49 protein-coding genes, 1 tRNA gene and 1 pseudogene (2 of these 51 only partly in view) are annotated in these 57,671 nt (G+C 56.9%); 20 read left to right on the top strand and 31 right to left on the bottom strand.

From position 1 onward, the window contains the following. The 9 genes from dppF to OJ965_RS20400 all read right to left on the bottom strand — a co-directional run. Nucleotides 1–447, bottom strand: the beginning of a protein-coding gene (dppF, locus tag OJ965_RS20360) for a dipeptide ABC transporter ATP-binding subunit DppF (RefSeq protein ID WP_009088370.1). 576 nt of this gene lie to the left of the window's left edge; the window shows 447 of its 1,023 coding nt (coding positions 1–447); its start codon is at nucleotides 445–447; its stop codon lies beyond the left edge, outside the window. Continuing rightward, a complete protein-coding gene (gene dppD, locus OJ965_RS20365) occupies nucleotides 437–1,423 on the bottom strand; it encodes a dipeptide ABC transporter ATP-binding protein (RefSeq protein ID WP_009088368.1) in 987 nt (328 codons plus the stop codon). The genes dppF and dppD overlap by 11 nt, the downstream gene beginning before the upstream one ends. 12 nt (nucleotides 1,424–1,435) lie before the next feature. Further along, nucleotides 1,436–2,338, bottom strand: a complete 903-nt coding sequence (dppC, locus tag OJ965_RS20370) for a dipeptide ABC transporter permease DppC (protein ID WP_009088366.1) — start codon at nucleotides 2,336–2,338, stop codon at nucleotides 1,436–1,438. Nucleotides 2,339–2,347: 9 nt separating this feature from the next. Beyond that, nucleotides 2,348–3,367: a dipeptide ABC transporter permease DppB gene (dppB, locus tag OJ965_RS20375; RefSeq protein ID WP_009088364.1), complete on the bottom strand. Its 1,020-nt coding sequence runs from the start codon at nucleotides 3,365–3,367 to the stop codon at nucleotides 2,348–2,350. Between the two features lie 171 nt (nucleotides 3,368–3,538). After that, entirely contained in the window at nucleotides 3,539–5,149 is a 1,611-nt protein-coding gene (dppA, locus tag OJ965_RS20380) for a dipeptide ABC transporter periplasmic-binding protein DppA (protein ID WP_058957158.1), read from the bottom strand. Between the two features lie 1,145 nt (nucleotides 5,150–6,294). Continuing rightward, nucleotides 6,295–6,371 (bottom strand) — tRNA-Pro (locus tag OJ965_RS20385). 124 nt (nucleotides 6,372–6,495) lie between these two features. Continuing rightward, complete coding sequence (eptB, locus tag OJ965_RS20390) at nucleotides 6,496–8,187, bottom strand: kdo(2)-lipid A phosphoethanolamine 7''-transferase (protein WP_009088360.1); 1,692 nt, start codon at nucleotides 8,185–8,187, stop codon at nucleotides 6,496–6,498. A gap of 305 nt (nucleotides 8,188–8,492) precedes the next feature. Beyond that, complete coding sequence (locus tag OJ965_RS20395; RefSeq protein WP_009088357.1) at nucleotides 8,493–8,921, bottom strand: organic hydroperoxide resistance protein; 429 nt, start codon at nucleotides 8,919–8,921, stop codon at nucleotides 8,493–8,495. A gap of 95 nt (nucleotides 8,922–9,016) precedes the next feature. Next, nucleotides 9,017–9,481 (bottom strand): MarR family winged helix-turn-helix transcriptional regulator, encoded by a 465-nt coding sequence (locus tag OJ965_RS20400; RefSeq protein WP_046100928.1) that lies wholly within the window; start codon nucleotides 9,479–9,481, stop codon nucleotides 9,017–9,019. A 61-nt stretch (nucleotides 9,482–9,542) separates the two neighbouring features. On the opposite strand from OJ965_RS20400, the gene OJ965_RS20405 reads away from it, so the two are divergent. Next, nucleotides 9,543–10,139 carry an HD domain-containing protein gene (locus OJ965_RS20405; RefSeq protein ID WP_265137664.1) on the top strand — a complete coding sequence of 199 codons (597 nt, stop codon included), beginning with the start codon at nucleotides 9,543–9,545 and terminating at the stop codon, nucleotides 10,137–10,139. A 37-nt stretch (nucleotides 10,140–10,176) separates the two neighbouring features. Here the strand turns inward: OJ965_RS20405 and OJ965_RS20410 are convergent, their stop codons facing one another. Beyond that, nucleotides 10,177–10,473, bottom strand: coding sequence for an HTH-type transcriptional regulator (locus tag OJ965_RS20410; protein ID WP_009088351.1), 297 nt, complete (start codon nucleotides 10,471–10,473; stop codon nucleotides 10,177–10,179). Nucleotides 10,474–11,204: 731 nt separating this feature from the next. On the opposite strand from OJ965_RS20410, the gene OJ965_RS20415 reads away from it, so the two are divergent. From OJ965_RS20415 to OJ965_RS20440, 6 genes are all read left to right on the top strand, one after another. Further along, nucleotides 11,205–12,803, top strand: a complete 1,599-nt coding sequence (locus tag OJ965_RS20415) for a gamma-glutamyltransferase family protein (protein WP_265137665.1) — start codon at nucleotides 11,205–11,207, stop codon at nucleotides 12,801–12,803. A gap of 203 nt (nucleotides 12,804–13,006) precedes the next feature. Further along, nucleotides 13,007–13,723, top strand: coding sequence for a DUF3053 domain-containing protein (locus tag OJ965_RS20420; protein WP_009088346.1), 717 nt, complete (start codon nucleotides 13,007–13,009; stop codon nucleotides 13,721–13,723). Nucleotides 13,724–14,166: 443 nt separating this feature from the next. Then, on the top strand, nucleotides 14,167–16,101 hold the full coding sequence (locus tag OJ965_RS20425; protein ID WP_009088344.1) for a PTS mannitol transporter subunit IICBA: 1,935 nt from the start codon (nucleotides 14,167–14,169) through the stop codon (nucleotides 16,099–16,101). Between the two features lie 94 nt (nucleotides 16,102–16,195). After that, nucleotides 16,196–17,344 (top strand): mannitol-1-phosphate 5-dehydrogenase, encoded by a 1,149-nt coding sequence (gene mtlD / locus OJ965_RS20430; protein ID WP_046100926.1) that lies wholly within the window; start codon nucleotides 16,196–16,198, stop codon nucleotides 17,342–17,344. 64 nt (nucleotides 17,345–17,408) lie between these two features. Beyond that, complete coding sequence (gene mtlR / locus OJ965_RS20435) at nucleotides 17,409–17,954, top strand: mannitol operon repressor MtlR (protein ID WP_181161962.1); 546 nt, start codon at nucleotides 17,409–17,411, stop codon at nucleotides 17,952–17,954. 102 nt (nucleotides 17,955–18,056) lie between these two features. Then, the gene (locus tag OJ965_RS20440) at nucleotides 18,057–18,419 is read left to right on the top strand and encodes a YibL family ribosome-associated protein (protein WP_058957163.1); all 363 of its coding nucleotides are present in this window, start codon (nucleotides 18,057–18,059) and stop codon (nucleotides 18,417–18,419) included. 8 nt (nucleotides 18,420–18,427) lie between these two features. Here the strand turns inward: OJ965_RS20440 and OJ965_RS20445 are convergent, their stop codons facing one another. The 3 genes from OJ965_RS20445 to OJ965_RS20455 all read right to left on the bottom strand — a co-directional run bounded on the left by OJ965_RS20445 (nucleotide 18,428) and on the right by OJ965_RS20455 (nucleotide 21,838). Continuing rightward, nucleotides 18,428–19,396 (bottom strand): VirK/YbjX family protein, encoded by a 969-nt coding sequence (locus tag OJ965_RS20445; protein ID WP_265137668.1) that lies wholly within the window; start codon nucleotides 19,394–19,396, stop codon nucleotides 18,428–18,430. 201 nt (nucleotides 19,397–19,597) lie between these two features. Continuing rightward, the gene (gene sodA / locus OJ965_RS20450) at nucleotides 19,598–20,215 is read right to left on the bottom strand and encodes a superoxide dismutase [Mn] (RefSeq protein WP_265137670.1); all 618 of its coding nucleotides are present in this window, start codon (nucleotides 20,213–20,215) and stop codon (nucleotides 19,598–19,600) included. 282 nt (nucleotides 20,216–20,497) lie between these two features. Beyond that, entirely contained in the window at nucleotides 20,498–21,838 is a 1,341-nt protein-coding gene (locus OJ965_RS20455; protein WP_265137672.1) for an aspartate aminotransferase family protein, read from the bottom strand. A gap of 206 nt (nucleotides 21,839–22,044) precedes the next feature. On the opposite strand from OJ965_RS20455, the gene OJ965_RS20460 reads away from it, so the two are divergent. Next, nucleotides 22,045–22,821, top strand: a complete 777-nt coding sequence (locus tag OJ965_RS20460; protein WP_265137674.1) for a DeoR/GlpR family DNA-binding transcription regulator — start codon at nucleotides 22,045–22,047, stop codon at nucleotides 22,819–22,821. A gap of 22 nt (nucleotides 22,822–22,843) precedes the next feature. Here OJ965_RS20460 and fdhD read toward each other — a convergent pair whose 3' ends face one another. After that, nucleotides 22,844–23,668, bottom strand: coding sequence for a formate dehydrogenase accessory sulfurtransferase FdhD (gene fdhD / locus OJ965_RS20465; protein WP_265137675.1), 825 nt, complete (start codon nucleotides 23,666–23,668; stop codon nucleotides 22,844–22,846). Between the two features lie 393 nt (nucleotides 23,669–24,061). Here fdhD and fdnG point away from each other — a divergent pair, with 393 nt between their 5' ends. Genes fdnG through OJ965_RS20490 form a run of 5 tightly spaced genes read left to right on the top strand, consistent with a single transcriptional unit; the run spans nucleotide 24,062 to nucleotide 30,221 of the window. Beyond that, the gene (gene fdnG / locus OJ965_RS20470) at nucleotides 24,062–27,112 is read left to right on the top strand and encodes a formate dehydrogenase-N subunit alpha (protein ID WP_265137676.1); all 3,051 of its coding nucleotides are present in this window, start codon (nucleotides 24,062–24,064) and stop codon (nucleotides 27,110–27,112) included. 12 nt (nucleotides 27,113–27,124) lie between these two features. After that, on the top strand, nucleotides 27,125–28,024 hold the full coding sequence (gene fdxH, locus OJ965_RS20475; protein WP_009088325.1) for a formate dehydrogenase subunit beta: 900 nt from the start codon (nucleotides 27,125–27,127) through the stop codon (nucleotides 28,022–28,024). Beyond that, nucleotides 28,024–28,665: a formate dehydrogenase cytochrome b556 subunit gene (fdoI, locus tag OJ965_RS20480; RefSeq protein WP_111209058.1), complete on the top strand. Its 642-nt coding sequence runs from the start codon at nucleotides 28,024–28,026 to the stop codon at nucleotides 28,663–28,665. Before fdxH ends, fdoI begins: the two co-directional genes overlap by 1 nt. Beyond that, nucleotides 28,665–29,588 carry a formate dehydrogenase accessory protein FdhE gene (fdhE, locus tag OJ965_RS20485; RefSeq protein ID WP_058957166.1) on the top strand — a complete coding sequence of 308 codons (924 nt, stop codon included), beginning with the start codon at nucleotides 28,665–28,667 and terminating at the stop codon, nucleotides 29,586–29,588. The genes fdoI and fdhE overlap by 1 nt, the downstream gene beginning before the upstream one ends. Nucleotides 29,589–29,609: 21 nt before the next feature. Next, complete coding sequence (locus OJ965_RS20490) at nucleotides 29,610–30,221, top strand: glutathione S-transferase (RefSeq protein WP_265137679.1); 612 nt, start codon at nucleotides 29,610–29,612, stop codon at nucleotides 30,219–30,221. Nucleotides 30,222–30,292: 71 nt separating this feature from the next. On the opposite strand, the gene OJ965_RS20495 is transcribed toward OJ965_RS20490, so the two are convergent. Both OJ965_RS20495 and OJ965_RS20500 read right to left on the bottom strand, forming a co-directional pair. Next, complete coding sequence (locus tag OJ965_RS20495) at nucleotides 30,293–31,081, bottom strand: glycosyltransferase family 9 protein (RefSeq protein ID WP_265137680.1); 789 nt, start codon at nucleotides 31,079–31,081, stop codon at nucleotides 30,293–30,295. Beyond that, nucleotides 31,068–31,550: a glycosyltransferase family 9 protein gene (locus OJ965_RS20500; protein WP_265137681.1), complete on the bottom strand. Its 483-nt coding sequence runs from the start codon at nucleotides 31,548–31,550 to the stop codon at nucleotides 31,068–31,070. Before OJ965_RS20500 ends, OJ965_RS20495 begins: the two co-directional genes overlap by 14 nt. A gap of 622 nt (nucleotides 31,551–32,172) precedes the next feature. On the opposite strand from OJ965_RS20500, the gene OJ965_RS20505 reads away from it, so the two are divergent. Further along, the gene (locus OJ965_RS20505) at nucleotides 32,173–32,397 is read left to right on the top strand and encodes a SymE family type I addiction module toxin (RefSeq protein WP_154929032.1); all 225 of its coding nucleotides are present in this window, start codon (nucleotides 32,173–32,175) and stop codon (nucleotides 32,395–32,397) included. Continuing rightward, complete coding sequence (locus OJ965_RS20510) at nucleotides 32,394–32,708, top strand: hypothetical protein (protein ID WP_154929033.1); 315 nt, start codon at nucleotides 32,394–32,396, stop codon at nucleotides 32,706–32,708. The genes OJ965_RS20505 and OJ965_RS20510 overlap by 4 nt, the downstream gene beginning before the upstream one ends. A 66-nt stretch (nucleotides 32,709–32,774) precedes the next feature. Here the strand turns inward: OJ965_RS20510 and OJ965_RS20515 are convergent, their stop codons facing one another. From OJ965_RS20515 to OJ965_RS20540, 6 genes and pseudogenes are all read right to left on the bottom strand, one after another. Next, complete coding sequence (locus OJ965_RS20515; RefSeq protein WP_265137684.1) at nucleotides 32,775–33,212, bottom strand: hypothetical protein; 438 nt, start codon at nucleotides 33,210–33,212, stop codon at nucleotides 32,775–32,777. Between the two features lie 20 nt (nucleotides 33,213–33,232). Further along, complete coding sequence (locus tag OJ965_RS20520) at nucleotides 33,233–33,811, bottom strand: hypothetical protein (RefSeq protein ID WP_265137686.1); 579 nt, start codon at nucleotides 33,809–33,811, stop codon at nucleotides 33,233–33,235. Between the two features lie 171 nt (nucleotides 33,812–33,982). Further along, on the bottom strand, nucleotides 33,983–34,219 hold the full coding sequence (locus tag OJ965_RS20525; RefSeq protein ID WP_154929036.1) for a hypothetical protein: 237 nt from the start codon (nucleotides 34,217–34,219) through the stop codon (nucleotides 33,983–33,985). A 200-nt stretch (nucleotides 34,220–34,419) separates the two neighbouring features. Next, nucleotides 34,420–34,626, bottom strand: coding sequence for a hypothetical protein (locus OJ965_RS20530; RefSeq protein ID WP_154929068.1), 207 nt, complete (start codon nucleotides 34,624–34,626; stop codon nucleotides 34,420–34,422). Between the two features lie 306 nt (nucleotides 34,627–34,932). Continuing rightward, a pseudogene (locus OJ965_RS21300) lies at nucleotides 34,933–35,133 on the bottom strand (hypothetical protein); the annotation flags it as partial. After that, entirely contained in the window at nucleotides 35,130–35,417 is a 288-nt protein-coding gene (locus OJ965_RS20540) for a hypothetical protein (protein WP_186806418.1), read from the bottom strand. The pseudogene OJ965_RS21300 and the gene OJ965_RS20540, both read right to left, overlap by 4 nt. On the opposite strand from OJ965_RS20540, the gene OJ965_RS20545 reads away from it, so the two are divergent. Further along, nucleotides 35,416–35,616: a SymE family type I addiction module toxin gene (locus OJ965_RS20545; protein ID WP_419721785.1), complete on the top strand. Its 201-nt coding sequence runs from the start codon at nucleotides 35,416–35,418 to the stop codon at nucleotides 35,614–35,616. The genes OJ965_RS20540 and OJ965_RS20545 overlap by 2 nt on opposite strands. Nucleotides 35,617–35,666: 50 nt before the next feature. On the opposite strand, the gene OJ965_RS20550 is transcribed toward OJ965_RS20545, so the two are convergent. The 6 genes from OJ965_RS20550 to glyQ form a co-directional block, all read right to left on the bottom strand. Then, nucleotides 35,667–36,080, bottom strand: coding sequence for an Imm63 family immunity protein (locus tag OJ965_RS20550; protein ID WP_261766130.1), 414 nt, complete (start codon nucleotides 36,078–36,080; stop codon nucleotides 35,667–35,669). Between the two features lies 1 nt (nucleotide 36,081). Next, entirely contained in the window at nucleotides 36,082–37,008 is a 927-nt protein-coding gene (locus OJ965_RS20555) for a TNT domain-containing protein (protein ID WP_338117911.1), read from the bottom strand. Next, nucleotides 37,005–46,364: a hemagglutinin repeat-containing protein gene (locus OJ965_RS20560; protein ID WP_265137691.1), complete on the bottom strand. Its 9,360-nt coding sequence runs from the start codon at nucleotides 46,362–46,364 to the stop codon at nucleotides 37,005–37,007. The genes OJ965_RS20555 and OJ965_RS20560 overlap by 4 nt, the downstream gene beginning before the upstream one ends. Nucleotides 46,365–46,391: 27 nt before the next feature. Beyond that, nucleotides 46,392–48,110: a ShlB/FhaC/HecB family hemolysin secretion/activation protein gene (locus OJ965_RS20565; protein WP_265137692.1), complete on the bottom strand. Its 1,719-nt coding sequence runs from the start codon at nucleotides 48,108–48,110 to the stop codon at nucleotides 46,392–46,394. 387 nt (nucleotides 48,111–48,497) lie between these two features. Next, on the bottom strand, nucleotides 48,498–50,567 hold the full coding sequence (gene glyS / locus OJ965_RS20570) for a glycine--tRNA ligase subunit beta (protein ID WP_009088313.1): 2,070 nt from the start codon (nucleotides 50,565–50,567) through the stop codon (nucleotides 48,498–48,500). 9 nt (nucleotides 50,568–50,576) lie between these two features. Next, nucleotides 50,577–51,488, bottom strand: a complete 912-nt coding sequence (glyQ, locus tag OJ965_RS20575) for a glycine--tRNA ligase subunit alpha (protein ID WP_003849680.1) — start codon at nucleotides 51,486–51,488, stop codon at nucleotides 50,577–50,579. A gap of 220 nt (nucleotides 51,489–51,708) precedes the next feature. On the opposite strand from glyQ, the gene OJ965_RS20580 reads away from it, so the two are divergent. Then, nucleotides 51,709–52,704 (top strand): acyltransferase, encoded by a 996-nt coding sequence (locus OJ965_RS20580; RefSeq protein WP_009088311.1) that lies wholly within the window; start codon nucleotides 51,709–51,711, stop codon nucleotides 52,702–52,704. Here OJ965_RS20580 and OJ965_RS20585 read toward each other — a convergent pair. Together OJ965_RS20585 and yieH are read right to left on the bottom strand one after the other, a co-directional pair. Next, nucleotides 52,689–53,621, bottom strand: a complete 933-nt coding sequence (locus tag OJ965_RS20585; RefSeq protein ID WP_265137696.1) for a GlxA family transcriptional regulator — start codon at nucleotides 53,619–53,621, stop codon at nucleotides 52,689–52,691. The genes OJ965_RS20580 and OJ965_RS20585 overlap by 16 nt on opposite strands. A gap of 8 nt (nucleotides 53,622–53,629) precedes the next feature. Further along, complete coding sequence (yieH, locus tag OJ965_RS20590; protein ID WP_009088307.1) at nucleotides 53,630–54,289, bottom strand: 6-phosphogluconate phosphatase; 660 nt, start codon at nucleotides 54,287–54,289, stop codon at nucleotides 53,630–53,632. A 152-nt stretch (nucleotides 54,290–54,441) separates the two neighbouring features. Between yieH and OJ965_RS20595 the strand changes: the two genes are divergently transcribed. After that, nucleotides 54,442–55,755 carry an NCS2 family permease gene (locus OJ965_RS20595; protein ID WP_140923976.1) on the top strand — a complete coding sequence of 438 codons (1,314 nt, stop codon included), beginning with the start codon at nucleotides 54,442–54,444 and terminating at the stop codon, nucleotides 55,753–55,755. A gap of 41 nt (nucleotides 55,756–55,796) precedes the next feature. On the opposite strand, the gene OJ965_RS20600 is transcribed toward OJ965_RS20595, so the two are convergent. Continuing rightward, nucleotides 55,797–56,546 (bottom strand): 4'-phosphopantetheinyl transferase family protein, encoded by a 750-nt coding sequence (locus OJ965_RS20600; protein ID WP_058957170.1) that lies wholly within the window; start codon nucleotides 56,544–56,546, stop codon nucleotides 55,797–55,799. A 200-nt stretch (nucleotides 56,547–56,746) separates the two neighbouring features. On the opposite strand from OJ965_RS20600, the gene OJ965_RS20605 reads away from it, so the two are divergent. Further along, the gene (locus tag OJ965_RS20605) at nucleotides 56,747–57,115 is read left to right on the top strand and encodes a nuclear transport factor 2 family protein (protein ID WP_009088301.1); all 369 of its coding nucleotides are present in this window, start codon (nucleotides 56,747–56,749) and stop codon (nucleotides 57,113–57,115) included. Nucleotides 57,116–57,259: 144 nt separating this feature from the next. Beyond that, on the top strand, nucleotides 57,260–57,671 hold the 5' portion of the coding sequence (locus OJ965_RS20610) for a helix-turn-helix domain-containing protein (RefSeq protein ID WP_009088299.1). The gene runs 56 nt beyond the window's last position; 412 of the gene's 468 nt are visible here — the first part of the coding sequence; the start codon lies at nucleotides 57,260–57,262; the stop codon falls past the right edge of the window.

Below are 57,671 nucleotides of genomic sequence, written 5' to 3' on the forward strand. Positions count from 1 at the left end.
CAGGCCGACTTTCGCCATCATCTCCAGCGTCTTCTCACGGCGTTCCGCTTTAGTCAGCTGGGTATTGATCACCAGCGGCTCTTCCAGAATCTGACTCACCTTTTTACGCGGGTTGAGCGAGCCATAGGGGTTCTGGAACACGATCTGGATTTTCTGACGGCGCAGCTTCTGCGCCTGGGGATCGTGTTTCAGCAGATCCTGACCGTGCCAGTAGAGCTGCCCTTCGGTCGGGGTTTCAATCATCGTCAGCAGACGGCCAAGGGTGGATTTACCACAGCCCGACTCGCCCACGACCGCCAGGGTCTTGCCCCGCTCCAGATTAAAGGAGACGCCATCCAGCGCCTTAACCAGACGCTCCTGACCAAACAGACCCTTCTTCACCGGGTAGTGCTTCTTCAGATCAATCGCCTGCAACAGGAACTGATCTCTGGTTGTTTCATGACTCATACGTTGGTCTCCCGGCATCGTCCAGCGGATAGTGACACTTGGACTGGCGTCCTGGAATGGTGCGCAATTCAGGTTCCACCTGACGACAATGATCGGTCGCATAGGGGCAGCGTGGGTTAAGCAGACAGCCCGTCGGGCGGTCATATTTGCCCGGCACCACGCCAGGCAGCGAGGCCAGACGCGCTTTATCCGCCGCAAACTCCGGCAGCGCGCGCAGCAGCGCCTGCGTGTAAGGATGACGCGGTGCTTTAAAGATATCGCTCGCTTTACCGCTCTCCACCACCTGACCGGCATACATCACGATGATGTGGTGTGCGGCTTCCGCCACTAACGCCAGATCGTGCGTAATCAGGATCAGCGCCATGTTCTCCTGACGCTGTAACTCCAGCAGCAGTTCGATGATCTGAGCCTGAATGGTCACGTCGAGCGCCGTGGTCGGCTCATCCGCAATCAGCAGCTTAGGCCGGCAGGCGATCGCCATCGCGATCATCACACGTTGGCTCATGCCGCCCGACAGCTGGTGAGGATAGACATCAAGCCGCGACGCGGGATCGGGAATTCCCACCTGGGTCAGCAGGTCGATTGCCCGCTGACGCCGGGTGCGTTTATTGCCGCCCTGATGCACCTTGATCGCTTCCATAATCTGGAAACCCACGGTGTAGCAGGGGTTAAGGCTGGTCATCGGGTCCTGAAAGATCATCGCCACTTCTGCGCCAACCAGCTGACGGCGCTCTTTTTCGGAGATGCGCTTCAGATCACGCTGGTTAAACTCCAGCTTTTCCGCCATCACTTTGCCGGGGAAATCGATCAGCCCCATGATCGCCAGTGAACTCACCGACTTGCCGGAGCCGGACTCGCCGACAATGCCGACCACCTGGCCCTGCTCAACCTGATAACTGATGCGGTCAACCGCACGAAACGGTGCTTTGTCGTCGCCGAAATGCACCGACAGTTTGTCTACATTTAATAACGCCATCTCGGTGCCTCTTTACTGCTTGAGTTTCGGGTCGAGTGCATCACGCAAACCATCGCCCATCAGGTTAAATGCCAGCACGGTAAGCAGGATGACCAATCCAGGGAAGGTCACCACCCACCAGGCACTTTGCGCATACTGCAGCACGTCGGAGAGCATGGTGCCCCACTCCGGCGTTGGCGGTTGCGCACCCATACCGAGAAAGCCCAACGCCGCCATATCCAGGATGGCGTTGGAGAAGCCTAATGATGCCTGCACGATCAGCGGGGCAAGACAGTTAGGCAGAATATTGACGAACATCTGACGCAGCATACCGGCACCGGCCACGCCGGAGGCGGTGACATAGTCGCGGTTCACCTCCACCAGCACCGCCGCACGGGTGAGACGGATGTAGTGCGGCAGGGCGACAAAGGTCAGCGCGATAGAGGCGTTGACGATCGAGGGGCCAAAGATGGCGACCAGCACCAGCGCCAGCAGCAGACTGGGCAGCGCCAGCATGATATCAACGACACGCATGATGATGACGTCGACCAGGCCGCCAAGATAACCGGCCAGCAGGCCGAATATCACGCCGAAAATCAGCGACAGCACCACCACCAGGCAGCCCACCAGCAGCGACAGGCGCGCGCCGTACATCAGGCGCGACAGCACATCACGGCCCACATCATCGGTGCCCAGAATAAAGTTCCAGCTGCCCCCGTCCTGCCAGACCGGCGGATGCAGCAGCGCATCGCGGAACTGCTCAGCCGGCGCATGCGGAGCCAGCACATCGGCAAAAATGGCGCACAGCAACACGATGATGATGTACACCAGGCCAATTACCGCGCCTTTGTTACGTTTAAAGTAGTGCCAGAATTCCTGAAACGGGGTCATCGGCTTGGGTGCAACGGTAACGCTGCCGGGATCAACAACAGACATGATGCCCCCTTATTTCTTGTGACGTATGCGCGGGTTCACCACGCCATACAGCAGATCAACCAGCAGGTTGACCAGGATAATCAGTACTGCCGTCAGCAGCACACCGCCCTGCACCACCGGATAATCGCGGCGCTGCAACGCTTCAATCAGCCAGCGACCCAGACCCGGCCACGAGAAGATGGTTTCGGTCAGAATCGCCCCGGCCAGCAGCGTGCCGACCTGCAGACCGATGACCGTGACCACCGGCAGCATGGCGTTGCGCAGCGCATGCACCACAATCACCCGCATCCGCGTCAGGCCTTTGGCGCGCGCCGTGCGGATGTAATCTTCACCCAGCACTTCCAGCATCGCCGATCGCGTCATACGCACAATCACCGCCAGCGGAATGGTGCCCAGCACGATGGCTGGCAAAATCATGTGCATGACCGCGTCATGGAAGTCGCCCGGCTCACCCCAGAAGAAGGTGTCGATCAGCATAAAGCCGGTCAGCGGCATGCTGTCATCCAGGAAGACGGTGTCGCCGACCCGCCCGGAAACCGGCGTCAGATTGAGCTGCACCGAGACCAGCATGATCAGCATGATGCCCCACCAGAAGATCGGCATGGAGTAGCCGGTCAGTGAGATGCCCACGGCGGTGTGATCGAAAATGGAGCCACGTTTCACGGCGGCCAGGACCCCAACCGGGATGCCCACCGCAACGGCAAATATCATGGCGCAGATGCCGAGTTCCAGCGTCGCTTTGAAGCGCGGAACAAACTCATCCCAGACCGGGATGCGGCTCTTGAGTGAAACGCCCAGGTCGCCATGCAGTACGCCGTTGATGTAGTTCAGGTACTGTTTCCACAGCGGCTGATCCAGACCCAGCAGCGTCATTAACTGTGCATGACGTTCAGGAGAAATCCCGCGTTCGCCCGCCATGATCAGCACCGGATCGCCGGGGATCATGTGAACAAAAGCGAAAGTGAGTAATGTAATACCGATGAACGTTGGGATGACAAGGCCCAGACGTCGGAGTATGAACTGCAGCATAATCCGGGTTCTCTCTTCTCCGCGCGACCGTCGCCGCGAGGGTTGTTATTGCTTACATCTGACGATCGGGTAGGTCCGACCGCGACGCAGTCAGACTGCGCCTCTACCGTTTCCAGTAAAACAGGGAGAAAAAGCCGGGGCGACGCAGGGCCGCCCCGGAAAAGGCGACAATTATTCCTGAATGTCTACCTGAGCAAAGTAGTGTCCGCCCAGCGGATCGACTTTGTACCCGGTGACTTTCTTGCTGACCGGTTCGTATACCGTAGAGTGCGCGATCATCAGCGCCGGTGCCTGGTCATGCATCACAACCTGTGCCTGTTTGTAGTACTCGATACGCTTCGCCTGGTCGGCGGTGGCGCGCGCAGGCTGGATCTGATCCTCAAAGGATTTATCACACCAGCGCGAGTAGTTAGAGCCATCTTTCGCGGCTGAACAGCTGAACAGGGTCGCCAGGAAGTTGTCCGGATCTCCGTTGTCACCGGTCCAGCCCATCATGACGGTCTGATGTTCACCCGCTTTGGCGCGTTTCAGGTATTCGCCCCACTCGTAGGTAACGATTTTGGCTTTCACGCCAATCTTCGCCCAGTCGCTCTGGATCATTTCCGCCATGCGGCGTGCGTTCGGGTTGTAAGGACGCTGAACCGGCATCGCCCAGAGGTCGATGGAGAAGCCGTCGGCCATGCCCGCTTCTTTCAGCAGCGCTTTGGCTTTCTCAGGATCGTAGGCGTAGTCTTTGACCGCGTCGTTGTAGCCCCACATCGTTGGCGGGATCAGGTTTTTAGCCGGCTGGCCTGCACCCTGATAAACCGCGTCGATAATGGCCTTTTTGTTGACGGCCATGGTCAGTGCCTGACGCACTTTCAGGTTATCCAGCGGTTTTTTCTCAACGTTGTAAGAGAGATAGCCGACGTTCAGGCCAGCCTGCTCATACAGGTTGATGTTTTTGTCCTGCTTCATGCGTGCGATGTCAGCCGGGTTCGGATAAGGCATGACCTGGCACTCACCCTTCTGCAGTTTGGCGTAGCGCACTGACGCATCCGGGGTGATGGAGAAGACTAAGCGGTCGATTTTTGGCTTTTCGCCCCAGTAGTTCGGGTTCGCTTTGTAGAGGATGCGCGAATCTTTCTGGTATTGCAGCAGCTGGAACGGACCGGTTCCGACCGGGTTCAGGTCGACGTTTTGCGGCGTGCCGGCTTTCAGCATGTTGTCCGCATACTCTTTGGACAGGATAGAGGCGAAGTCCATGCCGAGGTCGGCGAGGAACGGCGATTCAGGGCGGGTCAGCACGAAGCGTACGGTGTTGTCGTCCACCTTCTCGATTTTGCTGATCAGCTTCGGCATATCCATGCCTTCGAAATATTCATAGCTGCCGCCGGAGACGCCGTGATAGGCGTTGTTTTTATCCAGCTGGCGCTCAAAGGTGAACACCACATCATCCGCGTTGAAGTCACGCGTAGGTTTGAAATCTTTGGTCGTCTGCCACTTCACACCCTTACGCAGGTGGAAGGTGTAGGTTTTGCCATCATCGCTGACGTCCCACTTCTCTGCCAGCGCAGGATGCAGTTCGGTCGTGCCGACAGTGAACTCAACCAGTCGGTTGTAGATCTGACGTGAGCTGGCATCGTAGGTGGTGCCCGAAGTGAATAACTGCGGGTTAAAGCCTTCCGGAGAACCTTCAGAACAGTAGACCAGGGTTTTTGCCTGAACACCGGCGGCGACAGTCATAGCAATCAGGCTCAGACCGACCTTCAGCATCCCGGATTTAGCCAGGGAGTTGATCATGCTTTTGCTCCATTGTGATGTGATGTTGTGTGTATTGCCTGACCTCTGGTTTTTTTATGCGGTTCAGGCGTACCACCGAACAGGTGGTTAAATCGCGCTACGTTTTTTTTGTTTTTTCTGAAGCGAGTTGGGCATTCAGAAAATTCCGTAACTGCGGCTTATTGACGCATCAATTTGTCAACAGTTGCAAAGAACGTCAATACAAGGGTTACTTATTTACACAGAGTGTGAGGAATAGCATGCAACGGTAATAAATACCGTTTCCGCACAAAAGCCATACAATGCACAGTGCTGCAGCCCCGATATCCGTGCATTGTGCTGGATGCCAGCTTTATCGCTAGTGATTCTCACCGCTAAAAAACTTAAAACTTTTACCGGCAAATGTTGAATAACTGAACGATTCACCGTGCGTTATGACGTTCATCCAGCGGAATATGCTGGTTTTGATGTATAAGAAATCAGCATGTTGCTGCTTTCGGTCATAAGAAGAACGTGTCGCGAATTATGGTGGCATCTCTGATGTGGCAAGGCCTGCGAGCAGGAAAACGGCGATAATAACGGCTGGCAAGCATCTGGCGCGGCGAATGCCTTTTTCTGGAACTTTCTGGAAGAGGACAGATAAAACGTGAAGCTGTGAAGGACGCAGTGAGCCGGTTCGCTGTGAGAGCGCGTCTATGATCGTATCTGCTTAGCGGGGAGATCGAGCCTGCTCAGGTAACCCGGTCAGATCGGAAAGTCGCTTAAACCATCCCTGGGCGCTCGGCCCACGCCATCCATGGCGTGGGACGCTTTCCTCTTCTGACCGGGTTACCTGCGCTTTAAGTATATGCGCTGCGGTCAGATTCATTTGAGGTCCAGGTCTGAATAGCGTCAGATGCGACTGCAGGACGTGAAGCGAAGGGAGCATACGCCTGTAGCAAAGCATAGCGGGCCAGGGATGGCCCGCGCTGAGCCCGCCAGGGATGGCGGGTTTTGCGTCTTTGCTACAGGCGTATGCTCCCTGAAGCCGGCTCAGCATCAGCCGCCACCTTTCTGAAACGGAATGCGGCTGCCGGGAATACGTATCCTGAAGCCCGCTCAAAAATCACTCTTTGCCTTTCAACAGACGAAAAAAAACCTGTCTTTTCAGACAGGTTTCTTAAATATGGTCGGCGAGAGAGGATTCGAACCTCCGACCCACTGGTCCCAAACCAGTTGCGCTACCAAGCTGCGCTACTCGCCGATGGGGGCGCATGTTACTGCTACCCCGGATTAGCGTCAACCGCTTTTTAAGCTTTTGCCGCCGATCGCCTGGAAAGCATGCGGTTACCGGAAATCAGCCGCCTGCCCTCCCCTTTCGTACACCATTACAGCGATTTAGCCTGACTTTTCGCCGGTGCCTGGCACCAGTTATTGGCCGGGTTAATGCCGCCATCTGGCGAGGTATACCCCAGACAACCCAGGATGGTATCGAACAGCTCAACGTGACGATGGGTTCGCCCCACACGCTGCTGCGCCTGCAGACGCTCAAAATTACTGCGGTTCTGGCTGTCTTCCAGATACTTATCAGATGCCCAGACCATCATCGGCACGCGGAACTGCTCAGGCGGCGCCATCTCACGCGGCGTGCCGTGCAGATGCATATTCTCGCTGATCGACTCCCCGTGGTCGGCGGCATAGAAGACAATCGCCTTCTTATCACGCAGCTGATCCAGCACGCTGTCCAGCATGCTATCCACATAAAGCACCGAGTTATCGTAAGCGTTGATCAACTGCGCTTTGCTGCAGGTCTCATCCACCCCCATACACTCCGGCTGATACTTCGCGAAGCTGCGCGGGTAACGCTGTGAATAGAGATAATGCGACCCTTTGGTATGCAGGATCACCAGATGCTTGCCCTTCGGGAAACGATCCAGCGACGCCTTCATCTCAGGCACCAGCAGCATATCATCCACGGCTTTGCCCTGATTGCGCTTCTCGGAACCGATCTGCTCACGGAAGGCAAAGTTATTGGCATTAACGTTGTCGTAGAACCAGACTTCGCTTTGCATCGCAAACAGCTCAGAGGTGAAGCCCAGCTCTTTCATCACCGCAAACACATTCTGCTCTTTCAGCGTACGGCCCGGATTATTCATCGTGCCGCCTTCGCGCACGAACATGCAGCGCAGCGACAGCTTGGTTGCGGTATCACAGGATTCACCCCGGAACGCGACCAGATTTTTCTCTTTCGACAGTTTAGGCGTGGTGTCACGCTCGTAACCCAGCATACCCATGTGATCCCAGCGCGTGGTCTCACCAATCACAAACACCACATAGGTATCATCCAGCCCGGCAGGCGCGACGTAGGTAAACTTCTTCGCCGGATCCAGCAGCTCCTCGCTTTGCAGCGACTCATCCATGCGGGTCCAGGCAAACAGTCCGACCGCCGCCAGCCAGTTGGAAGGAAGATAGGAGTGCGCGACCACGCCGCCGTAGCTCGGCAGATCGATGTTCGTAATCTCTTCATTATGCTTCTGCAGCTTGTCGAAATAACGGATTGGCAGCCAGACCAGCGCCACGCAGAGCAGCATAATCAGGGTCGGTTTCAGACGCTGTCCCGGCGTACGCAGCTGCTCGTTCAGCGTCATGCTCAGCCGGTTGCGCCAGATCATCAGCAACGGTAACGCACTGACCAGCACCATCCACAGAACGAAGTGGTAGCCGATCACCTCTTTAGAGAGATCGGTGTCGGTGGTCATCACCGACGCCACAATGCCGTAGCCAATCACCACGTTGAAAAACGCCATGTAATAGGCGGCGGCAACAGAAATCAGCACAATCAGCGTGGCGAGCACGCGATAAAACCACTTGCCTCCCAGCGACAGCAGGCGCATCAGGAAGAATGTCAGCAGCACGATCGCCACAACCTCGGTGACCGCCGTCAGCCAGTTCGTGACTGTAGATTGCTTCAGAAAACCGTCAAAACGACGATAGAAAATCGGTAAATTCAGCAAGATACCGAGATAGAGCGCCAGCAATAGCGATAACTTTTGCTGCGTTAGCGTTTTAATGTAATTCATGAAAAAGGGTGTTTCTCCGGTGTGAAGCGCCTGACAAATCTTTAATGTGACTGCCGAAACGCGGCAGAGTTCGCTGAATAAGCGGGCCGGACAAGATGAAGGAAAATTCTGAACGGGTTTATGGGCTATAACGCGAGGTGGCCCAGTAAAACATGGCTGCGTTTGATAGACCAGAAAATAATCTTTGTCGACCTGATTAGCACATTTTTTGTACAAGACAGATCGTGGCGGGCAAACAGAGGGTGGCAGAGTGGAATCGGGGATGAAAAAAAGAGGGGCCTGAGAGCCTCAGGCCCGCTGTTCGCTTAGCGAATAATATTCAGCGTCACGTCAATGTTGTTGCGGGTCGCGTTTGAGTAAGGACAAACGATATGCGCCGCATCAACCAGCTTCTGCGCTTCTGCTTCATCCATGCCTGGCAGATGGATGTTCAGGGTCGCTTCGATACCAAAGCCGTTAGGAATAGGACCGATACCAACTTCACCTTCGATCCAGGCATCTTTTGGCATGGCGATCTTGTCACGGCCCGCCACAAACTTCATCGCACCGATGAAGCAGGCAGAGTAGCCCGCAGCAAACAGCTGCTCAGGGTTAGTCGCTTCGCCGCCTGCACCGCCCATCTCTTTCGGGACACCCAGTTTCACGTCCAGTACACCGTCAGAAGAGGTTGCACGACCATCACGACCACCGGTTGCTTTGGCTTTGGCGCGGTAAACCACTTGTTCTAAAGACATGACATTTCTCCGTTACGCTATTTAATCGCCCGCTACTTATCTGTGCGGTATCAGGCGATGAGGTTTAACGGGTGCCACGCACCCGTCAGCAATTTTTATCGGGACTGGTTCAGGTTATCCCGCAGCCCATCCAGCTCTGTTTTCAGCGCCAGCAGGGTCTCATCGTCACAGGCTGTGGCGCATTTCACCGCTTCAGGAATAGAGGCGGCTTTAATGCGCAGCGCCTCGCCCGCTTCGGTGAGCGTCACAGCAACCTGACGCTCGTCCTGACGGGTACGCTGCCGGTTAATCAGACCTGCGCTCTCCAGTCGTTTCAGCAGGGGCGTCAGGGTGGCGGAGTCTAAAAAGAGCTGCTCGCCGATCTCTGAGACGGTGACATCATCTTTCTGCCACAGCACCAGCATCACCAGATACTGTGGATAGGTGATGTCGAGCTGGCTCAGCAACTGGCGATAGACTTTATTCATCGCCAGGTTGGCAGAGTAAAGCGCAAAGCAGAGCTGCTGATCGACCAACAGTGGCATCGGTTTCACTTTTTTGTCATCTTGATCACTGTTCATGGTGTTTAATATAGGTAGCGCACTAGATAATTGCAAGCAAACTTTTATCAGGGGAACAGGCATGCAGAATTCACTGGAAGAACAGGCGCGTCGTTTCGCCACCGAGGCGCATGCCCGGGCCGGTCAGCGCCGCAAATATACCGACGAGCCTTACATCGTTCATCCGGCGGCGGTCGTGGAGCTGGTCCGCAGCGTCAGCCATGATGATGCCCTGCTGGCAGCCGCCTGGCTGCACGACACCGTGGAAGATACACTGACCACGCCGGGCGATATAGAAGCCCACTTCGGCGCGCGCGTGGCCAGCCTGGTTGAAATGCTGACCGACAGCGCGCCTGCCACGGCCAGAAATCGGGCAGCCCGTAAACTGGCGCACTTTCGCCATACTGCCAGCGCCAGTCCTGAGGCGCAAACCATAAAACTGGCCGATATCATCGACAATACCCGCGCGATTGTGCGCTTCGATCCTGACTTTGCCCGCGTCTATCTGGTGGAAAAGCAGATACAGATTACGCTGCTGAAACAGGGTGATGCGCAGTTATGGCAGCAGGCTTCCACCATTATAGAGAGTGGGATCGCACAGCTGCGCGAATCACCCTATAACGTCCCGGAAAGCTGGTTCGTGAAGCAGGCCGCCAAATACAGCGAATTACGCGCATAAAAAACCCGCCAGCGGCGGGTTCTTTTCTGAAACAGGCTTAGTCAAGCAACTGCCGTCCCAGATAGGGATTAGCATGTAGCAACTTCATCAGTTTCTGTGCCGTCGCAGAAGGACGGGTGCGCCGGGCTTCCCAGCTTTTCACGGAAGAAACGCTCACGCCCATCACTTTAGCAAACTCATCAACCTGCATGCCGGTCATTTCGCGCAGGCGCTGTGGCTCTGGCTGAGCGGGTTGCTGACGCTGAATCAGTAAGTCGGCGGCGCGATCATCACGTGTCAAAACAATCTGCTCAAGGCTGCTGAGCAATTCAAACATCGGGTCTTTTAATTCCATAGAGAACTCCTTAAAACTCGCTATGAAGCACGTGAAAGTAGAGAGGTAAGAGCCTCAACCTGGGGCTCTGAAACCGGGCCTGTTACAGGCTGGATCCCGCAAGGGTTTGTTTTTGTTGTTTTTGAAACCACTACGGGACGCAGCCTGCTGTGCACTGCTTTAAAAGGTGTCAGTTCAATGCAACAAATGCCGGGAGACTAAGTATGGATAGAGACCTGACTATTTGCCGCGCAATTTCTCATTATTTTTTTCACTATCTTTTGCCGGAGTTGTTCCGACGCCTCTAACACGCTGAGGCAGCTGGTTTTTGTGCCCTCATAGCGGACAAAAAAATCAAATGCTGTTTGCTATTTATGCGGGTGCCGTCATGCTTTTTGCAGGCATCTTCTCAATTTTGTGAGGCGGTCTGCCTCTTCAGATAGTGAGTGCAAAATATACGCCAATGGTTTACTTCCTGAACACTTATATTCACTGCCTTTATGAAATTAAGAATAGTCCTGGCAACCCCCTGTGCGCGGCCGCGCGGCGGCTCACAGCAGGTTGCGGATGAATCGCCTATTCTGCACGGCCAGACATCACCGGATAAAACAGCAGACTCCCTGATGAAACGGTCTCTGCCTTCTGCCGGTGCAGCGCTCCGTCAATGCTGATGCGCCTGCGCGAAAGAAGTGCAGGCGCTATGGCACGCCGATGACGGCCAGACCGGGAGCTGAACTCTCTAAGGAAAAGCGATGCGTGAAACAGATTTCAATGTCGGCTATCCCTCTTATCGCGTACCGATGATGGGACGTAACGCCGTCGCCACCTCCCAGCCGCTGGCGGCGCAGGCCGGTCTTCGTATGCTGCAACAGGGAGGTAACGCCGTGGATGCGGCGGTGGCCACGGCCATGGCCTTAACCGTGCTGGAGCCGACCGGAAACGGCATCGGCAGCGATGCCTTTGCCATTGTCTGGGACGGCCACACGCTGCACGGGCTGAACGCGTCCGGTCGCGCCCCCGCCGCCTGGCATCCTGAACGCTTTGCCGCTTCAGACACCATGCCTGAAACCGGCTGGGAGTCCGTCACCGTGCCGGGGGCCGTCTCGGCCTGGGTCACCCTGGCTGAGCGCTTCGGCACACTGCCGCTGACCACCCTGGCGCAGCCAGCGATCGATTATGCGCGCGACGGTTTTCCGGTTTCACCGCTGATTGCTCAGCTCTGGCAGCGCGGCTATGACAAGCTGCGGAATCAGCCTGGCTTCAGCCGCTGCTTTGCGCCGCAGGGCCGCCCACCGCGCGCGGGTGACATTTTCCGCAACCCGGCGCAGGCCACCACCCTGCAGGCGATCGCTGAGAGCCGGGGAGAGAGTTTTTATCGCGGTGAACTGGCGCAGAAGATGGCAGACTTTGCCCGCGAGCATGGCGCAGCCCTGACGCTGGAGGATTTGAAAAATCACCGCGCCGACTGGGTCACCCTGCTCTCCCATCCGTTTGCCGGCGGATCGGTTCAGGAGTTGCCGCCTAACGGTCAGGGCATCGCCACCCTGATTGCGCTCGGCATCCTGGAGGAGTGGGAGATTCATCGCTACGCGCCCGATTCTCCCCAGTGGCTGCACCTGTCGATTGAGGCGATGAAGCTGGCGCTGGTCGATCTGGAGCGCTATGTCACCGATGAAGATCACCTCGAATTTCCGGCTGACCGCCTGCTGAGCAGCGACTACCTCCGCCAGCGCGCCGCGCTGATTGACCCCGGCCAGGCGGGCGATTTTCGCTTTGGGTCGCCGCAGCAAAGCGGCACCGTTTATGTGGCCACCGGCGATGCCAGCGGCATGATGGTTTCATTTATACAGTCTAACTACATGGGATTTGGCTCCGGGGTGGTGGTGCCTGACACGGGTATCAGCCTGCAGAACCGGGGTGCCGGTTTTTCACTCGACCCCTCTCATCCCAACCTTGTGGCGGGAGGTAAGCGCCCCTTCCATACCATCATTCCGGCCTTTGCGCGGGATGAGCAGGGCCAGCCGCTGATGGCGTTTGGCGTAATGGGCGGCCCGATGCAGGCGCAGGGGCATGTCCAGCTGGCGCTGCGCATCATGCTTCACCGGCAAAATCCTCAGGCGGCGATCGATGCGCCGCGCTGGCGGGTGGTGCAGGGACGCGAGGTGGTGTTTGAGTCAACGATCGATCGCAATACCCTGAGCACCCTGCGCCGCATGGGACACAACGTGGTGCTGGAAGATCCGCTGAGCAATTACAATTTTGGCGGTGCGCAGGCAATCGTGCGCGATCCTCAGGGCTTCTACATTGCGGCCAGCGAGAGCCGCAAAGATGGTCAGGCGGTGGTGTTCTGAAGCGAGGTTCAGCCTGCTCAGCATCACTGAGGGCGTGCTGCCCGGCACGCCCTGACGCCCCGGCGCGGAGGTGCGACGGCGCGGGTTGCAGAAAGTCTCTGTTTCACGTGTGGTTTCACATTGTGCCGTGACCAGGGATTGTTCTATTCTTTAGGCCATTCTTACCTGGATATCAGACAGTATCACCGACAGGAGTTGAACCCATGGCTTCAGGACTTACCCGCATCCTGGCACGCAGCGGCATGATGATCGCTGGCGTGCTGATCGTGCTGCAACTCACCGCGTGCGGTGATAAAGAAGGCGAGCAGCGCAAAGCATTTATCGATTTCCTCCAGAATACCGTTATGCGCAGCGGCGAGCATCTGCCCAGCCTGAGCGAAAATCAGAAGCAGAGTTTTGGCAACTTCGCCAGCGACTACGCCATCCTGTATGGCTTCTCACAGCAGGCGAATAAAGCCGTTGAGCAGGGGATGCGCCCGGTGGTCGATGAGCTGTCTGCCATTCGCGTGCCGCAGGATTACCTCAGCCGTCGGGACTCACTCCGCCAGGCCACCAGCGCCCTGGTGATCGTCACGCAGCAGATTGAGAGCGCCAAAATGCAGGCGGACAGCAGCAAAGCGACCCTGAAGCAGCAGGATGATCTGAAAAAAGTCTACGACAGCGCCTACAACAAAGTGGTGACGGTGCCTGCCAATCAGCTGATCCCGCTGTTGCCTCAGCTTCAGGCGCTGAGTCAGGGCGCGGTCCAGGCCGGCGACTTCCTGCAATCGCAGGGAACCCGCGTCAGCTTCAATGATGGCGGTGTGCAGTTCCCGACCCAGGAGCAGGCTTCGCAATACAATGCGCTGATGAGCACCGTGTCAGCCAATGCACAGGCTCTGCCTCAGGCTCAGGCCGCCGTTCAGGCGGGTCTGCAGTAACGCTTTTTACGGGCAGGCACCGATCGCCTGCCCCTCTCCCTGCCCCTTTTTTTCCCCGCCTCTTCTGCCCCTGAATCCCCCGCTGACTAAAGTGTGATCTGGCGCATTTTCGACCAAAAATAGTTTGTGATCTCAGTCACATTTACATAACAAACCCTGCCATCACGAATGTGATATTCATCACAGATAAGCCGGTGCACCGGTCATAATTCAGGCAAAGTCACCGTGCCCGCCTCTGTATTTGTGATCAAAGTCACGCTAATAGCCCCCGTCCCCACCGCAAATGAGTGATGTGGATCACACTTATTCCGGGCCCTACGCAGTGCCAGATTCGCGTGATAGAGTCCGCGTGCATACAGTAATACCACCGGCTCTGGTCGGGGTGGCTAAACAAAAACAAACGCGCTCTCCTATTGCAGCGCGTCTCAATAAGGGGTGGGTTTATGTCCTCATCAGTCAAGGTCAAAGTACAGAGCTTTGGTCGCTTTCTGAGTAATATGGTGATGCCAAACATCGGGGCGTTTATCGCCTGGGGTATCATCACTGCACTGTTTATTCCAACCGGCTGGATCCCTAACGAAACGCTGGCCAAACTGGTCGGCCCGATGATCACCTACCTGCTGCCGCTGCTGATCGGTTTTACCGGCGGGCGTCTGGTGGGCGGCGATCGCGGCGGCGTGGTCGGTGCCATCACCACCATGGGTGTGATCGTGGGTGCCGATATGCCGATGTTCCTCGGCGCGATGATTGCCGGTCCGCTGGGTGGCTGGGCTATCCGCTCGTTTGACCGGGCGATCGACGGCAAAATCAAAAGCGGCTTCGAGATGCTGGTTAACAACTTCTCGGCCGGTATTATCGGGATGATCCTGGCGCTGCTGGCTTTCCTGGCCATCGGCCCGCTGGTGGAAGGTCTGTCCCACATTCTCGCCGCTGGCGTGAACCTGATGGTGCAGAACAACCTGCTGCCACTGACCTCCATCTTCGTTGAACCGGCGAAAATCCTGTTCCTGAACAACGCCATCAACCACGGCATTTTCTCGCCGCTCGGTATCCAGCAGGCGAGTGAAGCGGGCAAATCGATTTTCTTCCTGATCGAAGCCAACCCGGGTCCGGGTATGGGCGTGCTCATGGCCTACATGTTCTTTGGTCGCGGCAGTGCCAAACAGTCTGCGGGGGGTGCGGCGATTATCCACTTCCTGGGCGGCATCCATGAAATCTACTTCCCGTATGTGCTGATGGCCCCTCGCCTGCTGCTGGCGGTGATCCTGGGCGGGATGACCGGTGTCTTCACGCTGACCGTGCTGAACGGCGGCCTGGTCTCTCCGGCTTCACCCGGTTCTATCCTGGCGGTGCTGGCGATGACGCCAAAAGGTGCCTACTTCGCCAACATTGCGGCGATTGCTGCCGCCTTCGCTGTCTCCTTCGTGGTCTCTGCGATCCTGCTGAAAACCAGCAAAGTCAAAGAAGATGACGATATCGAAGCGGCAACCCAGCGCATGCATGAGATGAAAGCGCAGTCGAAAGGTCAGGGTGCCGCAGGTGGCGCTATCGCCAGCGATGCCATGAGCGTCGATCTGCATCACGTCCGTAAAATCATCGTCGCCTGTGATGCCGGTATGGGCTCCAGCGCCATGGGCGCAGGCGTGCTGCGTAAGAAAGTGCAGGACGCCGGCCTGAGCAATGTTTCGGTAACCAATACCGCCATCAACGCTCTGCCGGGCGATGTCGATCTGGTGATCACCCACCGCGACCTGACCGAACGCGCCATTCGTCAGGCACCACATGCACAGCATATTTCGCTGAACAACTTCCTCGACAGCGCGCTCTACAGCACCCTGACCGAGCGTCTGGTGGCGGCAAACCGCAGCGACCTCCATCGTGAAACGGTCAACACCGCCCTGTCAGACAGTTACGATGAAGGCAACGCACACCTGTTTAAGCTGGGCGCGGATAACGTCTTCCTCGGCCTGAGCGCCAGCAACAAAGAGCAGGCCATCCGCTTTGCGGGTGAGCAGCTGGTGAAAGGCGGTTACGTTGAGCCTGAATATGTTGAGGCGATGCTGGCGCGTGAAAAACTGACACCGACCTACCTCGGCGAGTCGATCGCGGTGCCGCACGGCACGGTGGAAGCCAAAGATCGTGTGCTGAAAACCGGCGTGGTGTTCTGCCAGTATCCGGCAGGCGTCCTGTTCGGCGAAGATGCGGACGATGTGGCGCGCCTGGTGATTGGTATTGCTGCCCGCAACAACGAGCACATTCAGGTCATCACCAGCCTGACCAATGCGCTGGATGATGACAGCGTGATTGAGAAGCTGGCGAACACCAGCAGCGTGCAGGAAGTGCTGGATCTGCTGTCAGGCAAACCGGCACTCGCGTAATTCAAGGCTGTTTTTCCCTGGGGCGGTCATGCCCGTCCCGATTTCCTGGGGCGGGTTTGCCCGCCCCATCGTCATTTGATATGGGTCAAAAATTATGAAAGCGTTACATTTCGGAGCAGGAAACATTGGTCGCGGCTTTATCGGCAAATTACTGGCTGATGCAGGTATCGAACTGGTTTTTGCTGATGTGAATCAGGCGGTGCTGGATGCACTGAACGCGCGTCATGAGTATCCCGTTCATGTGGTTGGCGAGCAGGCCAGAACAGAAACCGTTAAAGGCGTCAGTGCGGTAAACAGCACCAGTGATGAGATCGTCACCCTGATTGCGGAGGTGGATCTGGTCACCACCGCCGTGGGGCCGCAAATCCTGGAGCGTATCGCCGGTAGCGTAGCCAAAGGGCTGGCAAAACGCAGCGACAACGGTAATACCCGTCCGTTAAATATCATCGCCTGCGAGAACATGGTGCGCGGCACCAGCCAGCTGAAACAGCATGTGCTGAAGGCGCTGCCCGAACAGTATCACGCCTGGCTGGAGCAGCATGTCGGCTTCGTGGATTCTGCCGTTGACCGCATCGTGCCGCCAACCGAAGCGGGCAGCAGCGATCCGCTGGAGGTGACGGTTGAAACCTTCAGCGAGTGGATCGTGGATAAAACCCAGTTCAAAGGTGACCTGCCGGCCATTCCGGGTATGGAACTGACCGATAACCTGATGGCGTTTGTCGAGCGTAAGCTTTTCACCCTGAATACCGGCCACGCAATTACCGCCTATCTCGGCCAGATGGCGGGTCACCAGACTATTCGCGATGCCATTCTTGACGAAAAAATCCGGGCCGTGGTGAAAGGCGCGATGGAGGAGAGCGGCGCCGTGCTGATTAAGCGCTACGGTTTTGACGCAGAGAAACATGCGGCTTACATCCGCAAGATCCTCGGCCGTTTTGAAAACCCCTATCTGAAAGATGAGGTTGAGCGCGTCGGGCGTCAGCCACTGCGTAAACTCAGCGCGGGCGATCGCCTGATCAAGCCGACGCTGGGGACGCTGGAGTACGGTTTACCGCACGCCAGCCTGGTGCAGGGAATTGCCGCGGCGATGCACTATCACAGCGACCAGGACCCGCAGGCGCAGGAGCTGGCTGCACTGCTGGCAGAGAAAGGTCCACAGGCGACGCTGGCGGAGATCTCAGGGCTGGATGCTGACAGCGAGGTCGTGGCTTCGGTGGTGAGCGCCTGGCACGCTATGGCATAATGCGCGCGTGTTAGTGACGCAAGCCGGGCGCAGTTCGCCTGCGCCCAACGGCGGTATTGAACCCATGCAGGCAATAATGGAAGAGAAGCAAGCTTTTGAGAACCGGGTGCTTGAGCGCCTGAACGCCGGTCGTTCGGTGAGAAGCTTTCTGATCGCCGCCGTTGAGCTATTGGCGGAAGCCGTCAATCTGCTGGTGCTGCAGGTGTTCCGCAAAGATGACTATGCGGTCAAATATGCGGTAGAACCGCTGCTGCTGGGCGATGGGCCTTTAGGCGAACTCTCGGTTCGCCTGAAGCTGATCTACGGTCTGGGCGTCATCAGCCGGCACGAATATGAAGATGCTGAGCTGCTGCTGGCGCTCCGCGAAGAGCTGAATCACGACACCGGGGAGTATCGTTTTACCGACGATGAAATTCTGGGCCCCTTTGGCGAGCTGCACTGCGTGACCGCCTGGCCGCCCGCACCGGTGTTTCACACCGACGATGCAGAACTGCGCAGCATGCAGCAGCAGCGCTATCTGCAGATGGTGCGATCCACCATGGTTCTCTCCCTCACCGAGCTTATCGCCCGCATCAGTATGAAGCAGGCGTTTAAAAAGTCCGGCAGCTAATCCCGTCAGGCGCCCTTGCGGCGCCTTTTTTGCCTTAACCTGTCGGGAACCGGCGCCAGATTTGGTGTATCCTTGGCCTGTTTTCCTCAACGAGTTGTTGTCATGAAAGAGCAAGAAAAGAACGAAATCAAACGTCTCAGCGATCAGCTGGACGCACTGAACCGCAAAGAGCCGCAGTTACTGGAATCGGGTGATGCCGAGAAACTGGGCGCGCTGCTGAAAGAGAAAGAAACGCTGGTCACGGAAATTGAGCGTCTGCGCAATCAGCGGGTTGAAAAGCTGAGTGCTGAAGCGCAGAAGCTGCAAAAGATGGGCTTCAGCCGCGAAATTACCAAAAAAGAGCAGGCAAATCTGGGTGCGCTGAAGAAAAGCGTGCGCGGCCTGGTCGTGGTGCATCCAATGACCGCGCTGGGACGTGAAATGGGTCTGAAAGTGATGACCGGCTTCGCCAGAACCGCATTCTGAGCCCGCGATCAGGCGGCAGCCTGATCGACATCGGCTTTGTGTTCGCCGGCGGCGGCATAAACCTGCTCCGCCAGCGAATCCAGCAGTTCATAGCGACGGCGATACTCTGCCCGCTTCTTACTGGCGATCTCCTCCAGTGTTTTTCGCGGCAGGCTCAGCGGCAGTCTGAACATCCCGTCCGGTCGAGCCTCGCCACTCAGCGACAGCCAGAACTCACTGTAGCTGGCAAAGAACTTATCCCCTTTGCTGTGACGATAACGCAGACTGCGGAAGACGTGCGTCTCATCGCCCACCGCCAGAATAGCTTCCACGCCGCACTGCTTCGCCACAATAAATACCGCTTCCATTAACAGGCGTTTCGGAAAGAGACCCTGCGCCGCTTTGGTCGCCTCGCGGATCACCTCATTATTGATATGTTTCCGCGGGCCCTGTAATCCGCCAATTAATAAGGTGCGCTGGTTATTCTCGTTCAGAATAGAAAAAGAGAGCGAGGCGATCACGTCGTCGTTATAACGCAATACCAGCGTCACTTCACCTTCACGGTCGAAATAACCCGAGCTGCAGGAGAGCAGGAATTTCTCGCCATTTTTACCGGTCAGCGTCGCCAGCGGATTATCAGACGCGCTCTGCAGCAGCTGACGCAGCGCCGGATTCGCCAGATTATTCATCAGGGTGTAGTGATCGAGAATGGCCTGTGCGCGGGCCGCAATGCTCATCCCCGAGCGCAGATAGGGCCGGTGCAGCTTGGCTGGCAGCAGTCCCTGGGTGCTCATCAGCAGGGCGCGCTGTGGTAATTGCGACAGCGCATCCAGATAATGCAGCGTGGTCAGCGGCGATATTAATGTTCTTAACACAAATTTCAGCCGGAAGCGTTTACTCAGCCAGAGTTTATCCGGCACATATTTCCCACTGATTAACTGGAAAAAAAGCGAGGCAGTTGAATCGGTCGTGGATTCATGAGTAGTTATAATTGACATAATCAGCGACACACAAAGAGTTAAGCAACGATGTCACTGAAAATAACATGGCCAATATCAACGGCAGGTTAATATCGGACAACATTAAAGCGGATATTTTACGATTTCTGGTTCACTTTGAGACTGCATAAAATAGGGATAAAAAAAACCGGCAAAATAGAATTTACCGGTTTATCTTCATTATGTTTACGTTTGGTTAACTTACTGAGCAGCAGCGAAACGCGCAGCCGCTTCGTCCCAGTTAACGACGTTCCAGAACGCTTTGATGTAATCAGGACGTTTGTTCTGATACTTCAGGTAGTAAGCGTGTTCCCACACGTCCAGACCGATGATCGGGAAACCAGACACGCCGGCAACCGCTTCGCCCATCAGTGGGTTATCCTGGTTTGCGGTCGACACCACAGCCAGTTTGTCACCCAGCTTAACCAGCCATGCCCAGCCAGAACCGAAACGGGTGGCTGCCGCTTTCTCAAACTCTTCCTGGAATTTTTCTACGCTGCCGAAATCTTTCTCAATCGCGGCTTTCAGGTCGCCCTGCAGCGTGGTGCCGGTTTTCAGGCCTTTCCAGAACAGGCTGTGGTTAGCGTGACCACCTGCGTTATTGCGCAGTGGGCCTTTTTTGTCTGCTGGCAGCTGATCCAGTTTGGTGATCAGCTCGTCAACCGGCAGATTGGCAAATTCAGTGCCTTCCAGCGCCGCGTTAGCGTTGTTCACATAGGTCTGGTGATGTTTGGTGTGATGGATTTCCATCGTCTGCTTGTCGAAATGCGGTTCCAGTGCGTCGTATGCGTAAGGCAGGGATGGCAGTGAATAACTCATGTTCTTCCTCTCCATTTAGTGGGTGCAGCACGACGGATTCAGGACGTGCCGCGTAAGCAGTCGAATCATTATAGTTAAATTCATGTAGCGTAAAAGGGTAATCAATGCCCTATAAAACCTAAGGAATTGAGAAATCCGGCAATAGCAACCTGTTGTTTTTACAAGATGCTGTGCCTCACCCTGCCTTTTTGACCCTCTCCGTCCGCCGGACCGGGATGCCGATCCCGCACGCAGAGCAGGCGGTCTGTCCGCCCGCCTGCCGCGTCAGCCCTGACCTGCGGACTACCTGCCCAGCTCGCGCAGTGCGCTGTCGAGTGCGCCGACCAGCCAGTCGATGTCACTCTCCTGGAATGCCAATGGCGGACGCAGTTTCAGCACATTCCCATAGGGGCCCGCGACCGAGGTCAGCACGCGATGTTCACGCAGCTTCTCGATTAAATCCAGCGCCAGGGTTTTATCCGGCGTTTTACTGTGACGATCGGTCACCAGCTCGAAGCCGATAAAGAGTCCGGCACCGCGCACATCCCCTACACACTCATAACGATCCATCAGGGTTCTCAGCTCAGCCAGCAGCTTCGCGCCGACGACCCGGCTGTGTTCCTGCAGCCCCTCTTCGGTGATCACCTTCAGCACAGCCTGCGCCGCGGCCATGGCGACCGGATTGCCGCCAAAGGTGTTGAAGTAAGGAATCGAGTCGCTGAAGGCGGCCAGCACATCACTTTTTGCCAGCAGCCCGGAAACGGGGATGCCATTGCCCATTGGCTTGCCGGTGGTAATGAGATCGGGCACGACATCGTGGCGGCCAAAGCCCCAGAAGGCGTCGCCGGTGCGGCCAAAGCCAGGCTGGACTTCATCGGCAATAAAGATCCCGCCGTTGGCGTGCACCACATCGACCGCTTTTTTCAGGAAGCCGCGCGGGTTGGGCAGCACACCGTCCGAGGAGAAAATCGAGTCCGCCAGGAAACCGGCAAATTTAATGCCGTGCGCCGCCATGTCATCAATCTGCTGCTGAATCTGGTCAGCGAACCAGTCGCCAAGGTCGGGCGCATCCACCCGGTAGGCATCCGGCGGCATCACCAGCCGTGTGGTGGGGGCCAGCGGCTGTCCGCTGCCCAGCGCCGGCGACGCACCGGAGGTCAGCTCACTGGTGCCGTGATAGGCCTCCTTGCTGACAATGATGCCGGTGCCGCCGCTGAAGGCGCGCGCGACGCGGATTGCCAGGTCATTCGCTTCCGAGCCGGTGCACATATACATCGCACGATCGATCGCCGCAGGTGTGGTCGCCAGCAGCGCTTCACTGTAATCGAGGATATTTTCATGCAGGTAACGGGTGTGGGTGTTCAGCATTTTCATCTGCTGCGTCACCGCCTCGATCACCGCCGGATGGCAGTGGCCGATGCTCGCCACGTTGTTATACACATCGAGATATTTATCACCTGCGGCATCCCACAGGTATTGCCCTTCACCCCGCACCAGATGAACCGGTTTGCGATAGAACAGACGATAGGATTCGCCAAGCACTTTGCTGCGTTTATCGGTCAGTTTGCGCGTGTCGCTGTCCAGCGCATCGGCATGTTCAGCACGAAAACTGTTGGTATCCATAATGGTGGAACGCGTGGCCATAATGACTCCCGTGACAAGGATGAAGGAGGAAGATCAGACCCCTTCATCATGCCTGCCTGAAAATAAAATGCAACCAAATACACAAATACAACAAAATACACATGACGCAGGGAGATCGCCGCGTTAAGCTGATGCCTGATTCAGACGGACTCCTGCGCCTCACTGGCGTATTATCCGTGCTCTTCGCGCTTAAAAAGGAAACCGCTATGCTGCAGGAAACGCGCCTTCATCGCATCCGCGCCCTGCTGACCCGACTCAATCAGGTCAGTACCGAGCGCATCATCAGGGAGCTGGGGGTCTCACGCGAAACCGCGCGCCGCGATATCATCGAGCTGGAAGCGCTGGGGCTGGCGCGCCGCGTCCATGGCGGACTGGTGGCGATAGAGCCCTCGGCGGAGCCGCCGCTGACGGAACGTCGCAGTACGCAGACCCGGGAGAAGCGCGCGATCGCCCGCGCCGCCGCGCAGTTGCTGCAGCCCGGACAGACGCTGTTCCTTGATGCGGGCAGTACCACCACGCTGCTGGCAGAAGAGCTGCACGCCCTGTCCGGCCTGACGATCGTGACCAACAGCCTGCAGGCCGCGCTGGCGCTGAGCGCCGGAGAGGAAGACCAGCCTCTGAATAATCAGATTATTTTGCTGGGCGGGAATATGTCCGCCGGGGCGCAACAGACGCGCGGTGAGATCACCGTGGGCGAAATCATCCGCTACCGCGCCGATGTGGCGCTGCTGTCGCCGGTTGGCATTGAGGCCGATTGTGGTGCCAGCAGTTTTCATCCGCATGAAGCGGCCATCGCCCGGGCAATGGTTCAGCAATCCGCCGCCTGCTATCTGCTGGCCGATCACACCAAGCTGGGCGTGGTCAGCCGGACAATTTACGCGCCGCCTCAGGCGCTCAGCCTGCTGATTACCGACAGCGGCGGGGATAACGGTGCCGAACTGGATGCGTTGCAGCAGGCGCTGCCCCGGTTGATCGTGGTCTAGCGAAGCGGCAACGGCAGGTAATTTAACGCAGCCGCTGCGGGTGGCTGTAGACCGTGGCCCGGCCCGGCTTGCTGAAGCCGACCAGCGTCAGGTTGCAGCGCTCAGCCACCTCAACCGCCAGACGGGTCGCGGCAGAGACGGCGAACAGGATCTCGACGCCGCACATGGCGGACTTCTGCACCATCTCATAGCTGGCGCGGCTGGAGACCAGCAGCGCCCCCGGCCCCCATGAGGCCTGGCTGCGATAGCCCAGCAGCTTATCGAGTGCCACATGGCGACCTACATCTTCACAGCCGCCGGCCAGCTGACCATCGGGCTGGATCCACGCCGCCGCATGGGTGCAGCCGGTTTTCTGTCCGACAGGCTGATACTCTTTCAGCTGTCCCAGCGCCCGATCGAGCTGATCCAGCGCAAAGGTCTGGGTAAAGGGTAACGGCGACAGCGGCTTGCCGATCTGATCCAGCTGTTCAACGCCACACACGCCACAGCCGGTCCGGCCCGCCAGCGCACGGCGCTGCGCTTTCAGCGCCATAAAGCGGCGGCTGGAAAGCTCTATCTGGACTTCAATACCGTGACAGCCCGGCACGATGTCCATGCCGAAAATATCACCCGGCGCGTCGATAATGCCCTCTGACAGCGAAAAACCCAGCGCGAACGCCTCCAGGTCTTTGGGCGTGGTCATCATCACCACGTGAGAGATGCCGTTATAGACCAGCGCCACCGGCACCTCATCCGCCAGCCAGTCAGGCTGAGCCGTCATCAGATCGGCACGCTGCCAGACCTGCGTTGTGCTGACGCCGGCCTGAGTTGTTAAATCTTCGCCTGAGTCAGGCTGGATAGCTTTCAAAAAGTATGACCTGTTGTTAATAAATAATTGCCGGTGCGGCTGCACGGCGAGGGGCTGACATCGTCTGATTTTGCCTGCAGGCCCGGCACAGCGCAAATAAACAGCGGGGCAATTCATGCGGTTTCAGGTGTGCCAGGGGCGCAGCCACGGCCGCGGGTGTGCAAAATGAGAAGGGAACGGCTCCGGCATTAACATCCGGGGGCAAATCACCCCCGCCATCCGCGGCTGACGCTGAAAATGGACTTGCAATGCCGCTTCCCCGCCGCAGGTTTTTAACAAAATTTAGAAAAAGAATTACTAATCACTAACCTGTTGACCCTGGTCAACTTACAGGCAATCAGGGCTGTTATTTTGCAGGGCTTCGCAATGGAGCCGGAAAAGAAGAACGATAACATGCAAATTAACAGACGGAGTTTTTTTAAGATCTGTGCGGGCGGACTGGCGGGAACCAGCGCGGCGTTGCTCGGTTTTGCCCCCACCACAGCCTTAGCCAGTGTCCGGGAGTTCAAGCTCATTCGCGCCAGAGAGACACGGAATAACTGCACCTACTGTTCCGTCGGCTGCGGCATGCTGATCTACAGCCTGGGGGATGGCGCTAAAAATGCCAGCGCCTCGATTTACCATATTGAAGGTGACCCGGATCATCCGGTCAGTCGCGGATCGCTCTGCCCCAAAGGCGCGGGCGTGATGGACTTTATTCACAGCGAGCAGCGGCTGAAGTACCCGGAATACCGTGCACCGGGCTCTGACACATGGCAGCGCATCAGCTGGGAGGAGGCATTTGAGCGTATTGCCCGCCTGATGAAGCAGGATCGCGATGCCCACTTCCAGACCACCAACGCCGCAGGGGTCACGGTAAACCGCTGGCCAACCACCTCCATGTTCTGCTCCTCCGCCGCCAGTAATGAGACCGGCCTGCTCGACCAGAAGTTTGCCCGTTCGCTGGGCATTCTGGCGCTGGAGAATCAGGCGCGTCTCTGTCACGGCCCGACCGTGGCAGCGCTGGCCCCCAGCTTTGGTCGCGGAGCCATGACCAACAACTGGAACGACATCAAAAATGCCAATGTGGTGATGATCATGGGCGGCAACCCGGCCGAGGCGCATCCGGTCGGCTTTAAATGGGTCATTGAAGCGAAAACCCGGAACAAGGCGCAGGTCATCGTGGTCGATCCGCGCTTTAACCGCTCTGCCGCCGTTGCCGATTTTTACGCGCCCGTGCGGGCGGGCAGCGATGTTGTGTTCCTGATGGGGGTGATTAACTATCTGCTGCAGCACAACCTGATCCAGCAGGAGTATGTTCGCGCCTTCACCAACGCGGCCCTGATCGTCAGTGACGGCTTCAGCTTCAGCGACGGTCTGTTCAGCGGCTATGATGCCGACACCCGTCAGTACGATCGCCAGAGCTGGCACTATGAGCTGGATGAAAACGGCCATGCACGACGGGATGAGAGCTTCACTCATCCACGCTGCGTACTGAACCTGCTTAAAACCCATGCCAGCCGCTATACGCCGGAGATGGTGACGCGCCTGTGCGGCACATCGCAGGACGCCTTTATCGCGGTGTGCGAACAGCTCGCGTCGACCTGCGTGCCGAATCGCACCGCCACCATCCTCTATGCGCTGGGCTGGACCCACCACACTAACGGCTCGCAGATTATCCGCACGGCGGCAATGATCCAGCTGCTGCTGGGCAATATCGGTATGCCGGGTGGCGGCATCAATGCGCTGCGTGGTCACTCCAATGTGCAGGGATTTACCGATCTCGGCCTGCTGTCACAGAGTCTGCCGGGCTATCTGCCGCTGCCCTCCGAGAAGATGACCACACTGGCCAGCTGGCTGGAGAAGGCCACGCCGGTTGCGCCTCTGCCGGGGCAGGTCAACTACTGGCAGAACACCGACAAATTTTTTGTCAGCCTGATGAAGAGCTTTTACGGCGATAAGGCCACGGCGGAAAACCAGTGGGGCTACGACTGGCTGCCAAAATGGGACAAGAGTTACGACTGCATGGCGCAGGCGGAGATGATGGAACAGGGCGCGCTGAATGGCTGTCTGATTCAGGGCTTTAACCTGCTGGCCGCCTTCCCGGACAAAAATAAGGCGGTGCGGGCCCTCTCCCGGCTGAAGTTTATGGTGGTGATCGATCCGCTCAGCACGGAAACCGCCAGCTTCTGGCAACATCACGACGCGTTCAACGACGTCGACCCGGCGCAAATCCAGACCGAAGTGTTCCGTCTGCCCTCCTCCTGCTTCGCGGAAGAGTCGGGCTCGGTCGCAAACTCGTCACGCTGGCTGCAGTGGCACTGGGCTGCCGCCGAGCCGCCCGGAGAAGCGCTGCATGACGGAAAAATTCTCGGCAATCTGTTTATGCGGCTGCGCGAACTTTATCGTCTCGAAGGCGGAGCAAACCCTGAGCCGCTGATGGCCATGCGCTGGGACTACCGCGATCCGTTCAATCCTGAGCCGGAAGAGGTGGCGCAGGAGAGCAACGGCCAGGCGCTGGCCGATATTTATGACGCCAGTGGCAGGCTGCTGCTGAAAAAAGGTCAGCAGCTCAACAGCTTTTCAGAGCTGCGTAACGATGGCACCACCGCCAGCGCCTGCTGGATCTACAGCGGCAGCTGGACGCCGGACGGTAATCAGATGGCGCGGCGCGACAATGCCGATCCCTCCGGGCTGGGCGCGGTCTCCGGCTGGGCCTGGTCGTGGCCGGCCAACCGCCGCATTCTCTACAACCGCGCCTCTGCGGATGTGCAGGGTAAAGCCTGGGATCCGCAGCGCCGCCTGATTGAGTGGGACGGCGCACGCTGGCACGGCATCGATGTGCCGGACTATCCGGTCACGCTGCCACCTCAGCAGCAGGCCGGGCCGTTTATCATGCAGCCCGACGGCATGGGTCACCTGTTTGCGCTGGATAAAATGGCGGATGGCCCGTTCCCGGAACACTATGAGCCGATGGAGAGTCCCCTCGCCGACAACCCCCTGCATCCGCAGCAGCGTCACAGCCCGGTCGTTCGTCTTTTCAGCAGTGACGTCGCACAGCTGGGCGAGGTCGCTGACTATCCCTGCGTCGCCACCACCTACTCCATCACTGAGCTGTTCCGCCACTGGACCAAGCACGCCCTGCTGAACGCCATTGCGCAGCCGGAGCAGTTTGTCGAAATCGGCACCGAACTGGCAGAGGAGAAAGGCATTCAGGCCGGTGACAGCGTCAGAGTCTCGTCACGCCGGGGTTATATCGAGGCCAAAGCGGTGGTCACCCGCCGTCTCCCGCGCCTGATGATTGACGGCAGGCCGGTGGATACCGTGGGTATTCCCTGTCACTGGGGCTTTGAGGGCACCACGCGTAAGGGCTTCCTCGCCAATACGCTGACGCCTTCCGTTGGCGACGCCAACTCGCAGACCCCGGAGTACAAGGGATTTTTAGTGAAAGTCGAAAAAGCGTAACGGTGGATGACCATGGCTTATCAATCACAAGATATTATCCGTCGCTCTGCGACCAGTGGCTTTACCCCGCCGCCGCAGGCGCGCGATCACCAGCGCGAAGTGGCGAAGCTTATTGACGTCACCACCTGCATTGGCTGTAAAGGCTGCCAGGTTGCCTGCTCCGAATGGAACGACATCCGCGATGAGGTCGGTCACAACATCGGGGTCTATGACAATCCCACCGATCTGAGCGCCAAATCCTGGACGGTGATGCGCTTTTCAGAAGTGGAAGAGAACGGCAGGCTCGCCTGGCTGATCCGCAAAGATGGCTGCATGCACTGCGCCGATCCCGGCTGCCTGAAAGCCTGCCCGTCAGCAGGCGCCATCATCCAGTACGCTAACGGCATCGTCGATTTTCAGTCTGAGCAGTGCATCGGCTGCGGCTACTGCATCGCGGGCTGTCCCTTCAACGTGCCCCGCATCAATAAAGAGGATAACCGCGCCTATAAATGCACCCTGTGCGTGGACCGCGTCAGCGTCGGCCAGGAACCTGCCTGTGTGAAGACCTGTCCGACCGGCGCCATTCATTTCGGCAGCAAAAGCGACATGCTGACGCTGGCGGAGGAGCGCGTAGCAGAGCTGAAGTCGCGCGGCTTTGCACAGGCGGGTCTCTACAACCCGGAAGGCGTGGGCGGTACCCATGTGATGTATGTGCTGCATCATGCTGACAAGCCCCAGCGCTATCACGGCCTGCCGGCGAATCCGGGCATCAGCCCGACCGTGACCTTCTGGAAGGGGATCTGGAAACCGCTGGCGGCGGTGGGTTTTGCCGCCACGTTCGCCGCATCCATTTTTCACTATGTCGGCGTCGGTCCGAATCGCGTCACCGACGCGCACGACAGTGACGACGATCAGCAAAGGGAGGATAAATAATGAACAAACCCGATCGTCTGGTGCGCTACCGCGCACCGGAACGCATTAATCACTGGATCGTCGCAATCTGCTTTGTCATCACGGCCTTAAGCGGTCTGGGGTTTTTCTTTCCCTCCTTCAACTGGCTGATGCAGATATTCGGCACGCCACAACTGGCGCGTATTCTGCATCCTTTCACCGGTGTGGTGATGTTTGCCGCTTTTATGCTGATGTTTTTGCGCTACTGGAAAGAGAACCTGATCAATCGTGATGACCTCTGCTGGGCCAGAAATATTCACCGGATTGCACGCAATGAAGAGGTGGGTGATACCGGTAAATATAACTTTGGTCAGAAGTGTGTGTTCTGGGCTGCTATCATCAGCTTAGTCCTGCTGCTTGCCAGCGGCATTGTGATCTGGCGACCTTACTTTGCTGATGCCTTCGCCATTCCGCTGATTCGTCTGGCACTGGTGGTGCATTCGGTGTCAGCAGTGGTACTGATTATCGTCATCATGGTGCATGTTTATGCTGCACTGTGGGTCAAAGGCACACTGACCGCGATGGTTGAGGGCTGGGTCAGCGCCGACTGGGCCAGACATCACCATCCCCGCTGGTTTCGTGAGCAGCGTAAACTGCCAGAAAAACAGGATAAACGCCCCTGATGAGTATTCGCATAATCCCGCAAGATCAGCTGGAGAAAGGCGAAAAGAACACGGCGGAGAGGATTCCGCCGTTACTTTTTCCACGGCTGAAAAATTTATACAGCCGTCGTGCTGCGCGACTGCGCGACCTGGCGGCGAAAAATCCACTCGGCGACTATCTGCGCTTTGCGGCAACGATCGCCGAAGCGCAGGAGATTGTGCTGTATGACCACCCGCTGCATATCGATCTGCATGCCCGACTGACGCAGAGCGCCAGCGAGGGTAAGCCGCCGCTGAACATCCACACCCTGCCGCGCGATCCGCACTGGCAGCGGCTGCTGCACTCGCTGATTGCCGAACTGAAGCCGGAGATGAGCGGTCAGGCGCTGGCGGTGCTGGAGAATCTGGAAAAAGCCTCCGCCACCGAGCTGGAGACGCTGGCCAGTGCGCTGTTTACCGGCGATTATGCGCAGGTCAGCAGCGACAGAGCGCCCTTTATCTGGGCGGCGCTCTCGCTCTACTGGGCGCAGATGGCGGCCCTGATCCCGGGCAAAGCGCGGGCGGAGATGGGCGATCAGCGGCAGTTCTGTCCGGTGTGCGCCAGTATGCCGGTCGCCAGCGTGGTCCATATGGGCAGTGATGAAGGCGCGCGTTACCTGCACTGTAATCTGTGCGAAAGTGAATGGCATGTGGTACGCAGTAAATGTACCCAGTGCGAGCAGTCCCGCGATCTGCACTACTGGTCGCTCAACAGCGAGCTGGCGGCGGTGAAGGCAGAGAGCTGCGGCGACTGTGGCACCTACCTGAAGATGCTCTATCAGGAGAAAGATCCGGCCATCGAACCGGTGGCCGACGATCTGGCGTCGCTGATACTGGATGCCCGGATGGAGCAGGAAGGTTTTGCTCGCAGCAGTCTCAACCCCTTTATGTTTCCTGGCGAATAGGCGATGAATCCGGAGAACCCGATGAAACTGATTGGCAGCTATACCAGCCCGTTTGTGCGTAAGATTTCGATTATCATGCTGGAAAAAGGCATTACGTTTGAATTCGTCAACGCCTCGCCCTACAGCGATGACAGCCACGTACCGCACTACAATCCGCTGGGCAAAGTCCCGGCGCTGGTCGCTGACGATAAGCAAATCTGGTTCGACTCCAGCATCATCGCGGAATTTCTGGAACTGCGCGGGGCAGAGCCTGCCCTGCTGCCTGCTGATCCGCTTGCGTCGCTTAACATCCGTCAGCTGGAGAAGCTGGCGGATGGCATCTGCGATGCCGCGCTGGTGATCGTGCGCGAGCAGCTGCGGCCGGGGGATTTGCAGTCAGAGGAGGTGCTGGTGCGCAATCGGGAAAAGATTCAGCGCAGTCTCGACATGCTGGAAGCGAAGGCCGCAGAGGGAAAATGGCTCAACAACGGTCAGCTCAATCTGGCGGATATCGCCACCGGCTGTATGATTGGCTATCTCAATTTCCGCCGCGTGGTGCCTAACTGGTGTGTTGAGCGTCCGTCACTGGTGAAGCTGGCGGAAACGCTGTTTCAGCGTGAGAGCTTTGCAATGACGACGCCGCCTGCGGCGTGATGGGTGTGCTGTAGCCAGACCTATTAAGAGTGGCAATGGTGTCTGGCACAGTAGAACATTTTATCTGCTGGTCAGCAGCAGAGCTGATCAGAGGAGGCGATAGAGCGCTCGGGAACATGATAACCGTACTTACTAACAGGTTCTTTCAACTCGGTCACCGATACCGGGCTTTGGATTTTCATCTCATGCCTGTCCAGTAAATTCCTGCGGACAATCTCGTTGAAAATACGCTCAGGAATATTATCAGCATCAGAGGTTTTATCATCATGAACAATAAGGTGGCTTGCGTTTTCATACCCTGGTGCCCACATATTATTATTAGGTAAGTTTTTATAAACGGCGATGAGTGGTTTTTTCCACGCAGCCGAGATATGTACAATTGAAGTATCAGGAGTTATAACTATATCCGATTCTTTAATCAATGCCATTACATGATGCAATGTGCAAAAGGGATTTTTTACAACACCACTAGGAAGCGGCACTAATAATTCGTTACGATGATCCAGAATAATTAACTTTATTTCTTTACCTTTATTAACCAGATGAATAAGATCCAGCAATTGCTGTTGTGAGAAGTTTCTTTCTGGGGTGCCTGCATAGGCATTAATAATAATCTTTTTCTTTTTTTTCCAGGGGTTAAGAAAATCTTTTACCTCATTAAGCACGCTATCAGGAAAATATAAACTATAATCGACACTGCCTGTAGCTTTAACGCCAATCATTATGCAGAACAAAGACAATAATTCTGTAACATGCTGTTTTTCATTTTTAAAAGATACTGAAACGGTGTAATGGCCCATATCAGGTTTTTTATTTAATCCAATAACGAACCTCGCATTGATATCATTAAACAGTTTCATCCGATGCACCGGTTTCGGATAAACAAGGATCAATAATTAGATCATATTCATTTCTATTTAGCATCTTTATCGTTGCCCTTGAAACGTTATGGTTCAAAGACTTCAGGTAATGGTTATAACTGCAATTTCTCGCCTTATAAACATATCTGATAAAAGGGTTGTATTTTATTACGTCGTAACAGGCTTCGTTTACCAGCACATCGACTGCATAGCCAGCCTGATGAAGCAACCTGATGAGTGGAGTCGAAACGATGATATCACCCACTTTGCCTTCATTTCGAACAAGCAATATGGTTTTCACAGAGTCTGGGTTAAAGGTGACTTTTTTCCGTTTATCCCACAGAAGCTTTGCAATTGCGATTCTTACTTTGAGCTTCACCTCTTTGAGATAGTAATTTTTTCTTCGGTTCCACTCACGTATTTTTTTGAATGGTCCCTTTAATACGGGAATCCTTACATCCTTATTCATTTTACCCTTCCTGCTTCCTGAGCACATCATTTTCATGACACCCAAACATCATAAATAAGCAGCTATTTATTTATATAAACTTTCCAGTAAGCGTGTAATTCTACAATACCCGAAAACGCTTAGACCATATAATAACCCTTATTTATTTCGTAGAATTATCATTCATCTAACATCGCTGGTTGGGATTTTGATACAGATACCTATCAAGTTTTAACCAAATACACTTTACTGCATCATACGTTAAGATATGGCAATTCAGGTTGCCATATATAAGCATTTCACTTACAGATTACCCATGCTGAATTGTAATTAATTATTTAATTAAAGAAGATTAGTCAAAAATTTGAGAAAGCATAATCTTTATTAACTACATGCTTATTTCTTTCATAGCCGCGGGATAAACGCTTTTGGAGATAGTATTATCCATCGAAAAAAATCCGTTTTTCAGAGATGCCTCGCAATCTATTCCGAAGCTTTCAGCGAGTTTACAAAGCAGACGGTGTATATTTGAACAGTAGAAAACTGCAAAGGAAGAGAATAATTAGAGATTTCTTTAGCGCGGGCTGAAGGTGGTGGAACACCAACAGCCCGCTGACCACAACTAACTGATCTGGAGTTAATTATGGCTGGAACAGATTCTACGTCAGAACCCGCTGTACCCCAAGCACGTAAAAGTATCGTCGGATACCGTCCCAACGGCGGCAGACCGAATCCATTGCCACAACTGACCATCAAAGGACGATGGCTGGAACAGTGGGGATTTATCAAAGGACAGCCTGTAAATATCATCGCCGAACAGGGCCAGCTGATTATCCGCACCACACACTTCACGGAGGAAGAAGCATGAACATTACTTTTATTCAGGAACCCGTCCCGCAGCTAACCACCACGGGCGGCCAGCTGGCCGCGCTCGGATTTACTACCGACGCACCGATCCGGCTGATGCTGCGGTATAACACGCTGTCGGTGACAACCGTGACCGGTGAAGCAGAGTGGAAAGCACTCTGTGAAGCCAGCCAGCAGTGGCATGATATAGGGGCAGACTGGGTGCGTGAGAGTGGCGAAGTGATTCTCGGCGGCGACTGGATGACCGGTTTTGGTATTACTGAGGCGGGACAGCAGGAGATTACCGCTGCGCCCGGTGTGTTTCGGTTGTAGCGGCGGTAAGCGAGAGGATTAGGGGCTTAAAAGCAAAAATCCCGGCCAGACTGGCCGGGATTTATTTTAGCCTTTAAGGCTATGAAAAAAATCTAGAACGCTTTTTAAATCAGTCATCCATTCCGATATTTTCATACCATCTTCATTATGCGTTGTTCGCGGCTCAGTAAAATTATTTATAGTTTCAGGAGTAAAACCGGGGCATTCATTTAAAAACAAAATGCTATTTTGAACGAAAACATTATCTCCCGAAAAATATAACACCCAAGTAAATGTAAAATTCGTATGTTTAGGCTCATACATTGAAACAGCTAAAGCAGCATGTTTTTTATTCTTCAGCCCATCTTCAAGAGAACTTATCCAGTTAGCTTTGTAATCATTTATACTCCAGTATGATAGAGGTATATTCATCATTTCTGAAAATTCATTAATGATTATTGATGCTGGTAGGACGCATTCGCCCTCAGCATCTACTGGTTTATTTTCAGGAAAAATCCCAAACATATATCAGTCCTTTATCCTGTTTAGATCAAACCTAATTTACCGGTAGCTTCCTGAGCTTCTTTACCTTTAAGGGCTAAATAAGCCAAGTCATCTTTAATCTGCTCAGGGATCGGCGTTAAAGTGGTACTTCCGCCCGTATCCAGCGCACCTTCAGTATTCCCGATATTGCCTGCTCCCTGTTCGTCAGAATGATCTGGCGTAACCTGCGACGTTCCTTTATTTTCATCCTGAACTGGATTTGCCAGTTTGCCAATACTTTCCATACCTGCAAGTTGATCACCACCAGTATTTGAAGGCGCATACTTGCCCTGCAACGAACTCAGATACTTCCCGATTATCTCGTCGTTACCCATCATTTGCAGGGTGACAAGATGATCGAGCTCATCGGAGGTCATCCGATCAGCCACGTCCTTAATGGCTACTCCGGCAAGCCCCGTGAGCCCCGCTTTCGCTCCGATCTCCAGTAGCTGCTCTGCGACCTTATTCCGGCAGGGTGAAAGTGCAGCACAACCACGTGCAACCAATGCAAGATTATTGTTTTCCAGAACAACTCTTCCTGGCACTGTTATTGAGAACGAAGACTGTTTTTTCCTTTTCAATCATAAGGTTACAAGCCATTCTTTCAGTGCATTTTGACGCCACCAACTTTTTGCCCCGACGCGTTTTTTTCACTGTTAAAGAGCAACTGCCCGTAAATCATTCCAGCGGCTGTTTGGATAAGCCTGACGGTTAGAGCAAGATCCCGGCTCAGTGGCAGGGATTTGAGTTACTTACTTATTCTGAAGCGTTTTTTTTGCTTCAATCAAAATATTAATCAGGTCATCAAGAGGCATTTTTGCGATAAATCCATGCTCTTTGTCTGTTCCAAACAGCTCAACTTCAAGGTTATCCACCCCTTGTTCTTGATTGATCTCAATCACTCTTTCTCGATCTAACTGAACTTCAAGAGTCAGTTCCTCATATTCCATTGGGCTGGAAAAAAAAAGTTCTAATTTTTTCTGAGTCATTTTTTCACCGGTGGATCTAGTAAGGTATTGAACGAACCATCAGGATTAAATCTTACCCCTTGTCCATTAGACGCACGATATTCAACCCCACCTCGAGATAGTTCATTTCGTACCGTGCTAGGGTCATTTAGAAGATCCCGAATAAAGTTCTCCGCGGCTGCATTTTTCTGGGCTTGGTTCCCCTTCAGAGGCTCGAATGTTCATCCAGGCCTACCAGCATGCTTTTCCCATGCCCTGGCCGCAGCAGACATTCCTTGATTATTGATCGGTTTGTTCGCCGATGCGATGCGATCATCAATCTCCGAGTTAGTAAAATTACTTCCCTTTTGTGAGGGGTTATTACCCTCATTATTTCGAACATTTTCTTCATCTTCCGGTCCCCAGCCTCCTGGCGTTCCTGAACCCACATCACCTAACTCAGCTTTCTGGTCGTTGTCCAGGTCTTTACCTAGATTCGGGTTGGATGAAGTCTCCGGTAAATAATTATCCTGCAACAGTCCAAGATACTTACTGGTGATCTCATCGTTACTAGTCATCTGCAGGGTGACGAGGTGATCCAGTTCGTCAGCAGTCAGTTTGTCGGCGAGTGTCTTCGCCACGGTCCCCGTCAGCCCGGCCTTGACCCCGATTTCCAGCAACTGCTCTGCTACTTTCGTCCGACATGGTGCCGATATTGCACATCCTTCTACCAGAACCTTACCAAAGAGGTTATTCTCAACCGCGTTTTTACCCGCCTGCGCACCCGCCAGTGCTGAGTTGCCGGATGCATACGAGCTTACCGCACCCAGTACCGCGCCCGCCACCGCACTGTTGCCCGCCGCATACGCCGTCACCGCGCCCACCACCGCGTGCGCCATCAGGTTCGCATGCACGTTCACCACGTCTTTACCGTTCGCATCCTTCGTGGTGGTCATGCTGTGGATGACCCCCTCCAGGTACGGTGCCGCCGCCCCGCTCGCCGCCTGCGCCAGGTTGCCACCGCCAGACCCTGAATCGCTGCCGTGGAGGCCTGAATACCCCGCTGGATATCGCTGCCGGTGCCCCACTGCTGCTGTGCGGCTTTGTAGCTGCCGGTCGCGGCCAGCGCTTTGTTGTAGCCAGCCCACTCTTCCTCCGGCGCGTTTTTACCCGGCTCTTTAATGCCACTGCGGGCCAGCTCTTCCTTACCGGCTTTGGTCGCCGCTATCTGCCCCTCCATCCGCGCGATATCCGGCGTCAGTAAATCGCGGGCGCGTTATTACAACGTGAGATACCGGCCTAATAAAGGCCAGCCTAACCCGCTGCCGCAGCTGACCATTAAAGGCCGCTGGCTGGAAGCGCTGGGATTTTCGACCGGACAGAAGATCGAGGTGATCACCGGACCGGGGCAGTTGATCATCAGGCTGGCTGAAGTGTAATCGACAGATAAAAACATCCCGGCTCGGTGGCCGGGATTTATTGAGTTAAATTATAAGTAGAGGGTATCGTCGTAAGGACTGGTAGCAAGAGTTTTTTCAATTTCATCTTCTGCTTTTGATTTCCATGACGAATTCATTTTCGTCATTAGTTCAATATACTTTGGAAAAGCAATACGCCTTCCATCTCTACCCCCAATACGATTTTCTAATTCATATTGAAATGCGATCTTATAAGCAAGCTCTGACATAATCCAATAAAGTAGCTCCTCTGTTGAATCTGTAACCTTTCTGGAAAACTCATGTCCTCTTTCGGAATAAATGTAATTATACTTTTCGTTCTCAAATGAAATATAAGGAGTTCCATCACCAATAGGAACTGTACAAAGATTAACTGAAAGCCTTGGTAGACCTGCTTTAAAAACCAGTTCATCAGCTTTTTTTTGCAACTCTTCAATACTTAGCATATTAGTGAACCTCACGGATATATTCATTTTTCAGAAGCCATTCAACATTCACACGCTCTTGCATATTAGGCAGAATCTGAATGCCTCCTCCAGCTTCACCAAAAGCAGGGGCTATTTTTCCTTGTATGACTGGCAAAGGCTTAATGACCTCATATTCATAGTATTTCTCTGCGCCTGCTCCAAGAGCAAGAGCGCGTTGTTCATAAGGAGTTCCCTTAGGTGCCAGAAAAGACCCACTTGGTTCTCCATACCTATCCAAACGAGTGCCTACAGGAAGCGTTGTTTTTACTGGTTCTTCGGCAAAACCTAATTTTGCAGGCCAGTTCCAGTTTCCACTTTCATTACGATATTTATCGTACTGTGACCATCCTGAAGCTTCCTCATCAGCAGCAATTCTATTCGGCTCTACCGTTCTTCCCGTTGAAGGCTGAGATTGTTGTTTAGCTGAACTCTCTTTTGTCGGTTCCTTAATTACACTCTTCAGCCCATATGCACCAGCCAGAGCAGCAGCCAGTTCCTGAGTCTGCATTGCCGTATCATAACGGCCTGCTGCTGTTTCCCAGCTTACACCGGAAGCCTGTGCTATTGCTGTGATGGCCTGGTCGCGGCTGATGCTGCCTGCATCCAGTCCCTGCAAAACACCTTCCAGATTTTTCACATCCTGTGGGTATATATCTTTGTACAATAATGAGTAGGTGGCATTTTCACCGTATTTCTTCAATGCTTCCTGCGCCGGAACAATTAACGCACCACAGGCCGAACCACCTTTATTACCATCCGTACAGACCGCTTTTATCGCTTCATCACGCGCTTTATCTGTCTGATTAATCGTCACCAGTTCTTTCGCTTCAGCCGGTGTTAACTCCTGTTTCAGGTAGTCGCGCTTCGTCTCCAGCTGTTTCTTTCTATCGGCTTCCTGAACGCTCAGCCAGTTATTCTCAACCGCATTCTTACCCGCCTGCGCCCCGCCACCACACTGCCCGTGCTGTTACCAACTACGCCGCCTGCCAGACCCGCTGCCAGCGTCCCAAGGGCGCTGATTTGCTGTTTCTCCGTCTCGCTCAGGTCACCGACCGCTTTGCCCGGATACAGCTGGTTCATCACCAGCTTCGCCATCAGCTCACCGCTGACGCCGCCCGCTGCACCCGCCAGTGCTGAGTTGCCGGATGCATACGAGCTTACCGCACCCAGTACCGCGTGCGCCATCAGGTTCGCTTCGGTATTGACCACCTCTTTGCCGTCCGGCCCTGTCGTGGTCGTCAGCCTGTGTATCTCCGTCGCCAGATACGGCGCGGCCGCCCCACTCAGCGCCTGCGCCACGTTCCCGCCCGACAGCCCCTGTACCGCCGCCGTCACCGCGCTGATGCCCTGCTGAAGCGCCGAACCCGTGCCGAACGGCTTCATCGCCGTGTCGAAAGCCTGCTTCGCTATCTCATCTGACGTCGGGTTCAGCTTCCCTTTTCCCGCCAGCTCTTCCCTGGCAGCCGCCAGTGCTGCCGGGTCCTGCTGCGCCTTCAGGCCCGCTATCTGGCCCTGCGTCCGCGCGATATCCCCCGCCTGAGCCCCGATTTCGCCTATCAGCTGCACCGCCTTCAGCCGGTTCTGCTCCTTCTCCTTGTCAAAGATGACGTCCAGCCCCGGATTCGCGTTCGCCACGTCGCGGCTGAGGTCCGCCACGTCCTGCTTCTGCTTCGACGGGTCACGGATAACGAGGGTGCCCTCGCTCACCGCCGACCTGGTGGTGCTCTCCGCGCTGCCGCTGTCGTTCAGTCCCGCCAGCATCCCGTTCGCCATGTTACCGACAAAGCTCCCGCCGATGCCGCCGCCGGTGCTCATGCCTGCGCTCTGATGCTGCACCTCATATTCCGCATGATTCTCTATGTCGCTGAACCCCAGCGTCCCGGTGTCGAGCCGGTTCTTATCGGCGGTGGCAGTGGAACTGATAACCGCACCGTTCAGCTGCGTGTGCTCACCCACGGTCACGTCAAAGCCGCCCTGACCCGCATAAATCCCGGTCTGTTCGGCCACGCTCTGCCAGTTGCTGTGCATTTTATCCTGGCTCACGTTCACGCTCGCCGAGCCGGTCATGGAGCCGAACGTGAAGCTGCCGCCCGCGCTGGCGCTCTGTTGCTTGCTGTCGTAGCGGTCGCTGTCCTGCTCCGAGGTCAGCGTCAGGTTGCGGCCCGCATCCACCTTCACGCTGCTGCCGTTTGCCTGCGCGCCCGTGAGCGTCGTGTCGCGCCCGCTGGTCAGGCTGAGCCGGTTGCCCGCGTCCAGCGTGGTTTCGCTGTGCGTCAGCCCGTTGCCCTTTTCGCTGCCCTTCGCCGCGTTCACGCCCGCCGATACCGTGATGCCGTAGCCGCCCGACCCCACGCCGATGCCGACCCCGACGCTGCCGCCTTTGCTGCTGTTCTTACTGTCGGTGCTCCGGGTGTTCTGCGCCGACTGCAGCAGGATGTCACGCGACGCCTCCAGGCTCATATCGCCGCCCGCCTTCAGCTGGCTGCCGGTGATGCTGATGTCGCCGCTCTGGGCCGTGCCATTTTTACCGGTGGCCGTGACGGTCAGGTTCCGGCCCGCCGTCAGCGTGCTGCCCTGCGACTGGCGGCTTTCAGTACGGGTTTCGCTTTTCGACGACTGGCTGCCGTACGAAGCGCTGACGCCGATGGTGTTGGTCCCGCCCGCTCCGCCGTTCTGCAGGCTGTCCCGCTCAGCGGCCTGCGCCGCCTGCACCCCGTTCAGCGCCGCCTGCGTGTTCTGCAGCGCGCTGACCCGCGCGTCCCCCGACTTCCTCGCCTGCTGTGCGCTGCTGACCGCGGTATTGAGCGCGCTGCCCGCCGTGCCTGACAGGGCAATGGTCAGACCGCTCTGTTTCTGCTCGAAGGTTTCCTTGCGGCTGCGTATATCAAAGCCCGGGTCGATAGTTACGCTGTCGCCCGTCAGGTTCAGATCTTTCCCCGCCACCAGGTCTGCGCCGCCGGCGTGCAGCCGGTTGCCCGCCGTAACATTGACGCTGCCCTGGCTGCTGCCGACGGTGCTGACGCTCTGGCTCTGGGTAGTGCCCTTCTCATCGATTTCATGGCGGGTTGACTGTTTGCCGACGGTGAAGCCAATGCCGCCGCTGCCCAGCAGGCCGCTCTTTTTCTTCTCTTCCAGCTGATAGTGACTCTCGGTCTCGGTCGCCGCGCCGATCTCCACGTCGCGCCCGGCCCGCAGATTGACGTCCTGGTCGGCAACCACCGCCGATCCGGTCACCGTCAGATCACGTCCGGCGATGACCGTGACGCTTTCGCCGCTCAGCAGGCTGCCGTTCTCACGGGTGGTAACGTCCTGCGTTACGCTGTGGCCGCTGCTTTTGTTCAGCAGACCTTTATTCTCTGAGCGCTCCTCGCTGTAGAACGACTCACGTTCGGTGGCTGTATTCAGCACCACGTCCTGCTTCGCCTGCAGTCCGACTGCACCCTGTTCGCTGTGCAGCGTGCTGCCGGTGACCGTCACGTCACCCTCACGCCCGATCACCGTTACGCCCTGCTGTCCGCTGAAGGTACTGCCGGTGCTGCTCTCACGCGAGCTTTCCTCTTCGCGGTGGCTGCGGGTATTGCCCTCGCGCTTGTTCTCGCTGTCCTGCGCTGACAGGCTGGCGCGTGCGTCCCTGATGGTAACGTTCTTCGCGCTGACGCCAATCTGGCCCTGTGAACTGTCAACCTGCGCGCCTTCGGTCAGCAGATTATTGCCTGCCACCAGCGTCACGCCCTGATCACCGCTCAGGGAACTGAGCAGCAGACGATCTTCCTGACGGCTGTTGCTGACCGATGAGGTCCGGCTGTTGGCCTCAAGATGGGTGGTATTGGTGGTGGTCTCGGCCCCGATGCGGATGTCGCCACCAGCCTTAACCCGGGCAGAGCCGGTGGCGCTGGCCTGGCTGCCGGTCAGCGTCAGATCACGCCCCGCCGAGAGCAGGAGGTTACCACCCGCGTTAAGCTCACTGCCCTGTGCCTGCTGCCACTCGCCGCTGACCTGCGCCATGCGCTTGCCCGCCTCTTCCATGCCGCGGCTGGTGCGATTTCCCATCGCCCCGGCAATCACGTTCAGGCTGCCGCTGTGGCTGCTTTTTGCAGTGCCGATCTCAAGGTTGTTGCGTGCGCTCAGGCTGAGGTTATCGGTGGCATTGAGCTTCGCGCCCTGCAGCCGGATATCGGTGCCGCTGAGGCTGATATCATCAGCGCTCATCGTCGCCTGGCGCAGGGCATTCTGCAGATCGGTGCTGATCGTCAGCGTCTCCGCCTTCACATCAATGCTTCCCGCTTTGATGTCGCCGCCCAGATGCAGGAACTGATTACTGTCGACTGACAGTGCCTTGTCCGCAAAGATATTTCCGGCGTTGGTCACGCTGTCTGCCGAGAGCTGCAGATCTCCGCCGCCAATCACCGCGCCATCACCGGTCAGGCGCAGGGTAGTCTGTGCCAGATAGACTTTTGGTACCCACACGCTCTGCGGACCCTCTGCCGTATCCACTGTTTCGCTGACCAGCCAGACGATATCCTGCTGCAGCGCCGCAATCTGTTGCGGCGTCAGCGCCACACCCGGCACCAGATGGAAATCCTGCGCCACTTCAGCGCCGTTGTTCATCAGCGCCTGATATTGCTCCATCGCATCCCAGCCATTAACGGAAGGCCTGCCGGTCAGCGCCAGGACCTGCTCGCGCACCAGCCGCTGCTCATAAAAACCGTCGCCCAGTCGTTTATGCACCTGCGACGGGTTATAGCCCACCCGTTCGAGCAGATAGTCGCTGCTGATAAATTTCTCCCGACTGGTGAAGCGCTCGTCAGTCACCACCAGGAACGGACTACCTGCCGCGGTATGCTGGCTGAACAGGCCGTTATTGGGGATGCTTGTGGCGACTTTCTCCAGCTGTTGCAGCGCCGTCAGCGCCAGCTCGGCCGGTAACAGCGGGCGACCCGATGAATTACCCGCCGCAAGTTCTGTGTCGCCGTCATGGTGAGCGACGCCGTCTATGGCAAAAGCCAGCGGGTTACGTTCATACTCTGCGCGCTCGGCGTCCACCGCCTGCAGCGCCGCCTCGAGCTGGCTGACCTGCGCCTGATTAACGGTGGTGTTACTGATGCTCGCTCCGCTGATACTGACGTTACCGTTGCCGGTAATGATGCCGTCAACGGTAGCCAGGGCCGTGGTCTCGTCAGAATTGAAGGTTGGATACCAGTGCTTTTTGTGTTGATCATAATGATCAACAATAACTTCCTGACGCCGCTCGTTAACCGAATATCCCCGATTATCGACATTTCCACCGCCATCCATTGTCAGATTGCCGTTAGCCGTAATCACGCTGGCATCATTGAGTAAATTGCCGGTAATACTCAGCATCATGTTGCCGCCCGCCAGAATACGTGCGCCCTTACCTACGGAAACCAGTTTGTCTGCTGTCACAGTGCCAGTCACAGTACGCTCACGAAAATTACTGTAATCGCTGACAAAAGGGGCGGAAGCAATATCAATGAACCGCTCTGGATCCCATACAACGGCCTGCCCGATACCTTGTTCACGCCAGAAGGTGTTTTGATAAGGCGTTGGGATATTAGCCAACTGATGCCATCCCCGCATATCATAAAACGTCATGGCATAACTGCCATCTGCATTGGGAATCAGGGCAAGATAATTAACCCATAGATCGACCAGTTTCCCTGAGCTGTTTTTCACCCGCACTTCGGCCCTCTTACCCGCTGAGTCGATGTTCAGCAACGTACCATAAGCATTATTTTCAGCAGCCTCGTCATTACGGAATGTCAAATGCTGGGTATTGGGTTGCATCGTACTTGCATCGGTATTAGTTTCTTCACCCATCGAGCGCCAGTAATAGTTATAACGATGCCACTTGTAGTCGCTGCTCTCAGCGTTGCGCTCAATCACCAGTCCTTCGCGCAGGTTGTCGAGCCGACGCGCCTCCAGCTTCATATCACCATCTGCTTCGATAAAACTCGCCCGGTTCTCGATCAGGTCATCGCTGTGCAGGAACAGGCGATCGCCGCTGTAGAGCAGTGCACCCTCTTTGTTGCTCAGCCGCTCGCGGGCCTGCAGCGTCAGGCTTTGGGTGGCCGCAATTACGGCAGGCTGTCCGTGGTTATCGATCACCCGACCACGCACTGTGATCTCATCGCCCATCACGGTCGCGCCGTTATCCAGCGAATCGACATTCAGCGTCAGGGCGTCGGCTTCAAGCCGCCCGCTATTCAGCAGCGCACCGGTCGTGAGCTGAACAGTTTTGCCCGCCAGCATCGCCGGGTTGGTAATAGCCGTAGCATTCAGCACCAGATTACCCGGCAGCAGCCAGTCCACCAGGTTAGTAAACGCCCCGCTCAGCGAGAAGGTCACCGTGCCGTTACTGCTGAGGGTTTCACCCGCCTCGCGGGTATAATCCTGTTGCGCGGTCAGCGTCAGAGCCTGCAGCCCGAGCAGGGTACCGCCCTGATTATCGAAAGCGTGCGCATGGATGTTTAATGCGCCCGCACTCTCCAGCCGTCCGCGCTGATTGAGCAGCACCAGCGGTGAATCAGTCGGTGAGAGATCGGCGTTGAGGGTGAGATCGCCATTCGCCAGCATCTGTCCCTGCCGGTTATCCAGCTGTGCAACACCCCGAAGCAGGAGCGTTCCGGCGCTCTGCAGCCGTCCGCTGCTGTTATCCATGTCACGGGCAGCTATGTCGGTAAAGGTCGTGCCGAGTAACAGGCCGCCGTCGCGGTTACTCAGACGATCGGCCTGCAGTGAGAGTCCCGCCTGGCTGCTGAGCACACCCTGTGTGCTGTTATCGATCGCCGTGGCCTTCAGCACGAGATCCTGGGTGGCGACCAGCTGGCCGCCCTGATTGTTCAGTTGCACAGCGTCAAGGGAGAGCGCCGCGCCGCTGTGGACTTTGCCCTGCGGGTTGTTGAGCACATTGAGGTGATAATTTCCCGCGCCCTGACTGATCAGCGTGCCGCTGGCATTCTCCAGTTGCCCTGTTGTCAGATTAATCGCCTCACGACTGCTGAAGATGCCCTGACGGTTATTGACCGTCGCAGCATGAATCTGCTGTTCACCGTTACTGCGCACCGCACCGCCGCTGTTATCCATCTCTCCTGACAGCTGCAGGCTGAGCTGTTGCTGGCTGTCGATGTGGCCGCCCGCGTTGTTCAGCGTCTGCGCATCAAGCTGGAGCGCTTCGCCGCTCTGCACGTTGCCCGCCCGGTTATCCAGATCCCCGGCCAGGTTCAGCCTTAACTGCCGCTGACTGTAGAGCAGACCACCCTGAGTGTTATTGAGACGCTCAGCGGTGATCGTCAGCCCTTCACCAGCCAGCCACTGGCCGCCTGCATTGTTAATGTTACCGGTGCGGCTGCCTTTGGTCTGACCCTGCACGGTCAGCTGCTGCTGCGCAGAGACTTTACCGGCCAGGTTATTGATATCCTGTGCAACGCGCAACACCAGCCCGGCGGCTGACTGCAACACGCCGCTGGCGTTACTGAGCCAGATTGCCGAGAGCTGAGCCTGCTGCTGACTTTGCACGCTGCCCGCCGTGTTATCGAAACCGGCAGCCGCGGCAGTCCAGTTCCCCTGACTGCCTATCCAGCCCTGGGCGTTACCAATTTCTTGCGCCTGGAGCGTCTGGCTTAACCGACTGAAGATGCGGCCATTACTGTTATCCAGACGACCCGCGAACTGCATACCCAGCGCGTCCAGCGCATTGATCGCGCCCCCGGCATTCAACAGATTTGCGGCGCTGGCCTGCGTGCTGCCGTTGCCGGTCAGGGTGCCGCCCTGATTGTCCCAGTCGCCTGCCAGGCTGAGCGTCAGCGCCCGCTGGCTGAGAATCTGTCCTGACTGACGATTGTTCAGCGCGCCACCCTGCAGGCGCAGATCGCCGCCGCTTTGCAGCGACCCGCCATCGTTATCAAACAGCGTCGCGGCGGTGCCCTGGATCGCGAGAGCGTTTTTCGCCGTGAGTTTTCCGCCTTGGTTGAGGATATCGCCGCGGCTGGTCAGCATCAGATCACCACCAGACTGCAAGCGGCCGCTGGCGTTATTGAGTTGATCTGCCGTCGCCGTAACCTGCTCACCGCCCTGCGCCGTCCCACCGCTGTTCTGCCAGAATCCGCCGCTGTTGAGCGAAAGATGATGACCTGCTTCGATCCCGCCATCGCTGTTGTCCAGGCCCTGTGTCGTCGTCAGGCTCAAATCCTGCAGCGCAATCACTTTGCCCTCTGAGTTATCCAGTCCGCTTGCCGTCAGGCTCAGATCACGCTGGCTGATAATCTCGCCCTGCGCATTATTCAGATGCTGCGCGGTCAGCGACAGCTGGCCGCCGTTCAGGGTGCCCGCCTGATTATCCAGATCGCCGCCCGCGCTAAGCGTCAGCGCATTACCGGCCAGAAGATTACCCTGACTGTTGTTAACCGCGTCGCGGGCAGTGACAGACAGCGCCGCCTGGGTTTTGATGGTGCCGCCCTGGTTATTCAGGCTGCCGGTTTCAAGCGTCAGATCGCCGTTATTGCCCAGCTCGCCCGACGTGTTGTCAAACAGCCCATCAATCCGCCAGTGCTGCGCTGCGTTATCAAGCGCAACCATACGGCCACGCTGATTGTTGAGCGAGGCGGCCTGAAAACTGAGCTGCTGGCTCTCAATCGAACCCTCGCTGTTGTCCAGCCCGCCAGACAACGTAAAGCGGCTCTCGCCGCTTCCGGTCTGCGACCATCCCGCCTGCTGGCTGAACAGGCTGCGTCCGTCGACCTGCCAGCGTCCGGCGCTAATCTGTGCCTGCTGCGCCTCAATATCTCCAGAGGTGTTTATCACCAGCTCCGTGCCATTAATCACCGCCTGACGCACGGCAACCCCCGCTTCCTGAGCAGTCAGGGTGGCGCGGCTGGCAGCGACCTGAGCGCCACTGAGATCGACCCGGCGTCCGCGCGCGCTGACCTCTTTTTTGCTCAACAGGCTGCCACTGGCGCGAATGGTATCCTGGCTCTCCAGTTGCAGACTGGCTTCCTGCACAATCTGGCTGCTGGCATCGCTGCCCGCCAGCAGGTGTCCACTGCTCTGGATGCTGCGGGCCGCAGTCAGCCGTACGTCACCAGCCGCCGCCAGCGTGCCGGACTGGGTAATCCCGCCTTCGCGGCTCTGAACCGTCAGCTGACCGCCACTGTGGAGCTTGCCCTGATAATCAACGCTGTCTCTGGCCGCCAGGCTGATGTCACCTGCGGCCTGCGTGACGCCATCCTGTGCCGCTGATTGCCAGACGAGTTTACCTTCGCTGCTCACCACCAGCGTTTTACCCGCCTGCACCTGGGCGTTCTGATTCCGTACCCCGACGCCCGCTTCGGTGCCAATCATGCGGATCTGGCCGCTGTACATGCCGCCCATCTGGCCCATGTCGATCGCCAGTTCAGGTCTGGTACTACCGTCGTCAGCCAGCGGTGTGATCGTCTGGGTGTCGGCACTGATGCGGTTGCGACCAGCCACCACCGCCAGCTCTTTTTTGGCCCAGACGCCCGCATTGATCTCCACCGCGCGGGCCAGAACGTCTACGTATTCAGTATCATGACGGGGATCGCCGTTGAGTCCGCCGCCTTCAATGCGCACCACGCCGCGCTCAACCTGATAACCCGCCAGGCTGCCGTCAGCGTTGCGCTGCGGTTTGCCAGTGGTCAGCGTCATCCGTCCGGCATTGATGGTGCCGCAGCCGTTGCAGACAATCCCGGCCGGGTTGGCAACGATCACCTGCGCCCGTCCGCCCGCCACTTCCATATAACCGCGAAGCTGGCTGGGATTGTTGCTGTTCACTTCGTTGAGGATCACCCGCGCGGGTGCAGTGCCGGGCTTGAGGTTCGGGTTGCCCTGAATCATGCCGGCCAGTTGCGTGGAGGTCATCACTGCTGAGTTATTGAGGATGGCACCGTTCTGTGCGACGTCGAACTGCTGATACTGGTTGTGTGAGATTCCTGCCTGATTGGGCGCAGTAATATTGACCTGCGGCAGCCCGTTCTGAGTAGCGATGACGTCCGGCCGCTGACTTGGCGTAGCGTTACCATCCGCCACAATGCCGTTCGCCAGTGCTGGCCCGGCAAACAGCGCCAGTCCCAGCAGCCACGCCGTGCGGCGTAACGTAACCCAGAGACGCGCCGCACCGCTTCCCCGGCTCTGGCCGGGTTCAGTGCTGCAACTGCGGGCAAGTTCGGACACCACCCGGAGTTCACCGTGGGTGCGGCTGAAAATAATACGATAACAATGTTTATTCATGGGTCACATCCGTGTGAAAGTGAGTGGTCAGATTTCCAGGTTGAGGCTGAAACCCGCCGTGATGCCGGAGGTATGAAAACCCTCGGGTTTAAAGAGCGGCACGCCCGCAAACAGGTCGTAGCTGAAGCGACTCCAGAGTGAGCCGCGTACGCCGATGGCACTGCCTGCCAGCTGATGCCCGACCAGATCCCGGGCGCCAGGCCCGCTTACCCGACCATAATCGGCGGCCATATAAAGCTCATGCCCGCGTGAGAAAAGATCCCAGCCGATCTCGTTGCGCCACAGCAGACCTTTTTCACCTGACAGCATCTGTTCACCGTCAAAGCCGCGTACCGTGTAACGCCCGGCAATCGCCAAGCGCTCCTGCGGCGTCAGCGCATTCGGACTCCATTGTCCCCGCACGCTGCTGTAGACCCGCCATGGCTGCTCGCCGAGGGCGAAAGGATGGTTGATGCCGAGGTCGCCCAGCAGTATGCCGGTACGCGCACTACCCTGATGGCGCGGCTCTTCCGGTGCAGGTAATGCATTGAATGCCCCTGTACCGCGCCGCCAGGCAATATTCGCGTCCAGCGTGCTGCTGCCAAAATAGCTGCGCTGATTCAGGCCCAGTTCCCAGCCTGCGGTGCGCCGCTTTTGCTGCTCTATGTCGATATTGTTGACGGCGTTGGTGGAGTGTTTGCGGTAGCCGCGCAGATTCAGCGTGGTTTTGCTGGACTGGTCGCGATAGAGCAGGCGGGAGACCGTGAGCTGGGCGTTGTCGCTCTTACCGCTGTAGCGCAGCACCTCATTGGCATTGGGAATGTTCTGGTGATAGGTGTAGTCGTTGTAGCTGGCGGAGACGGCCCAGTACCCGATCGGGAAAAAGTAATTCAGGGTATGCGAGCGGCTGCCGAACGGCCCACGCTCAAACAGATTTTTACCCATGTTGGCGTAAAACAGGTCGTTCTGCGCAAAAGGGGCGTCCACAGCCAGCGTGGCAGAACCGAGATAGCGTCCGGTACTTTCAGATCCGCTGTCATCCAGTCCCAGACTGAGCCGTACCGGTCTGCCTTCGTGCCAGTTGACCTGCAAATCGCTGGTGGCTTCCTGTTCGCCCGGCACAATTTTAATGTCAGCACTGGCGCTGGGCACCCGCTTAAAGTTCTCCAGGCCCTGCTCTATATCCCGCAGATTCAAAATATCGCCTGATGACGCCGGAACGGCATTCCAAAGCCGTCCACGCCAGGAAACGGGTTCTTCGAAGCGGATCTGGCTGATACGGCCAGGCTGCAGCGTCAGCGTCAACACGCCCTTCGTCAGATCCTGCTCCTGCGCCATAACGCGGGTGGTGACATAGCCTCTGGCGAGAATCGCATTCTGCACTTTGTTGATGACCAGCACGATGCCCTGTCCGCCCAGGCAACGGCCGGTAGCGTCTGAAGCAGCATCGATAGCCCACTGAAAACGGCTGGCTGCCTCGCCCGTCAGGGCGATCCGATGGATGGTAAAGCAGGGCTGCTCATTAACAGGATAACCGGGCAACCGACTATCAGGACGCGGAAGGTGTTCATTCACCTGCGGCGCATTCTGCTGTTGCAGCACGCGCTCGCGCGTCTGCTGACGCTGTTGTTCGCGGGCATCAATGGCCTGGCCCTGTTCGCGAGACGTTTCAGCAGCCGGGGCTGCCATCAGCGGGAAAGCGAAGCAGAACAGCGCGCCCGTCACCAGGACGAGCAGATGCCATAGGGATAAAAAAATCCTTTTCATATGAATTCCATTTCACTAACTGTAACGGAGTGTAACTTCTGGCGAATTATCACTCTGAAAAGAGCAAAAACAAGAGGGCGGACTTTTTTTCAGGCGGTTTCTTAAGCTGCGGATTGACGGAAAGAAGAGACGGTTGAACTGGAGAGGAAAATCAAATCAGATTATTGATATTTAATAATAAATAAAAAAATACAAAGCCAGATAATGGCGGGTTTATCCTGCACCCGGATGACATTTTCCGCTCGCTTCAAGCACGTTTTTGTACTCATTTGAACATTAAAAAAGCAGTCACTGAAACGGTCACGCTGACCGCCGGGTTCAGAATGCAGACCAGAAAAAAATAAAAAGGGACGATTGCTCGTCCCTTTTTGCCTCAACCAGAGAGGATTACTGCAGCAGCGAGATATCCGCCACCTGCAGGAACAGCTCGCGCAGTTTTGACAGCAGCGTCAGGCGATTGATTCGCACCGCCTGATCGTCGGCGTTCACCATCACTTTATCGAAGAAGTTATCGACCGCGGTACGCAGCTGTGCCAGTTCGACCAGCGCATCCTGATAACGGCCTTCCGCGAAGTAAGGTTGCAGCTTGCTGCTCAGCGCGGTGACAAAGGTCGCCAGCTGGATCTCTTCATTCTCTTTCAGCAGCGACGCCTGCACGCTCTCATTCAGCGGTTCAGTCGCTTTTGCCAGAATATTTGAGACGCGTTTGTTTGCCGCTGCCAGTGCTGACGCCGCCTCCAGCGTACGGAAGTGCGACACCGCTTTCATACGTGCATCAAAGTCAGCCGGACGGGTCGGACGACGCGCCAGTACCGCCTGCAGCGTATCGATGCTGTGACCCTCTTCCTGATACCAGGCGCGGAAGCGACCCAGCATAAAGTCGATCACATCATCCACCACGCGGGCGTTGCTCAGCTTGCTGCCATACAGACGCACCGCTTCTTCCGTCAGGGTCTGCAGATCCAGCGGCAGGTTCTTCTCAACGATGATACGCAGCACGCCCAGCGCCGCACGACGCAGCGCGAACGGATCTTTGTCGCCTTTCGGATGCTGACCAATGCCGAAAATACCGGCCAGGGTATCCATCTTATCGGCAATCGCCAGCGCACAGGCGACCGGGCTGGACGGCAGATCGTCACCGGCAAAGCGCGGCTGATACTGCTCATTCAGCGCGACCGCCACATCTTCGGCTTCGCCGTCGTGACGCGCGTAGTGCATGCCCATCACGCCCTGGGTGTCGGTGAACTCAAAGACCATGTTGGTCATCAGGTCGCACTTCGACAGCAGGCCGGCACGGGTGGCGTGATTCACATCGGCGCCGATCTGGCCGGCGATCCAGCCCGCCAGCGCCTGAATGCGATCGGTTTTATCACGCAGCGTGCCCAGCTCTTTCTGGAACAGCACGGTTTCCAGACGCGGCAGGTGATCTTCCAGACGTTTTTTACGGTCGGTATTAAAGAAGAACTCCGCATCGGCCAGGCGTGGACGCACCACTTTTTCGTTGCCCGCGATAATCTGGCGCGGATCGCTGGATTCGATGTTAGTGACGAAAATGAAGTTCGGCAGCAGATTGCCGTCGTTGTCATACACCGGGAAATATTTCTGATCGCCCTTCATGGTGTAAACCAGCGCTTCAGCGGGCACCTTGAGGAATTTCTCTTCAAAGGTGGCAGTCAGCACCACTGGCCACTCCACCAGCGACGTGACCTCTTCCAGCAGGCTGTCGCTGATATCGGCATTGCCGCCTAAACGGCGCGCGGCCGCTTCAGCATCCGCTTTGATCATCGCCTTACGGGTCTGATAATCGGCGATCACTTTGCCACGCTTTTCCAGCGCGTCAGGATACTGATCGGCGCTCTCAAGGATGATGTCGTTTTCGCCCATGAAGCGGTGGCCGCGGATGTGACGTCCTGACTCAATGCCCAGAATGGTGCCAGGGATCAGCTCATCGCCCAGCAGCATCGTCACGGTGTGTACCGGACGGACAAACTGCACATCGCTGTCGCCCCAGCGCATCAGTTTTGGCACCGGCAGTTTGCCGAGCGCGTTAGCAATCATTGCTGGCAGCAGCGTCTGAGCCGCTTCGCCTTTCACCTGGGCGCGATAAACCAGCCATTCGCCTTTATCAGTAGCGAGACGCTCGGCCTGATCGACGGTGATGCCGTTGCCGCGCGCCCAGCCTTCGGCCGCTTTGGTGGCGTTGCCGTCCGCGTCAAACGCCGCAGCGACGGCCGGTCCGCGCTTCTCCACTTCCCGATCGGGTTGTGCGGCGCTCAGGTTCGCCACTTTCAGCGCCAGGCGACGCGGTGCAGCAAACCAGCTGACCTCGCCGTGGCTCAGGTTCGCGGCATCCAGTTCCGCGGTAACCTGCGCAGCAAAGGCTTCCGCCAGGCTGCGCAGGGCTTTTGGTGGCAGCTCTTCGGTGCCGATCTCCACCAGGAAGGTTTGTTCAGTCATGGCTGCCTCTTACTTTTTGTTATTGCACATCGGGAAGCCCATCGCCTCGCGAGAGGCGTAGTAAGCTTCAGCCACGGCTTTGGTCAGAGTACGGATGCGCAGGATATAGCGCTGACGCTCCGTGACCGAAATCGCTTTGCGGGCATCCAGCAGGTTAAAGCTGTGCGCCGCTTTCAGAATGCGTTCGTAGGCGGGCAGTGGCAGCGGTTTTTCCAGCGCCAGCAGATGCTGCGCCTCTTTCTCATACTGCTCAAAGCAGGTAAAGAGGAAGTCGACGTCGGCGTATTCGAAGTTATAGGTGGATTGCTCCACTTCGTTCTGATGGAACACGTCGCCGTAGGTGGTTTTGCCCAGCGGACCGTCGCTCCACACCAGATCGTAAACGCTGTCGACGCCCTGGATATACATCGCCAGACGTTCCAGGCCGTAGGTGATCTCGCCGGTCACCGGCTTACACTCCAGGCCACCAACCTGCTGGAAGTAGGTGAACTGCGTCACTTCCATGCCGTTGAGCCACACTTCCCAGCCGAGTCCCCAGGCACCCAGCGTCGGGTTTTCCCAGTTATCTTCGACGAAGCGAATGTCATGCACCGTCGGGTCCATACCCAGCTCTTTCAGTGAGCCAAGGTAGAGCTCCTGAATGTTATCCGGTGAAGGTTTGATGATTACCTGGAACTGGTAGTAGTGCTGTAAACGGTTCGGGTTTTCACCGTAGCGGCCATCGGTAGGACGGCGTGATGGCTGCACGTAGGCGGCGGCAATCGGCTCCGGGCCCAGTGCGCGCAGGCAGGTCATCGGGTGTGAAGTGCCAGCGCCCACTTCCATGTCCAGCGGTTGAACAATGGTGCAGCCCTGACGCGCCCAGTAATCCTGCAAGGTCAGGATCAGCCCCTGAAAGGTCTTGGTATCAAACTTTTGCATGTTAAGTGTGCACGCGCTTCGGTTGGATTAAAAAAAGAGGCCGACAGTATACCCTTTGACCGCGCGATGTGCAGCCGTAAATCCCGGACGATAGCGGCCCGTTTAAGGGGGATTCAGCACGCTGGTGTACAGAGGGGTCTGAATCCTGCTGGTGGCAGTTGTTGCACTGGTCGCATTTGGCTACCCTTTCCCGCACGGACGCTATGCGCAAGAGGACGCTATGCCGCAGAAGATTTACTGGATCGATAATTTACGCGCGGTTGCCTGCCTGATGGTGATCGTCATTCACACCACCACCTGGTATATCACCGGGCCGATGGCGGTAAAGGGGGTTGCCTGGGATGCCGCTAATCTGCTGAACTCGGCCTCACGCGTCTGCGTTCCGCTCTTCTTTATGATCTCCGGCTACCTCTTTTTCGGTGAGCGCAGCGCCCAGCCGCGCCATATGCTCCGGCTGGTTCTCTGCCTGCTGTTCTACAGCGCCGTGTCACTCGCCTATATCACCTGGCTGACCCCCATCAGCGAAGGGCGATCGATCCTGAAGATGCTGCAGAAGCCGGTGTTTTATCACCTCTGGTTCTTCTTTGCGCTGATCGGTATCTATCTGCTGTCGCCGCTGATTCAGGTGAAAACGGTCCAGGCGCGCTATGTGGCGCTGCTGGTGCTGGTGCTGGCGGTGCTGGCCAACCCGAATACGGTCAGCCAGTCGCTGGGCCCCTTTCATTTTCTGCCGGTGAATCTCTATGTCAGTGGCGACAGTATCTACTATCTGCTCTATGCGCTGCTGGGGCGGGCTATCGGTTCGATGGAGACCACCCGGCGCGGCCTGACACCGCTCGCCGCCGGGCTGTTTATCGCCTGTGTGGCGGGCATTACCCTCGGCACCAAAAAGGCGCTGATCGTTAATGGCGCGTTTAACGATACCTGGTATCTCTACTGCGGACCGCTGGTATTTATCGCCGCGATCAGCCTGCTGGTGGTGTTTAAAAACTGTCTCAACCAGCGCACCCTGCCCGGTTTTTCGCTGATTGCGCGCTATTCACTGCCGATCTACGGCTTTCACGCGCTGTTTATCCACTATCTGCGCACGCATCACTACGATGACATGTCACGCCCGTGGCTCGACCTGCCCTGGGTGTTCGGGCTGACGCTGGGCGGCAGCCTGCTGCTGGGCATGGCACTGAAACGCGTCGACACCCGTCACTTTGTCAGCTGATCGGCTTCGCGCTGACGGGCGCGTCGTAGCTGGCGCGCCGATGAAAATCCTGCCGCCAGCGCCGCTTTCTCGGCGGACTCTCCCTGCTGCTGCCGCTGACGCGCCACGCCCACCCGCAGCTGTTCGTGGTACTCACGCACGCTGATCCCCAGATGCTGACGAAAGAGCCGCGCCAGATGGCGACTGCTGACGTGCGTGCGTGCGGCCAGTTCGGTCAGCGTCCAGCCATGCTCAGGATGGGCAATCATCAGATCCTGCGCCCGGTGAATGGCGGGATGGAGATGGTTGCGGTAACGCAGCCACGGCGAGAGCTGCGGGTCATCACCGGCGCGCCGAAACCAGACCACCATTTCACGCGCCACCGCCAGCGCCGTGGGCGTGTCGCAGAGCTGATTAATCAGATGCAGCGCCAGGTCGATACCCGCCGTGATGCCTGCGCTGGTCCAGATGTTCCCGTGCCCGACAAAGACACGGTTCTCTTTGACCCGTGCGCGCGGGGCGGCCGCTTTCAGACGGGCAATCACATCATGATGTGTCGTGCATTCAACCTCATCCAGCAGCCCCGCCTGCGCGGCCAGCAGGGCACCTGAGCAGACGCAGACCAGCATACAGGTCTGCGCGCGCAGCGCAGCCTGCTGCCGGATCAGCCACTGGCGCGCCTCGGCGGCCTGCGGCGTGGCAAAGCAGTGCCGGGAGTCATAGACGCCCGGCACCACCAGCAGACTGTCGGCGGGAAGCTGTTCCGGCAGCGGTTCGATGCCGCCAATGGTCATGCCGGTGGAGCAGACAACCTCCGGCTGCGGGCCAATGTAGCGCAGCGTAAAATGATCGCCCGCCAGTTTCAGCGTCTCGGCCGGACCGGTCAGATCCAGCACCATGACGCCAGGCAGGGTTAAAAACCAGACGGTGTGACTCATGGGCCGCGCTACACCAGATCCCAGCCACGGGCGCGCCACAGCGCAGGCAGCTGCGCCATGTCATCGAAGCGCGTCACCAGCGGATGATCCAGTTCCGGGTTATGCGCGTCTGCGCAGTAGTAGTAGACCGGAATCCCGGCGGCGATCCCGGCGCGGGCGCCCGCTTCGGAGTCATCCACCAGAATGCAGCGCTCAATCGGCACCTGCATCTGCTCCGCCGCGTGGTACATCAGTTCCGGATCGGGCTTCCAGTGCAGAATGTCATAGCCACTGTAGAGGTGCTCAGCAAACAGCGGCAGCATGCCGGTTAATCCCAGCGAGTGCTGCATCTTCTTTACCGTTCCGTTTGAGACCACGCACATCGGCACCCTGATCTGCTCCACCAGCGCTTTCGCACCGGCGATCGGCTGCAGCTGCTGGTCGAACAGTCGCGCCACTTCCGCGCGGTAGGCGGTTTCGACCTCCTCCATCGGCAGCGACACCTGATGCGCCTCACCCACATCACGAATGATGTCGTAAAGTTTGACGCCCTTATACTTTTCAAACATCTCCTGCAGCGACAGCGTCAGGCCATAGCGGGCAAAGGTATTCACGTAGGCCTGGGTGCAGAGCAGTTCACTGTCCACCAGCGTGCCATCGCAATCAAAAAAGACGCATTCTACTGACATCAGATTCTATCCTTCGATTCAGGTGTGGGTTCCCCACTTTACCGCACTCCGTACAGATTGCGAGACTGGCAATCGGTTGCGAAAAATCATTGTATTGCCCCGGTAAAATCGCCAGGATACGCGCCGATGATTTTTTCTTCTGGATGGATGGCATGAGCAAGCAAGGCGTTTTGCAGCGCATTTTCAGGCTGCAGGAACATGGCACCACGGTGCGTACCGAAGTGATCGCGGGTATCACCACCTTTCTGACGATGGTCTATATCGTCTTCGTCAATCCGCAGATCCTGGGCGTCGCGGGCATGGATACGCAGGCGGTGTTTGTCACCACCTGTCTGATTGCCGCCTTCGGCAGCATTCTGATGGGCCTGTTTGCCAATCTGCCGGTAGCGCTGGCACCCGCTATGGGACTGAACGCCTTTTTCGCTTTTGTGGTGGTCGGGGCGATGGGGTATTCCTGGCAGGTCGGCATGGGCGCCATTTTCTGGGGTGCGGTCGGCCTGCTGATCCTGACGCTGCTTCGGGTCCGCTACTGGATGATTGCCAATATCCCGCTCAGCCTGCGCGTCGGCATTACCGCCGGGATCGGCCTGTTTATCGCCATGATGGGGCTGAAAAATGCGGGCATTATCGTGCCTAATCCCGATACCCTGGTGGCCGTAGGCAACCTGACCTCGCACAGCGTGCTGCTGGGCGCGCTGGGCTTCTTTATTATCGCCATTCTGGCGTCGCGTAATATCCACGCGGCGGTGCTGATCTCCATGGTGATCACCACGGCTATCGGCTGGATGCTGGGCGATGTGAAGTTTGTCGGCCTCTTCTCCGCGCCACCGTCGGTAACGTCGGTGGTCGGTCAGGTCGATATCAAAGGCGCATTCAACATCGGCATGGCCGGGGTGATCTTCTCCTTTATGCTGGTCAATCTGTTCGACTCCTCCGGCACGCTGATTGGCGTCACCGATAAAGCGGGCCTGACCGATGAAACCGGCACCTTCCCGCGCATGCAGCAGGCGCTGTATGTCGACAGCATCAGTTCAGTGAGTGGCGCGCTGGCGGGCACCTCCTCGGTGACCGCCTATATTGAGAGCTCCTCCGGGGTGGCGATTGGTGGCCGTACCGGCCTGATGGCGGTCGTCACCGGCCTGCTGTTCCTGCTGGTGACGTTCCTGTCACCGCTGGCGGCCATGGTGCCGGCCTACGCCGCGGCGGGCGCGCTGATTTACGTGGGTGTGCTGATGACGGCCAGCCTGTCGCGCGTGCGCTGGGATGACTTAACCGAAGCCGTTCCGGCATTTGTCACCGCCGCCATGATGCCGTTCAGCTTTTCTATCACCGAAGGCATTGCGCTGGGGTTTATCGCGTACTGCGTGATGAAGCTGGGCACCGGGCGCTGGCGTGAGATCAGCCCCTGCGTGGTGATTGTTGCCCTGCTGTTCGTACTGAAGATTGTCTTTATCGACGCGCACTGAGCGCAGTGACTGAGCGCCGCAACCCACCGGTTGCGGCGTTGTCACATCTCAGGATGCAGATTGCGCTCGCTGGGCAGGCTGGTCAGCCGCAGCGCATGCGGCCCGATATTGGGCTTGCCCATCTCCATTTCCCGTAATGCGCGCCACTGAAAGGCGTTATCCATCTCCCACAGATAGAGCCGCTGGGTCGCGGATGAGAGCGCACACGACCAGACCAGCACAGGCTCTGCATCGCAGACTACCTGAATATCGGGATAGAGCGACGACCGCAGCCGCCCTGCACCCGGCAGCAGACGCAGCGAATCCAGCCCCCGATCGCCCTCTCCCGTCAGCTTGAGAATGCTCTGGCGCAGCGTCCAGATCTGGGTCACCGCTTCCATCGCATCCTGCTGGGCATTGATCCAGGCGATTTCGCCGGAGGTCAGCCCCTGAATCAGCTGCTCCTGCGTCTGACGGCTCCGCGCATGCACAATCTCCATATCCAGACCGGCACGCCCGCCCTCTTCAGCCAGCAGCACCCCTACGGTATTACCCGCATAGGCGATGCTGAAATCGGGCAGATCGCGGTCGGCAAAGGCGGGCCGTCCGTTATCCTGAATGGTTAAGCGCGGCAGCTCATTGATGCCATAAATCCGCTGCATCAGCTGTGCCAGCAGGATACGCGCGGCAAGGAAGCGTCCACGGCGTTTTTCAGCAAACTGCTGTGCCGTGTCCCGGATTGCCTGGGGAATGTGCATCTCACTGGCCGGGAAACAGGGGTCACCCGTCCAGCGTACAAAATGACCAGCCATCTGTCGCTCCGTGAAAATGGTCAGATAATCATCAGAGGCATTGTAAGAATTTTCTTAACTTAATGCACCCGGCAACGCACGGATTGGGCTAAATTCGGAATAGGACGAACGGATTCACGGGGGCAAAGCGGACAGTATTATCACAGTTAAAAGAAATTACTGTTGCGAACTCTGGATGCGGAGTAAGAAGAGGATGAACTATGTTGCTGGACGAGATGGTGAAGCGAGAGCGTAGCCTGCACGGTTCTCAGCGCCGCGAGCGGCCATGGCTTGAACAGATACTCCATCCTGAATTTTGTGAGATAACCCGTTCAGGAATTTTTATCACCCGGGCGCAAACCATTGAAGCACTGATAAAAGAAGAGCCACAGCCCGTCATGCTCAGCAGTGGCTTTCAGCTGGTGCGAACAAGCGAGGTGAGTCTGATACTGCACTACCGGAGTTGGGATGCTGACGGTCAAAGGGCCGCACTGCGTGCCTCGCACTGGGTGCGTGAGGGGCAAACCTGGCGTATGGTTTTTCATCAGGGAACACCTGCATCGGAACCGGATTTGATGCGTGAACCCTGACCTCATCATCCGTTCCCGGAAAGAGTTTTACACACGGTGACACCGCTGTCGTGCGGGTGTCATGATGCTGTCGGGTCCGGATCGTGTTGCTGCCGGGCTTTCTGCCGCACACTTTTCTTCCTGTCGATTCAACGGAGAACGCGAATGAGCAGCATCAACCGATTTAAAGCACTGCGCCTGGCCCGCGCCTGGTCACAGGAGCAACTGGCAGAGCTGGCCGGATTAAGCACCCGTACTGTACAGCGGATTGAAAATGGCGAGCGGCCGGGTCTGGAGACGCTGAGTGCGCTGGCTGCGGTCTTTGAGGTCAGCGTCAGTGATCTGACCGATCCGCAGAATGGCGAGAATCCGGCGCTGGATCAGCGGATTGTTGATGCGCGCAGCAGGATCGCGGAGGAAGCACGCTTTTATCGCTCCCTGATCACCGCGGTGGTCATCTGCGCACTGCTTTTCGCGCTTAACGGCGTGACGGCGCCTGGCAATCACTGGGCACGCTGGGTGGCGATTATCTGGGGGGCCTTGCTGTTCATCCGCGCGATGCGGACCTTTGTTTTTC

Source organism: Pantoea anthophila (assembly GCF_026104315.1).
GTDB classification, from domain to species: Bacteria; Pseudomonadota; Gammaproteobacteria; order Enterobacterales; family Enterobacteriaceae; genus Pantoea; species Pantoea anthophila.

Coding starts and splice junctions, on each gene's coding strand:
- OJ965_RS20540 (WP_186806418.1), bottom strand. CDS start 35,417: ATGGAGGGGCAGATAGCGGCGACCAAAGCCGGTAAGGAAGAGCTGGCC.
- OJ965_RS20525 (WP_154929036.1), bottom strand. CDS start 34,219: ATGACTCAGAAAAAATTAGAACTTTTTTTTTCCAGCCCAATGGAATAT.
- yieH (WP_009088307.1), bottom strand. CDS start 54,289: ATGTCAGTAGAATGCGTCTTTTTTGATTGCGATGGCACGCTGGTGGAC.
- OJ965_RS20580 (WP_009088311.1), top strand. CDS start 51,709: ATGCCGCAGAAGATTTACTGGATCGATAATTTACGCGCGGTTGCCTGC.
- glyQ (WP_003849680.1), bottom strand. CDS start 51,488: ATGCAAAAGTTTGATACCAAGACCTTTCAGGGGCTGATCCTGACCTTG.
- OJ965_RS20490 (WP_265137679.1), top strand. CDS start 29,610: ATGAAACTGATTGGCAGCTATACCAGCCCGTTTGTGCGTAAGATTTCG.
- OJ965_RS20460 (WP_265137674.1), top strand. CDS start 22,045: ATGCTGCAGGAAACGCGCCTTCATCGCATCCGCGCCCTGCTGACCCGA.
- OJ965_RS20500 (WP_265137681.1), bottom strand. CDS start 31,550: ATGAATAAGGATGTAAGGATTCCCGTATTAAAGGGACCATTCAAAAAA.
- fdoI (WP_111209058.1), top strand. CDS start 28,024: ATGAACAAACCCGATCGTCTGGTGCGCTACCGCGCACCGGAACGCATT.
- mtlD (WP_046100926.1), top strand. CDS start 16,196: ATGAAAGCGTTACATTTCGGAGCAGGAAACATTGGTCGCGGCTTTATC.
- fdxH (WP_009088325.1), top strand. CDS start 27,125: ATGGCTTATCAATCACAAGATATTATCCGTCGCTCTGCGACCAGTGGC.
- OJ965_RS20400 (WP_046100928.1), bottom strand. CDS start 9,481: ATGAACAGTGATCAAGATGACAAAAAAGTGAAACCGATGCCACTGTTG.
- OJ965_RS20425 (WP_009088344.1), top strand. CDS start 14,167: ATGTCCTCATCAGTCAAGGTCAAAGTACAGAGCTTTGGTCGCTTTCTG.
- OJ965_RS20395 (WP_009088357.1), bottom strand. CDS start 8,921: ATGTCTTTAGAACAAGTGGTTTACCGCGCCAAAGCCAAAGCAACCGGT.
- fdnG (WP_265137676.1), top strand. CDS start 24,062: ATGCAAATTAACAGACGGAGTTTTTTTAAGATCTGTGCGGGCGGACTG.
- OJ965_RS20510 (WP_154929033.1), top strand. CDS start 32,394: ATGAACATTACTTTTATTCAGGAACCCGTCCCGCAGCTAACCACCACG.
- OJ965_RS20415 (WP_265137665.1), top strand. CDS start 11,205: ATGCGTGAAACAGATTTCAATGTCGGCTATCCCTCTTATCGCGTACCG.
- OJ965_RS20595 (WP_140923976.1), top strand. CDS start 54,442: ATGAGCAAGCAAGGCGTTTTGCAGCGCATTTTCAGGCTGCAGGAACAT.
- OJ965_RS20445 (WP_265137668.1), bottom strand. CDS start 19,396: ATGTCAATTATAACTACTCATGAATCCACGACCGATTCAACTGCCTCG.
- dppA (WP_058957158.1), bottom strand. CDS start 5,149: ATGATCAACTCCCTGGCTAAATCCGGGATGCTGAAGGTCGGTCTGAGC.
- OJ965_RS20410 (WP_009088351.1), bottom strand. CDS start 10,473: ATGGAATTAAAAGACCCGATGTTTGAATTGCTCAGCAGCCTTGAGCAG.
- OJ965_RS20565 (WP_265137692.1), bottom strand. CDS start 48,110: ATGAAAAGGATTTTTTTATCCCTATGGCATCTGCTCGTCCTGGTGACG.
- glyS (WP_009088313.1), bottom strand. CDS start 50,567: ATGACTGAACAAACCTTCCTGGTGGAGATCGGCACCGAAGAGCTGCCA.
- sodA (WP_265137670.1), bottom strand. CDS start 20,215: ATGAGTTATTCACTGCCATCCCTGCCTTACGCATACGACGCACTGGAA.
- OJ965_RS20605 (WP_009088301.1), top strand. CDS start 56,747: ATGTTGCTGGACGAGATGGTGAAGCGAGAGCGTAGCCTGCACGGTTCT.
- OJ965_RS20505 (WP_154929032.1), top strand. CDS start 32,173: ATGGCTGGAACAGATTCTACGTCAGAACCCGCTGTACCCCAAGCACGT.
- OJ965_RS20515 (WP_265137684.1), bottom strand. CDS start 33,212: ATGTTTGGGATTTTTCCTGAAAATAAACCAGTAGATGCTGAGGGCGAA.
- fdhE (WP_058957166.1), top strand. CDS start 28,665: ATGAGTATTCGCATAATCCCGCAAGATCAGCTGGAGAAAGGCGAAAAG.
- dppD (WP_009088368.1), bottom strand. CDS start 1,423: ATGGCGTTATTAAATGTAGACAAACTGTCGGTGCATTTCGGCGACGAC.
- OJ965_RS20440 (WP_058957163.1), top strand. CDS start 18,057: ATGAAAGAGCAAGAAAAGAACGAAATCAAACGTCTCAGCGATCAGCTG.
- OJ965_RS20585 (WP_265137696.1), bottom strand. CDS start 53,621: ATGAGTCACACCGTCTGGTTTTTAACCCTGCCTGGCGTCATGGTGCTG.
- OJ965_RS20420 (WP_009088346.1), top strand. CDS start 13,007: ATGGCTTCAGGACTTACCCGCATCCTGGCACGCAGCGGCATGATGATC.
- OJ965_RS20405 (WP_265137664.1), top strand. CDS start 9,543: ATGCAGAATTCACTGGAAGAACAGGCGCGTCGTTTCGCCACCGAGGCG.
- dppB (WP_009088364.1), bottom strand. CDS start 3,367: ATGCTGCAGTTCATACTCCGACGTCTGGGCCTTGTCATCCCAACGTTC.
- OJ965_RS20455 (WP_265137672.1), bottom strand. CDS start 21,838: ATGGCCACGCGTTCCACCATTATGGATACCAACAGTTTTCGTGCTGAA.
- eptB (WP_009088360.1), bottom strand. CDS start 8,187: ATGAATTACATTAAAACGCTAACGCAGCAAAAGTTATCGCTATTGCTG.
- OJ965_RS20560 (WP_265137691.1), bottom strand. CDS start 46,364: ATGAATAAACATTGTTATCGTATTATTTTCAGCCGCACCCACGGTGAA.
- OJ965_RS20550 (WP_261766130.1), bottom strand. CDS start 36,080: ATGCTAAGTATTGAAGAGTTGCAAAAAAAAGCTGATGAACTGGTTTTT.
- dppC (WP_009088366.1), bottom strand. CDS start 2,338: ATGTCTGTTGTTGATCCCGGCAGCGTTACCGTTGCACCCAAGCCGATG.
- OJ965_RS20600 (WP_058957170.1), bottom strand. CDS start 56,546: ATGGCTGGTCATTTTGTACGCTGGACGGGTGACCCCTGTTTCCCGGCC.
- mtlR (WP_181161962.1), top strand. CDS start 17,409: ATGCAGGCAATAATGGAAGAGAAGCAAGCTTTTGAGAACCGGGTGCTT.
- OJ965_RS20495 (WP_265137680.1), bottom strand. CDS start 31,081: ATGAAACTGTTTAATGATATCAATGCGAGGTTCGTTATTGGATTAAAT.